Source organism: Brevibacillus sp. SKDU10 (assembly GCF_001645205.1).
Lineage (GTDB): Bacteria > Bacillota > Bacilli > Brevibacillales > Brevibacillaceae > Brevibacillus_B > Brevibacillus_B halotolerans.
The window spans coordinates 1-57,671 of record NZ_LSSO01000170.1; the positions used below are offsets into that span (position 1 = coordinate 1).

Genomic DNA, 57,671 nt, shown 5'->3' on the forward strand with positions numbered 1-57,671 from the left:
TTCCTTACAAGGAGGAGCATTTTTATGTCCCATAAAGCAAAAATATCTGGGTCAGAAAAGATTGCAGCTATTGAAAAATATCTTCGTGGGGAAGATTCGCTTAATCATTTAGCAAATCTTCTAGATGTTTCCTTTCCATCTATTAAACAATGGCTTCAAACTTATCAAACGTTAGGTCCAAACGGATTGCTCAATACATCCAAGAACTCCTCCTATTCCACAGAATTAAAGAAAACAGCTGTCGAGGATTATCTGGCTAGTGATGGTTCTCACATGGATATATGTAAAAGATATGGCATCAAATCAACCCGCCAACTGCGTAACTGGATCCTGAAGTATAATGGTCATGAGAAGCCGAAAGCTTGCGGCACAGGAGGAACACCAATCATGACAAAAGGACGAGCAACTACTTACGATGAAAGTATTGAAATCGTCAGATTCTGTATAGAACATCAACACAATTACGTTCAAACCGCACAGAAATTTCAGGTATCCTATCAGCAAGTTTATTCTTGGACAAATAAATACGTTAAATCTGGTGTAGGTGCACTTCAGGATAAACGTGGGAAGCGAAAGTCTGAAGATGATATGTCCGAAGTGGAGAAGCTGAGGGCACAAAATAAGCTGCTTCAAGCTGAGAACAGAAGAAAGCAAATGGAGATTGATTTATTAAAAAAGCTGGACGAAATCCAAAGGAGGCGATTCTAAGCCAAGTCCGATATGAACCTGTATATCTTGCAATACGTGATCTTCATGAAAGTAAATCATATCCCATAAGTCAACTCTGTGAAAACATGGGGATTCAACGTTCTTCGTATTATAAATGGCTAAACAGGAAAGAAAGTCATAGCGAGAAATTCAACAAAGAGTTGCTTCCCATGATTAAAGATGCCTATGAAGAAAGAAATGGAATCCTTGGATATCGTCAGATGACAATCAAACTAAACCGACAACACAATCTTACTGTTAACCATAAACGGATATACAGACTCATGAGTATCTTACAAATAAAATCGGTATGCCGCAGGAAGAAAAAAAGTTACATTCCGTCAACTCCTGAAATTACTGCGGAAAATATTTTGAGCAGAGATTTCGAATCCGACAGATTCGGTACAAAATGGCTCACTGACGTGACGGAAATGAAGTATGGCCTTCAAAGCAAGGCTTATTTGAGTGCAATCATGGATTTGTCAGATAAAAGTATTGTTTCTTTTGTGGTAGGGCATTCCAACAACAATGAACTTGTTTTTAGAACTTTTGATATCGCACATCAATCATATCCTAATGCTAAACCCATCTTTCATAGTGACCGAGGATTCCAATATACGAACAAAATGTTCAAAAAGAAACGGGACGACGCAGGAATGATACAAAGCATGTCGAGGGTATCTAGATGCATAGATAATGGACCGATGGAATCGTTTTGGGGAATGATAAAATCCAAGATGTATTATCTCAATAAATTTAATACATACAAAGAATTGGAAGTAGCAATTATGGAATACATAACTTACTACAATAGCCATCGATACCAGAAAAGACTAAACTGTATGACGCCTTTGGAATACAGGCACTACCTTCAAAATTCAGCAGCATAAGAAAGACACCAACCCATATGAAAATAGTTGGTGTCAGATCTTTTTGTTTTTCCATTGTCTACTTGACGGAGGGCAGTTCAAACTTTCCGTCAGAGGGCTTTCCCGTTATCTTCCATAGTTGTTTATAATAATTCAGCTCATTTTTTTCGTTTTGGGGAACAACCAATTTCTTCACTTGATTGCAATGTGGTGTTACCCCTAGTAGACGGATAATCAAAAAGTGACTTACTATATTTCAGTTCTAATTAGTGGAACTTTAATCTCTTGAACGACAGTTCCACTCCCGTTATTGTTTCGTAACTTTGAATCTGTGATGTCTTCAATTTTTAAAATGAAGTCCGTTCCATAATTAGATTTGAAAGTACCTTGGCCTTTAACGATTACATCTCTTCCACTAGGTTGAAAGTTTCTGAAATCTCCCCATCCTTTTTGTTGGCATTTGGTAAGTACAGCACCTATATTTACTCCTCCGCCATTGGGATAACCTGGTGAAACCCTCCAAGCTATACCCCCAACATTTGCGTAAAGGTTAGCTTCACCTGAAATAGATCCAGTATTTAGGTATGCTAAAACTCTATAGGTTTTACCTGCTGGTACTTTAATTTTTTGTGATGGGCTTTTATATGATACTTGTTTAGTTTTAGTATCAGTGGAAGAATTTTGAAAGTTATATTCAGTAGAAGCTTCCATGCTACCCTGAGCAATCGGGAATTTCATGGTAGCAGTGGTTTTGACTCCTAATTTTAATCCATGAGTTGTTGTATTTGAAGTGCTTTCCGTATAGGTATAGTTAAACTCGGGTGTTAACAGCTCTTGATCCATTGTTCCTTTTGAGTTATCTAATACGTTTTTTCCCGCATATAAAGGTGTCCCCGATACTTCGGTTGGACTTCCTTCTAATGTAGCCCATGCATTATTTACTTTATACTGTGAAATTCTTCTTTCGCCAATAACATTTTTAGGTGGTGTTAAGAAAACAATTCCTTCAGTTGGACTATAAGAGAATTGTTGTTCATCACTGGGTTTGAAGTTAGTATTCCATGCTTCATTAAGGGTTCCAGCTTCATCTTCTCTTGCCAAGTCCCGTAATCGTTCTTGAACATCTGTGGATGACGCATGAACAAATTGCGTACTCGAAAAAAGGAACACACTTATAAGAATTAAACTTGCAAATTTTTTCATAAAAACCCTCCCGTTATGATTTTATTATGTGAATATATTCACATAATAAAATCATATAATTAAATTCCACTAAATTCCACTATTTTTAGTATGTAATCAGATATGTTCATAAATTCTCCATTTTTATAACAATTATTTTACAATTGGATTGTTGTTTATTTCTCAATGTATACTCTCTGTGAAATTAAGCGATGCCTAGTTGTAAGTTCAAAAGGCTTTATTTGGAAATAAAAGTAAGCCTATGACCTGTTTTTACATGTATCTCGGCTGAATCCCATTATCTCTTAGCGTACAGGAAATCGGCTTCTTCTTTATAAAGTACGAAATTCGCATTTTGTTGGTGCTACCCCTAAAATATTTAACATCAGATATGACCCTTCACGACTTTTTGATGTTTTGGCAGACAGAATATGTCGAACTCAAGTTAAAGCCTAATTCACAGTACAATTATGAGTCTGCAATAAGGATTCATATTCTACCTCATTTAGGTAAATATAAATTACGTTCATTAACGCCACACGTTTTACAACAGTTCATGAATTTAAAAGTCCGCGAGGGTTTTGCTCGTCAAACCATAAATATATTAGCTGGAATATTAAATAAATCTTTAAAACAAGCTGTGTAACCATACAAATACATTAGCGAGAACCCCATGCAATATGTCGAGTTGATGATTGAAACTTCTAGAAAGCCTAGTAGGGAAGATTTAAAGATTCAAAGTAAAGAGAATCTACAAAAGTTAAGCCGTTACTTTTGTGAAGGACATCCGTTTCATGTTGCTTTCCAAATTGAGCTGTATTCAGGTGTGAGGGTAGGAGAAGTTTGTGGGCTTCAATGGGATCAAATAGATTTGGAGGAAAAAAACAATCGAGATCAATCAACAATGGCAGGTATTAAAGATCAAAAAACAGGTAAAACAAATTGGTCTCTTGGTCCACCAAAATCTAAAGCGGGTTATCGTACAATCCCAATAAGCAATGCATTAGTGGAAATTTTAAGAAAGGAGAGGTTACGTCAAAAACAAAATCGTATAAAGTATGGTGAATTTTACCTCAAATCAGACTTAGGTGATTTTGTTTGCATTAAAGAAAGTGGAGAGATAATCACTCCATCCGTCGCAAAATACCACACTAGAAAAGCTTGTGAGGCTTTGGATATCAAATTTAATTATCACTCATTAAGACATACTCATGCAACAATGCTAATAGAAAGAGGAATGCCTATTAAGACAGTCCAAAAAAGATTAGGGCATAGCCGATCAGCTATTACTGAAGACCGTTATGTTCATCTTACACAAAAAATGGCACGTGACGCTGCTGACATATTTGATTCTATTGCACACGAATTATAATTGTCGGCATTTTTTCGAAGCGGTGGCAAATGGGTGGCAACTTCCACCTAAAAGGTATCCGCGCGCCACCCTTAACACCACTCAAACCGTTGGTATAACTTACTTCTTACTTGTCATCCATACGTAAAACAGCCATAAATGCTTCTTGTGGCACTTCTACGGAACCTACCGCTTTCATGCGCTTTTTACCTTCTTTTTGCTTCTCTAATAGCTTCCGTTTACGGGAAATGTCCCCCCCGTAACATTTTGCCAATACATTTTTACGCATTGCGCTTATCGTTTCACGCGCTACGATTTTTTGACCGATAGCTGCTTGAATTGGCACCTCAAATTGCTGACGAGGAATTAATTTTCTTAGCTTCTCACAAATCACTTTACCGCGAGGATAAGCTGTATCCTTGTGTACGATAAAGGACAGGGCATCGACAATCTCGCCATTTAGGAGAATATCCATTTTCACTAGCTTAGATGGTTTATAGCCCGCCATTTCATAATCAAAGGAAGCGTATCCTTTCGTGCTTGATTTTAACATATCAAAGAAATCATATACGATCTCAGACAATGGCATATCATATTTCAATTGAACACGATTTTCACCTAGATATTGCATATCAAGGAAATCACCGCGCTTGCCTTGGCAGAGCTGCATAACATCTCCAACATAATCCTTTGGCACCATGACGGTGGAGGTTACATATGGCTCTTCAATTAGCTCGATTTTTTGTATCTCAGGCATTTTGGATGGGTTATCAATTTCAATAACCTCACCATTGGTTTGTGTAATGCGATAAATTACGCTCGGCGCTGTGGTAATCAGATCAATATTGAATTCACGCTCAATACGCTCCTGAATGATTTCCATGTGTAATAGTCCTAGGAAACCGCAACGGAACCCGAATCCAAGCGCTTGCGATGTTTCTGGTTCAAATTGCAAGGAAGCATCATTAAGCTGCAATTTATCAAGAGCATCACGCAGATCATTGTAATCGCTGGTATCAATTGGATACAGTCCACAAAATACCATGGAATTAATTTTACGATAACCAGGCAGTGCTTCCGCAGCCGGACGATTCGCATCTGTAATCGTATCACCGACTCTAGTATCCCCAACGGTCTTAATAGAAGCGGCTACGTATCCTACATCCCCAACCGTCAATTCATCCACTGGAGTCTGGCGAGGCGTAGAGGTACCTACTTCCGTAACCTCAAACGTCTTGTTGGTTGCCATCATCTTAATTTTCATACCTTTTTTCAAGGTACCATTGACGATACGCACAGAAGCAATAACACCTCGATACGCATCAAAATAAGAGTCAAAAATTAGTGCTTGCAATGGAGCCTCAGGGTCTCCTGTTGGAGCCGGTACTTTTTGTACCACAGCTTCCAGCACATCTTTAATACCAATTCCCGATTTTGCTGAAGTAAGAACAGCGTCGCTCGTATCTAGACCGATAACGTCCTCTACTTCTTGTTTAACACGATCTGGTTCCGCACTTGGCAAATCAATCTTGTTAATGATTGGAATGATTTCCAGATTGTTATCAAGCGCCAGGTACACGTTTGCTAGAGTCTGTGCTTCAATGCCTTGCGCTGCATCCACGACTAGCAGCGCTCCTTCACAAGCCGCCAAACTACGTGATACTTCATAGGTGAAGTCGACGTGTCCTGGTGTGTCGATCAAGTGAAGAATATACTCCTCGCCATCGTCTGCTTTATAGTTCAGGCGAACAGCGTTTAATTTAATCGTAATGCCACGCTCTCTTTCCAAATCCATCGTATCAAGGAACTGCGCTTCCATCTCACGAGCAGTCAAAGCTCCTGTCAGTTCAAGAATACGGTCTGCCAGGGTAGATTTCCCATGGTCAATATGGGCGATGATAGAGAAATTGCGAATTTTTTTCTGCCTTTCCAGACGATCCATTTCTTCGTTCCCTCCCACGGATAGAATGATCTGCTCATTCGCATCCGCTAAAAAATACACTAAGATTAATAATAGCAAAAAGGTAGTATTTGAGCAAGAAATGGCTATTGATAAACGCCGCCTATTTCGTTTCTCGCTCCCTCTCCTATTGAACTTGTGATACATTGAATGCAACGGCATCCCACTTTTATTACGTGCAAAGCTATTGGCCGACTGTGAATTGTTCATGAAGGAGAGATATTTTATGTTCTTGTTAGACCGATTGATTTACGCAACTAACCGGCCCGATGAAATTAACCGAATCATAACACAGGAGCGGGGCTATACTTGTATTGCTACTGGCCAATCCTTCCCTGGGATAGCCACTCGTCTTTATCCGTTAGCAGGCGGTGGTTTTCTCGAGGTTGCTTACATAGAAGATGAATCTCGTGTGCCAGAGTCAGAATCTGGTCTAGCGCTGCAAGCCTTCATCCAAAAACACCAAGAGGGTTATTATAGCTTAGTCTTAGAGACCGATGATATTAATCACGTAGAAACCATTTTACAACAAGAAGGATACCCCATTCATTTTTCTGGCACACAGCAAATTGCTCTTCCCTCAGGGGAACCGATGATGATGCGTATGCTTGGCACTCACGAACATCTGCCTTGGTTTGTTCAATACGAAAAAACCACTGTACCACGCCCCGGCTATCCCCAAGCAGCCATCCTCCGCACAGCATCATTGATAGCGGACGTTCATTTGCTGGAAAAATTGATTGGCTTTTCAGCAACCTTGGGACAATATCTGGATATGCAAACAGGTTTTCTCCCGCTAGCAAATGCATCCTTACGCTTGGAGTCAGCAGATGCTAACAGCTTTAGTTATTTTGAGCCAAAAGGACTGCTACTAGATGATACCAAATATGTGTAAGACTCTGACTCTAGTTTTAAAAAAGCTTTAGTTGGGTACACACTTCTTAGCCCTTTATGCAGATCATAACGAATTGGCTTTTTCATTTCTATTAGATACAGACTCGGTGCTAGCCGAGTTTTTTATTTACCAAAGAGATACTTCAGCACCCGCTTCTCTCCCCTGCACTCTACTACCCTATCGAACAAATTACCCATTTATTATTGTTTACAAACAAGTCCTGTATGCTTTTGAGTTTCTAATCCTGATTGGCTCACTTAATTCGAGTATGACGGAGTTTAACAGAGGTTAGGTATCCTTATTCCTGAATGAATTCATGATCAAGCACCAATTTAGTTGAGGTAGCATATGGTAAAATTGTTGCACTCGGGCAAATGTTTGTGATAAAGTTGACCTCAGGAAACTTTTTAGAATAAAGACAAAAAACTTGTAGGAGGACAACTATGCAACTATTGAAAAAACAGCGTTGGTTTTCATTCCTTAGCGCTTCCGTCTTAGCCTTATCACTTATGCTGACAGGCTGCGGACAACAAGCGACTAGCGGTGATACACAAAAACCCCAACACGAAGGAACATGGAAAATCACCACCACTACTGGTATGGTCGCAGATATTGTAGCAAAGGTCGGTGGAGATCAAGTAGAGGTTACTCAATTAATGGGTGCTGGTGTAGACCCCCATTTATACAAAGCATCTCAAGGGGATATCAAACGAATTGAGGATGCCGACATTGTCTTTTATTCCGGTCTTCATCTTGAAGGAAAAATGGTCGATATATTCGAACAAATGAGCAAAAAAAAGCCAGTTATTGCAGTGACAAAACAAATTCCGAAAGAATTATTACACGCAGATCCTGAGTCACCAGATCAGCCAGATCCACATGTTTGGTTCGACGTATCCCTGTGGATGAAAGCTGTAGAGCAGGTTCGCGACTCCTTATCTGAAATTGATACCCTACATAAAGATATGTATCACACAAATGCGGCAAACTATTTAAAACAATTGCAAGAATTGCATGATTATGCCAAAGAACAGGTTGCAACCGTTCCTAAAGAGCAACGTGTCCTAGTTACCGCTCATGATGCTTTCGCTTATTTTGGTAAGGCATATGATATTGAAGTTGTAGGCCTGCAAGGGATTAGTACAGCTTCTGAATATGGATTAAAGGACGTTCAGAACCTGGTAACTACCCTTGTTGATCGAAAAATCAAAGCTGTCTTCGTAGAATCCTCAGTTCCAAAGCGCTCGATTGAAGCCGTAGTTGAAGGGGCTTCTGCCAAAAACCACAACGTTGTCATCGGCGGTGAATTATTCTCTGATGCAATGGGCACCCCAGGCACGCCTGAGGGGAACTATATCGGTATGGTAAAGCATAATGTAGATACAATTGTCTCTGCTCTCAAATAAAAAAGGAGGGTCCTATATGAATCCCGTTACATCATACGAACCACTCTCCGTCAGCGATTTGACGGTTGCCTATCAGAAAAAACCAGTCCTTCGAAATGTCACACTTACCATTCCTGAAGGCAAATTAATCGGAATTATTGGACCCAATGGGGCAGGGAAATCAACGTTTATCAAGGCCATTCAAGGGCTCATCCCTGCTGCCTCTGGCGAAGTCCACATCTACGGAAAACCCTATCGCGAGCAACGCAAGCTAGTAGGCTATGTCCCACAGCGTGAAACCGTTGACTGGGACTTCCCCACAGATGCTCTGGATGTTGTCCTAATGGGGCGTTATGGACGTCTTGGCTGGTTCCGTAGACCTGGAAAAACCGATAAGGAATGGGCCATGGAGTGCCTGAGTAAAGTAGGTATGGCTGATTTTGCTGATCGTCAAATCAGTCAGCTTTCGGGTGGACAACAACAGCGTGTCTTCCTAGCGCGCGCTTTGGCTCAGGAGGCTCAAATCTATTTCATGGATGAACCCTTTGCCGGTGTTGATGCTGCTACGGAGAAAGCAATCATTCTCCTTTTGAACGAATTAAAGGAACAAAATAAAACGGTGTTGGTCGTTCACCACGATCTTCAAACCGTTACGGAATATTTTGATTGGGTTGTCATGATTAATAAGCGAATGATCGTAAACGGTCCAACAGAAGAAACCTTTACCACAGAGAATTTACAAAAAACCTATGGAGGCCGCTTACAAATCTTAGGTGATCGGCTGGCCCTATCCACAGACAGGTCCAAGCAGGAGGGGTCAAAATGAGTTGGTGGCAGGCTTTGCTAGATCCCAACACACAATGGGTTCTAGCTGGTTGCATTCTACTTGGAATCAGTAGCGGGGTACTCGGTTGCTTTGCCTTTCTCCGCGGTCGTTCATTGATGGGTGATGCCCTCGCTCATGCAGCATTACCTGGCGTTTGTCTAGTCTTTTTACTTACTGGCTCAAAATCAGTTGGCTTATTTTTACTTGGGGCAGGCCTATCTGGGCTGGTTGCTACTTACTTTATCAGCATGATTTCGCGTCACTCACGAATTAAAGAAGATACTGCCCTTGCGCTTATTTTATCCGTGTTCTTTGGAATCGGAATTGTCTTGCTTACTTATATCCAGCATAGCTCCAGTGGAAATCAAAGCGGTCTGGATAAATTTTTGTTTGGTCAAGCTGCTTCTTTAGTTGGTAACGACGTCAATACAATGGTTGTTGTAGGAGCTATTTTAATTTTGTTAACAAGCTTATTGTTTAAAGAATTTAAACTGCTCTCCTTTGACGCCGGATTTGGTCGCGGTTTGGGATTGCCTATGGGAATGCTAGATGGGTTATTAATGGTCATGCTACTAATGTCTGTGGTAATTGGTCTGCAAGCGGTAGGAGTTGTGCTAATGGCAGCCATGCTGATTACCCCAGCAGTTACAGCCCGTTATTGGACGAATAAACTAGGGTCAATGGTTATACTATCCGGTGTATTTGGAGCATTGAGCGGTGCATTTGGAACATTGCTTAGCACACAGGTTCAAAATTTACCGACTGGTCCCATTATTGTACTTGGTGCCACAGCTTTATTTTTGTTTTCACTCATTTTTTCACCAAGTCGTGGTGTCTTGTTTAAACTCATTCGTTTTTTACGTTTGCGAAATCAGGTTTTGCAGCAGGATGTCTTGCGCTCCCTATATGAATGTATGGAATACGAGATTAAACAACAGCGTATATCCCATAATCTGTATATACCTGTGGAGCGGCTCAGTCAAAAAAGTGGAAAAGCACATGCTGCTGTAGTCAAAGCCTTATCTAGCTTACAAAAGAAGGGCTGGGTTGCCTTTGACAAAAGCCGTCCGGAGCATTGGACATTCACGAAAACAGGTGTAGAAAAAGCACACGATCTCATTTTGAATCAACGCCTGTGGGATTTATTCCTCATGAATGAACAAAAGTATCAGGGCTATGGTGTTGATCAGAATGAAGAGCTAATCATACATCAGCTAACCAAACCACAACTGAAACAAATGTTGGTTGAGCTAGAACACTATGATATGACACCTTTCCTTCTCGGACATATGTCCCCCCCTACTTCCAGAAAAAAATCGGAACAGGGAGGCGTTCCCGTATGAACAGTTTTTGGATTATTTTAACCGGATCATTGGTAGCCGCTACATGCGGCTTCCTCGGTTGTTTTCTCATTTTAAGACGAATGGCTATGCTGGGTGATGCGATAAGTCATGCGATTCTACCTGGTATTGCCCTTGCTTTTCTCATTACGAGCAGTCGAGAAACGTTGCCTATGCTAATCGGTGCAGGAGCATTTGGTCTGCTTACTGTCTTTTTGATTCAGCTTTTTCGAAACAGCGGTGTTAAATCAGATGCGGCCATCGGGGTAACCTTTACCGCTCTATTTTCTATCGGGGTTGTGATCATCTCTTTGTTTAGCTCACAGGTAGATTTAGATTTGGATTGTGTGCTATATGGAGAAATCGCTTATGTACCGTGGGATACGCTTACTATCGGTGATCTGGATCTGGGTCCAAGAGCAGTCTGGGGAATTGGCATCGTCTTCTTGGTCAGTCTGTTGGTTATCTCGCTCTTTTATAAGCAATTTAAGCTCTGCACGTTCGATCCTGCAATGGCGGCTGCTATTGGCATTCCAGTCGCTTTGTTCCACTATCTTCTAATGGGACTTGTCTCTATGGCGACTGTCGCCTCTTTTGAAAGTGTTGGCGCTATTTTGGTTGTTGCTATGTTGGTTGTACCTGGAGCGACTGCCTACCTGCTGACAGACCGGCTACCTGTCATGCTAGGGTTAAGCATGCTGATCGGTGTCCTATGCTCTGCACTCGGTTATGCTTTGGCAACCTGGTTAGATAGCTCCATCGCTGGCGCCATGACAGTTATCGCGGGGCTGCTATTCGCTCTAGCTTTTATATTCTCACCGCGTTATGGCCTTATTTCTAAGCTACTTGCCCGTCGCAGCTTACGTGTATCTGAGCAGGAATAGTTGCGTTTGCTTGCAACTCTAACTAGCAAAGCCTCTCTCTTAGGTTAGATAAGAGAGAGGCTTTTATATTGCAAAGGATAGTCCTTCAGCTAATACCTTAAATTTAACAATACATCGCGAATAGCCTGATCTTTCATCACGGTATCTCGATATCTTTGGGTAATTTCGGTTAAGGCAACATCATGATAGAAAAACTCAGTAAAGAATTTCACTAAAGGACGTGAGCCTGTGCGAATAGCTTGCCACTTACTCTCTTCTATCCCGGCAAAAAGCAATTCCTGTTCATCAACAATAAGGATGCGGCTTCTTTCTAAGCTTGCGTGCTGTACATCAGGAATTAAGATAGACACTGTAGGAATCGCTGTTGGAAATTCACCAATCACATGAATATTAACGGTAATTCCCTCGGCGTATTTTTGCTCTAAAATGGGGAGAAAAGCAGCTAAATCATCAGCCCATCCCGAAATAAAAATCGATTGACTGGCTTGCTGTAGCAAATCCTTTAGCAAGGCTTGGATCGAATGGTTATCTCTTAAGGTCCATACCCGATCATCCTTGGGAGCTTCTTTTTTTTGCGTGCTCCTTAATTTTTGCACATTCGTTTCAAAATCAGCTTTTAGTTTTTCAATGATCGATTCAATAGGAAGAGCGGTATACAGTCGCTTTTTTTCAACGGTCGTTTCAAGAATCATCCCTTTTTCAGACAAGCGATGAAGGACTTCATATACCTTTGAACGCGGAACACCTGACCCCTTGACGATACCTGTGGCATCTAATGGCTGATCAACGGTTATCAGCGCTTGATAAACTTGACTTTCATATTGTGTGAAGCCGAATTGTTGAAGCATTGTCTTTGACCCCTTGCTTAACCATTTAGTAGGTAGTAGTACCATCATAGCATATTCTCTGGTTTATTATGTATGATGAAATTTACACTTGTTTTCTCCTCTCTAAAAAGTTACTATTGCAGTGGTAACTTTTTAGAGGAAAGGTTGTTAGGACATGAATAGAAGAGTTTATTTGCTAACCATTGTCTCTTTTGTAGTAGGGATGGTTGAATTGATTATAGGCGGGATTCTAGATTTAGTAGCCACTGATCTGGGAGTAAGTCTTGGTAAAGCAGGATTTCTGATTACGATGTTTTCCCTTGTATTTGCCATCTCAGCTCCCATCCTATTAACATTAACCGCAGGCATAGAACGAAAGCGGTTAACGATGCTTTCTTTATTAGTATTTTTGATCGGTAACGTAATAGCAGTCATCAGTCCATCCTATACGATGCTGTTACTTGCACGTATTATCTCAGCTGCAAGTGGTTCTTTACTGGTTGTTTTATGTGTTACAATCGCATCAAGCCTCGTGGCTATCCCATACCGTGCCCGAGCTATCGGAGTTGTTTTTATGGGAATCAGCGCCTCTCTTGTGCTTGGAGTACCCATTGGATTACTGATAGGTAATTCCTTTGGTTGGCGAGCTCCTTTTATACTAATCTCAATTTTGACCGTGCTTTCGATGACAGGTGTTCATTTCTTTATGGGACGAATTGAGCCGAAGCCTGCCATTCCGGTTTGGAAGCAGTTAGGTACATTGAAAAATCGTAGCGTATTATTTACTCAATTGACATCGTTTTTATTTTTAGCCGGTCATTTAACGTTATATGCTTATCTAACACCATTTTTAAAAATGAAGCTAGGTCTAGATGGAACTTGGGTAAGCATTATTTACGTTATTTTTGGTATTGCTGCCGTATTTGGCGGAGGCTTTGGAGGCTTTTTATCAGATCGCTTTGGGACAAAACGTACCATTCTATCTGTTATTTCTGTCTTTGCTTTGACAATCTTTATGATTCCCTACACTACCTTTGCTTTACCGCTATTCCTTGTAGTGATGATTATCTGGAGTATGTTAAGCTGGGCGATCACCCCTGCATTACAAAGCTATTTAATTGAGTCTGCTCCAGAATCCTCTGACATTCAACAAAGCTTAAACAATTCTGCTCTTCACTTTGGGATTGCTTTTGGCTCCTTAATTGGCGGAATCGTCATTGAGAGAGCCTCCATTGATTGGAATGCTACTGTGGGTGGGCTTATCATTTTGCTAGCTTTAGGATCTGCTGTCTTCTCGATGGCTAAGGCTAGCCGTGTCACGTTATCGTTATCTAGAAAATAAAAGAAGAGGTACAGATGATGGAAACAGAATTGCTTGCCATTTTTGACGAGTCTCACAATCATCTAGGTTCAGCTTCACGTGCAGAGGTTCATCGCAAGGGCCTTTGGCACGAGACGTTTCATTGTTGGTTTATTAGTCATGAAAATGGGACTGATTATATTCATTTTCAAATCAGAAGCGAGCAGAAAAAGGACTTTCCTTCACTGTTGGATATTACAGCCGCCGGTCATTTGCTTGCTCATGAAACGATTTATGATGGAATCAGAGAAATAGAAGAAGAATTAGGCATACGTGTTTCTTTCCATGATTTAGTATCATTAGGAGTCATCAAAAACTGCATTATACAAAAAGGATTTATTGATAAAGAATTAAGTCACGTATTTCTTTACCAAAGTAAGCATACGATAAGTGATTATACACTCCAGCCAGAAGAAGTTTCTGGTATGGTAAAAGCTGAATTTGCTGGATTTTGTGAGCTTTGGTTACATGACAAACAGGAGCTGCTTGTTGAGGGCTTCGAAAGGAATGCCAAAGGTGAAAGGATTCCGCTGCACAGGATGGTGGGCAAACACGATTTCGTTCCTCATGAGCAGGCTTATTTTGAAGGTATCATTCACTCTATGACAGAGTATCTCTCTAAAAGAAACAAGAATCCCTACTAGTAGCAGATGGAATAATCCCCCACCTATAAAAAAAGACGAGCCTCTCGCTCGTCTTTTTCTTTAGATAAAATAGGATTTTTTACACACCAATGATTTGAAGCTCTTTTGGATAGCTTGTTAAAATTTCGACTCCGGTATCTGTTACAAGTACGTCATCCTCGATACGTACGCCGCCAACCTCTGGCGAATAGATTCCCGGTTCGATAGTAAACACCATTCCGCTTACTAACTTATCCTGATTAGCCCCATGGACAGAAGGGTATTCGTGTACATCCATACCCATGCCATGACCTAAGCGATGGGTAAAATACTCCCCATATCCCTTGTTTGCAATAACCTGACGCGCTACCTGGTCTAAATCAGCCAGCACAACACCTGGTCGGGTAGCTTCAATCGCAGCTAGATTCGCCGCTAATACCGTTTCATAGACATCTTTTTGCTTGTCATTAATCTCTCCAACAGCAAATGTCCGCGTAATATCAGAGATATAGCCATCTTGTAATACACCCATGTCAAACAATAGGAACTCTCCGCTCGCAATCTTACGGCTGCCTGGCTTCCCATGCGGCAATGCTGAGTTAGGGCCACTTAACACCATTGTAGAAAACGATGGACCTTGCGAGCCTAGCTTTTTCATCAGGAATTCCAGCTCCGCTACGATCTCAGCTTCTGTTACGCCAACCTTTACTTTTGGTAGACATTGTCTAAGAACTTCCTCGATTGTCTCACATGCTCGCTTAATCCGTACCACTTCATCAGCAGACTTTATTAAACGCATTTGGCGTAACGGCTCTTCCACATCTATGTATGTAGGAACATCTAATTCTTTGACCATTGCTTCATAGATAGAAACAGTCAAATGACTCTTCTCCACAGCCAAACTCTTCATATTTTGCGGGAGGGCCTGCTTTAAAATTTGATACGGATTGTCGGTGTCTGTATGTGTCATAATATTTTGCACGCTAGAAGCCGCTTCTGCTGCATTACGGTCTAACGCAGGTACGATTAAGACCGGTTCTCCATTAGCAGGGATTACAAGCCCCATAAACCGTTCATGCGGATTTGTAAAAAAACCAGTCATATAATATACATGCATAGGAAAAGTTACAAGAATAGCATCCGCTTGCTGTTCTTCCATAAACGAACGAAGTTGAGTAAGACGTCTTTGATCCACTTTCGCCCACCATACCTTTCTTTAGCTATCTTTTCTATCTTGAGGATACCATAGGAGTCATATTGATACATCCTCCTTGTATAAAATATATCTTGTTAACGAACTAGGAAGTGAAAATAACCTAGACTGCCGCTGTTGTGTTATAAGCATTCAAATAACGAACCCGTTAGTGGAATGATTCCAGTTAGCTTAATTCAGGGTGACCGTGCGGAACCGTTATTTTCAGATAATATCTGATTATCGGAAGGTGACGAGATCGTTAGTGATGGTTGATTGAATGTATAGAGGCAAACATTTTCCAGTCCAATTCAGTCTTTGACGCAATTCTTGAAGTTTAAAAAAACAAATCAGATAACTCCTTTTTCAAAAAATAAAAACCTCACCACTTACAGATGAGGTCATGTGATAGCAAGACATGTGTATTACAAGTAAATCGGAATCAGAATCAGATACTGATCTATCCCATGAATAGATTTGGAAACTGTTGTATAATTCCGCTGGTCATAACATCAGCCATCTCCAGCGCCTGGGGCTCAATCAGATAATTTGTTGAGACGTTTTCCGCATAGTTACCCGCAACACGTGCTGCTACTTCGGCCGTTAGAAGTCTAAGATGCTGATGCATCATCTGTCTCCATTCCTCTTGGGACCAATAAGGATTAATTCTGCCCAGAAAGGCTGCAATGTCATCGGCATTTGCGTACCAACGTCGCTGTGCATCTGCGGCGGCGGAATTGCCTGTGTGCAACGATTGAACGAGTTCCGCTGCAATCGTAAGATGTTCCTTCATCAACTCGCCAAATCTTGCTGCAATTGTAGGTCCATAGAAAGGTTGAAACGCAGCCGCAAAATCGTCTGCATTCCGAAGAAGCCTATTAATCGTTGCCTCCTTATCAGGTAGGTCGCCTACGATACTATTCACCGCCAATCTTGTCCAGTAAATATGTTGCTCCCATAAAGCCCCCAACTGACGGTTCAACTCCACCATTGCAGGTGTCCAACACACAAAGGAAACTGGCCTGAACACATAATTGTTATAGATTGATGGGTAACCATACATCGGGGTTATCTCCTTTTCCCGGTTCTCCCACAATATATAGGCGATAAGACGAATGTGTGACTAACTGACTAATGGTAATGGCCGTTATCCGAAGATTATCTCAATTTAACAAGAGAGTGGTTTTTTTAATTAAATTGCCCGTTAGCGTAATGGCTGTCAGGCAGAGACAAGAAATTTTGTTATACATTTTATTTTTAACCATGATAATAAAAGGTTATTGGAATTTCGTAAGGTATTTAATAAAAAAGTAACCAGAGGAACGCTAGTTTTTCTCCGCGCCGATATTCTTATACGTAAACAAGCTCCTGCCCTAGATCATAACTGAAGTCATCAAGGAGCAGGAGCAATCTTTCGTTCTAATTCTTCATCCGCGGATCTAAGGCATCTCTAAGTCCATCACCTATCAGGTTAAATCCAAGGACGGTCAGCACAATGGACAGACCAGGAAAAATAACCGTCCAAGGTGCTTGCTGGATGTATTCACGAGAGTCAGCTAGCATTTTTCCCCATTCGGGTTGCGGTGGTTGTGCGCCAAGTCCTAGGAATCCAAGCGCAGCCGCTTCCAAAATAGCAGTTGCAATCCCTAAGGTCCCCGTCACAATAATCGGAGCTATGCTATTTGGCAATATGTGCTGTGAAATAATCCGAGCATCCTTCATTCCAATAGCCCTAGCAGCCATAATGAATTCCTCTTCTTTTAAACTAAGCACCTTCGAACGTACTAATCGCCCATAAGTAGGAACATTGATAATCGCAATAGCCATTAGTGCATTCTGTAGAGAAGGTCCTAGAATGGCAACGATCGCAATAGCTAGCAAAATGCTAGGGAAGGCTAAAATGATATCAAATGTACGAGAGATAAGCATGTCAATCCATCTTCCATAATAGCCAGCAATCAGTCCAAGCAGCGTCCCTATGATAATCGAGCCTATAACCGAAAATGTTCCTACCCATAAAGAGATTTGTGCCCCATAGACTACACGGGTATAGACGTCACGACCATTATAATCAGTTCCAAACCAATGTTTTGCAGAAGGCGGCATGTTTCTCTCTTTTAAAGCCCCCTCATCAAAAGGATGCGTAGTAATAACAGGAGCAAGAATCGCAACCAGAATAAAGAAGGTGATGATCCCAAACCCTAACAAAGCCATTTTATTCTTCCGTAACGTTCGCCAGGCATCTCGCCAAGGAGACGTTGTTTTTTCAACCTGCTCTTTAGAAGAGACAGCTTGCATCTCTGGAGTTACTTGTGCCACTGTTGAGCCCCCCTTAGCGATATTTAATACGTGGATCAACATAGGCATAGAGTAAATCCACAATTAAATTGATCAATACGAAAATAAAGGCAATGACAAGAATGCCGGATTGGATAACTGGGTAGTCACGGTTACCAATCGCTGTATAAATGTAACGCCCGATCCCCGGCCAGCCAAAAATCGTCTCCGTAAGAATAGCTCCGCCTAAAAGCATTCCTAACTGTAAGCCAATTACTGTTAAAATCGGAATCAAGGCATTTTTTAGCGCGTGCTTGTACACCACGAAAAACTGAGCTAACCCTTTGGCACGGGCAGTACGAATGTAATCAGAACGCATCACTTCCAGCATGCTGGAACGCGTAATTCGAGCAAAGATTGCCATTGGAATGGTTCCTAGTGCAATGCCAGGTAAGATAAGGTGCAAGATCACATCCTTGAATTGATCCCATCTCCCACTAATGATCGTATCGAGCATATAGAAATGGGTAATCGCTTCTACAGCATCACGCGGATTATCCCGCCCTACTGAAGGTAACCATTTTAATTCCTGTGCAAAATACCACTGCTCCATTAGCCCTAGCCAAAAAACGGGCATAGAAACACCAATTAAAGCAATGAGCATGCATACATAATCAAACCAAGAATTTTGTTTCCAAGCAGAAATGATTCCAGCATTAATCCCTACAACAAGCGCAAACAACAAGCTGACAATAGCTAATTCGGTAGTAGCAGATAAATAAGGAACGATCTCCTTGGCAATAGCTGCTTTGGTATGAAGTGATACGCCTAAATTACCTGTCATTACATCTTTGAGATAAGAAAAATATTGAATGTACCATGGCTGATTTAATCCTAATTGTTCACGGAGTTCTTCAACGGCACTCGGACTAGCCTTCTCTCCTAAAATCGTTAAGGCTGGGTCCCCGGGGATGGCGTGAATAATGGAAAACACGATAATAGACATGCCCAAAAATACAGGGATCAGCATGAGCAAGCGTCGTATAGTGTAAGCTAGCAAATATCATCTCCTCGCTTTCCTTGCTTGTGTATTCATAAACGATAGCGGATAAATGAATGGTTAAAGAAAAGGGTAAGAGGAAAGCTCAGCTCCTACCCTTTTACATATGAAAACTATTCAATATCCACCTCTTCTAAGCTTTCACTACCTTTGGGATGTGGCACATAGCCTTTAACGGTTGCTTTCGCTGCGATTGGAGGTGTCGAATGCACCAATGGAATGAGAATTGCTTGATCAAAGATGATTTGTTGAACCTCATTGTAAATTGCAGTACGTTTTGCAACGTCCACCTCAGATTGCGCCTTCACCAGCAGGTCAGTAATCTTCTCATCTTTGTAGAAGGAACGGTTACTGCCACCTATATTATTTTTATTAAAGTGGTTGTTTAGGAAGTTATCAGGGTCGCCATTATCTCCAGTCCAGCCAAGCAGATAAAGCTCCTGTTCCCCTTTTCTGGTTTTATCTAAATAAGTCGCCCAATCCATAGAAACGATCTCGGCATCAATACCGATTTTCTTAAAGTCCTGCTGTATCGCTTCAGCCATTTTTTGACCATTAATAATGTATGGACGTGGTACTGGCATTGCCCAGAATTTCACTTTGAAACCATTTGGATAACCTGCCTCTGTCAGTAACTGCTTTGCTTTTTCTAGGTTATATTCGCGATCCTTAATTTGATCATTATGACTCCAAATAGAGGGAGGCAACGGATTAGTAGCAGGCTGGGCAAAACCGCTGTAGAAGGCTTCAATCATATCTTGCTTATCTATGGCATGCCCCATTGCTTGGCGTACCTTCACATTGTCTAAAGGTTTTTTCTCAATGTTAAAGCCTAGCCAGCCAGCATTCATAGAAGGACGGATAAATGACTGTAGATCTTTATTTTCCTTCACAGGCTTCGCATCATCAGGATTTAAACCATCCATAATGTCTATCTCCCCAGATGTAAGCGCTGTTAAACGAGCGGAGTTGTCTGGAATCACCTTAAAAATAACTTTGTCTAGCTTAGGGAGACCTTTTTGCCAATAATCTGGATTTTTCGCAATCGTAATACTATCATTTCGGTTCCATTTTTCGAATTTGAATGGACCAGTTCCAACAGGCTTCTCATTAAATTCCTTTGTCCCCTTCTTGACTGCATCTGGTGAAGCGATAGCAAACGGGAACATACCTAGGTTCTGCATAAGAGGTGCTAGAGGACGATTCAATGTAAGGACGATCGTGTACTCATCCTTCACATCTACAGAAGCGATGACATGGTCCTTGTCGCCTTTATAGCCGCCAAACATGTCATTATAATATTCATAGCCTTCTTTATCGTGGTATGGATTGCGTTTATCCATCCAACGTTCAAAGTTAAATTTAACTGCCTCTGCATTAAAAGGTGTACCATCATGGAAGGTGACTCCTTTTCGCAAATAGAAGGTGTATTTCTTACCATCTGGAGTAATATCCCACTTTTCAGCAAGTCCTGGTATCACTTCTGTATTTTCTTTTTTGTATTTTACTAGTGTTTCCATAATGTTTTCTGTAACTCGCGCCGACTCTCCATCGGTAATCGTGATTGGGTCAAGACCTACAGAATCTCCACCGCGCCCCACAATAAGGGTTTTTCCATCTTTTTTGGTTTCTGCTGTCTTTGTTTCCCCTTGTTTGGCGGCTTCGTTTGTATTACCTCCACAGCCAGTCAATGCTACAGAAAAAGCCATTATTCCGCAAAGAGCCGCTGACAGCTTCCTTTTCTTCATATTTTAATCCCCCTTGTTTTCTATTTTCATGAACAGAAAGCAACATATCGCCATTGCTTCCTTGCTTCATGCATTCTTGACGTTTTCAGCCTGTAACAAATCAATGTAAAAAAGAGGTTTTGTCAAAACAGTACGTTCTTTTTATAAAAATATGCTCATTTATTTTCATAAAATTTTGAATATTAACTATATAAGTGACAGGCTACCAAATGATTTTCTCTCGATTTAAGCGTTTCAGGACGTTTTTCCCTGCATACATCCATCACATGAGGACATCGCGTATGAAATGTACAACCTGACGGTGGATTAGCTGGGCTTGGTAAATCACCCTGCAAAATAATCCTTTCCTGTTTTTTATCAGGATCCGCTACAGGTACGGCTGAAAGCAATGCTTTTGTATACGGGTGCAGAGGGTTAGTATACAGCTCATCTTTATCCGCAAGCTCTGCAATGCGGCCCAAATACATAACACCTACACGATCACTAATGTGCCGAACAACACTTAGATCATGAGCAATGAATAAATACGTCAGCTTAAATTCTTTTTGTAAATCCTGCATGAGATTAAGCACCTGTGATTGAACAGATACATCCAAGGCGGATACTGGCTCGTCAGCCACAATTAATTTGGGATTTAAAATCAGTGCACGAGCAATTCCAATTCGCTGACGTTGTCCTCCGCTAAATTGATGAGGATAGCGTCCCGCATGATAGCTAGATAGTCCAACTACCTCTAGTAATTCATGAACACGCTTACTCCGTTCTTTGGAGGAATTGATCCCATGAACAATCAGAGGTTCTTCTAAAATTTTTCCGACTGTATGGCGTGGATTTAAAGACGCAAATGGGTCCTGAAAAATAATCTGCATATCCTTACGAATCTCCCGTACTTCCTCTCTTTTCATCCGGGCCACATTTTTTCCTTCAAATAGCACTTCACCACTTGTTGGTTCTATTAATCGGAGTATAGATCTACCTGTTGTAGACTTGCCACAACCGCTTTCTCCTACCAATCCTAAGGTCTCCCCTCTCTTAACGCGAAAAGAGACATCATCAACCGCTTTTACTGCGCCGATTTCTCTGGCAAAAACTCCACCCGTGATCGGGTAGTATTTTTTCAAACGATTCACTACTAATAAATCCTCCACCAATCTGCCCCCCTTCAGATGTTATTGTTCATGTAGAAAACAACGCGCTCGATGTCCTGTGCCCACTTCCAATAGCTGCGGCATCGTTATCCGGCATTTGTCTGTCACATATTCACAACGCGGTGCAAATCGACAGCCCTCTTTGATAGTGCCTGGCAGTGGAACATTACCTGGGATGGAGTAAAGACGCTCCTTCTTTTCTTCTAAGTGTGGAATGGATTGGAGTAAGCCTTGCGTATACGGATGTTTCGGATTCTTCAGAATATTCCTGACATCTCCTTCTTCCACCACATTTCCGCTATACATCACAACCACTCTGTGGCACATTTCTGCCACTACCCCTAGATCGTGGGTGATCAACATGATTGAGGTCCCCATATCCTCATTTAGACTGCGCATCAAGTCAAGTATTTGGGCCTGAATGGTAACATCAAGAGCAGTAGTTGGCTCGTCTGCAATCAATAATTGCGGACTACAGGCCATCGCCATCGCAATCATGACACGTTGACGCATTCCACCAGATAATTGATGTGGATACTCATGAATAATTTCCTCAGCACGCGGAATCCCCACACAATGTAGCATCTCGATGGCACGCTTTGTTGCTTCTTTTTTGGAAGCTTTTTTGTGTAGAATAACAGCTTCTCTAATCTGATCACCAATTTTGTAAACGGGATTCAGTGAAGTCATTGGCTCCTGAAAAATCATTGCAATTTCGTTCCCTCGAATCTCTCGCATTCGCTTTTCGCTGGCAGTTAACAGGTTTTCCCCCTTAAACAAAATGTTACCGCCCACAATTTTTCCTGGAGGATTAGGTACTAATCGCATGACAGATAGTGACGTAACACTCTTGCCACAGCCTGACTCACCTACAATGCCTAACACTTCACCTTTGTTGATGGATAAATTAACTCGATCAACGGCCGGAACTCGTCCACGATCCGTAAAAAAATGGGTCTCTAGATTTTCAATGTGCAAAATCTTTTGCGTCAAAGGGACCGCACCTCTCTATACCATTGTTCTTATGGGTTATTTTTTGATAACTTAGATAATTATTGCATTTATTTATAAAACTAGCAACATCAAAATAATATAGTATGAACAAAAATTAATTTTGTATAATTAAACCAGTTATTTTTTTCCTCAAAAACCTGTACTCCAGCTAAAAAGGCAACTTGCGAACGCCTCAGCACAAATTGCCTTTCCCCAATCTACCTTATTTGCTCTCATCTTGTTTCATTACTCGCTTTATGGTTCAAAAAATCCAGAAATCCAATTTACTGTAGCTTCCGTCCCTTTTTTAATCCATCTTCCTACCGATTCCCCGGCTTCACTCACATAATTAACGACACGTTTTGGCTCTGTTCTTACTTGTTTCCCCATAACCGCTATCTCTACCTGATTATTATCAACCTTGGTAATAGCAAAGGTCTGGGATTGTTCGCGTAAGCTTCCGTCCACTTTATTGATACCCCGTTCAGCGGTTTGCATACCCAGTACAATGCCAATTAACAAAAGAATCACCATACCGATAAATCGTATCGTATGCGCCATCCAAGCTCTCACTCCTTACTCTTACTACTCTTTGGTGTCTGCTCTTTGTTCACTTTCTCTGCTTTTTGGTAATACTCCGCAAAAACATCTGCAAATGCTTCCGCTGTATTGTAAGATTCCTCAAGCGTGTTGTTGATTCCACCAAATTCTAGTAATAGACTGCCCGGAGAGATAGACTGGTTATACTCGGCATTTCCCTCATGAGCACCTTTGGCGATTACACCACGAGATAATCCCGGGTATTTTTTCTCTACCAAAGCGTTCAATTCTTTGGCCATCCGTTCATTTTGCATGAAATTACGATTGCGTGTTCCGATGACAAATAGGATGCGGGCATACGTTTTTCCGTTTATAGTGATTGCCGTTTTACTACGCGGCACATCCCCATCGCGATGGATATCAAAATAATACTGTAAAGCAGGATTTTTTTGAGCGGCAGCTTTCACAGCTTTATATGACTCAGCATATGCCATCGGATATGTCTTTTTCTGGTCGATCAATTGCTGAATAAAATCATTTTCACTTACAATGGTATTTACTCCTTTTTCTTGCAAAAGCTTTCCGAATCGTTTGCCAACGAGCTGAATATTTTTTGTTGGGTGATCAACTGACGTTCCTACAGTAGGTGCTACATGCGTCCATGATTCCCGATTATGTGTATTGTAAATAAAAACACGCTTCTCCCCAGCTATGATAGGAGGACTTGGCGTCTTCGTTTCATCCTTTTCGACTTGTCCCGGCTGTACGATGTCCCTTGCTTTTGTATTTTCTTCTCGATTCATATCCTGAACAACTGCATTCGGTGCGGCAGATTCCACGTACAAATCCACTAGCTCTAATCCTTGACCCGGCACAATAATGCGAGCATCATCGTAGGTAAGCAAGCCTGGTAGCTCTCTGCCTAACAGACTGCGTAAATCACCAGGATAAATACCGGTAATGAGTTGAAAGAAGAAGCTTTGCATCGTGGAGCTCTCAGGCTCTCCCTGGGCTTGAACGGTACGATGCAAGCTAGGGATTTCCATACCCATCGCATCAAGAAACGTAATACTTGATACGTTGGAAGCGGCTCGTTGAATGCTACTAGAGTAAAGAAAATCCTGATGATTGGGGCTTACAAGCAAAAGACTCACAAGCACAAATAACAGAGCTGTGCCGGCAGAGAGCGCAAAAAAATAGCGTTGTAATAGGGTGATCATTTTCATATCTCCTCCTCTGACGTTTCTTTTGCATATGCTTTATAGTTATGCATGTCATAGAGTAGATAGAACGATCACCCTAGTAAAATAACGTTTCGTTTTTTGAAGTTTTTTTATTGGTTATTTATGGCGAAGCAGTCTACTTTCCTTTAATGTGTATAGGCACTCACATTCTCCTCAGAGACCGCTCTATGCAACGCCTGGTTAAGTCCTGTAGCTACTATATTAGAAATACCCTCCATAAAATCGTCTATTTCCTTAGGTGTCACTACTAGCTCTTGCCCTAGCGGACGCAGTACCTCATGAATTAACTGTCGCTTTTCATCCCCAGATAGCTGCCCTACTAACCCCATGAAGGTTCCCCTTTTTTCCATATCAGGTAAGTCTTCCTCTGTGTAAGGTTCTTTGCGCTCCGGCATATCCGAAGCAGTAAGTCGATTAAATGCTCGATTTTGCTCCTGCATCGATTGATTAAAATGACCTAATAAATAAGTAATCGCATCATTTACAATGGTAGAAGCAAATACCACCGTTGGAACCCCTATAGAGATGACAGGAACCCCTAAAGTGGCTTGGTCAATGGATTTACGCTTATTTCCTACCCCCGAACCTGGATGGATGCCCGAATCGGCAATCTGAATCGTTGTATTGACTCGGTGTAGGGCTCGGGATGCAAGGGCATCAATCGCGATTACAAAGTCTGGCTTGCTCTTCTCTACCACACCAAACACAATTTCACTAGTCTCAATACCCGTAATCCCTAATACACCGGGAGACAGTGCGCTAACCTCACGATATCCATCTTGAACGGATTCAGGTGCTAGTTCAAATAGATGACGAGTCACCAATAAATTTTCAACAACTTGAGGGCCTAGTGCATCAGGCGTTACATTCCAATTTCCAAGACCAATGACTAACGCCTTTTTGTCCTCTGTTAATCCGAGTTCCTGCAGAAATCTAGCAAATTCTCGAGCGAATCGCTTGATTACTATACCCTCCAGCTCTGAATCGTTATCTCTGAGTTTTGGCACTTCAATTGTCACATAATTTCCTGGGAGCTTTCCGATCTGTCTACCTGCCTCCTCATTCTCAACCTGTACTCTGGTCACGGTAATACCCGGTTCAGAGTTATCTGTTGCTAGGAAAACCCCTGGTACATCGCTTTGATTCTGTTCACAAGCCACCTCATGCGCTTCTACTGCCAGATCAGTGCGGATTGTATACTTAGCTAGATCAATGTTATGTACATCCATTCTATTCGCCTCCAAGTAGAGAAAAATAAGCGTACGACAAGCTAATTTGGCTCATTCCTCTGTCCTTCCGATTTAGAACCAGATTATCATGTGTTCTGTTCTTATTTCTTACTACTAGGTTGCTTGCTTCTGTCATTTTTATTCGCAAAATCATTCCTTGCAAATGCACCAAACGCATGCTAGAATACTATTTGTTGCATTTCTTTTGCTATGGTCTTTTCTATTGTTTTAAGGAGGTGAAAGTATGCCAAACATTAAATCCGCTATCAAACGTACAAAGACGATTGAAAAACGCCGTGCTCAACGCGCTTCTCAAAAATCTGATCTTCGTACAACAATCAAGAACTTTGAAAAAGCAGTTCTTGCTTCTGACGTGGAATTAGCTAAAACAACCCTTCTTGCAGCTGTTAAGAAAATTGACAAGGCTGCTACGAAAGGTCTTATTCATAAAAACGCAGCTAATCGTCAAAAATCTCGCCTGATGAAAAAACTTAACGTTCTTACTGCTCCTGTAGCATAATTTCGTTTTGACAGGCCAAAAAACCCCGCAACCTTAGGTTTGCAGGGTTTTTTATTTTAGAGGTAAGCACGCATCCTTATGTCATTATCGTGTGATGAACGAACCACGTCCGTATCGCACACAACACAAGCTTTATTAGCTAAGGAAATTTTGTTCTGCTTGCTTTATTGACAATTTCCCATTCCCCCCTGCTTCAGTTGGCGGATTTCCATTTAATATGGATCGTCACATTAAAAAGCATACTTCCCAACTATCAAGGATTCTATTCTCCAATGCGACATATCTAACAGCACGGATTTTTTACCAATATTCCCTTTCTCATCTCCTGTAAGCTTACTACCTTGATCTTGTTGTAAGTCTAGGCATAATAAAAAAGCCCTACATCGAGTGTCCGCACCCTGTAGAGCTATCTTATTTTCTGCTAACATAAAACACTGTGCCTGTCATTACGATTTTGCTAATAGACGAGTCCCTCATGTCTGGAAAAGCTATCTAGTCTTTATCGTTGTAACTCTTGTCCTACCTTCGCAATAAATACCTCCAGAGCTAATCTCTTGTCGGTCTGTCCTGATTTCATCCGGTAATCCTCTTCTGCAAGGATTCCTAGCAGCCGGCGTAAACTAGCCTCCGAAAAATGTCTGGCTTGCTCCAGCGCCTTTTTAACCGCATAAGGATGCATTTTTAACATACCAGCTAGCTGCTGCTGCGTATAGCCTAGTGGAGCACGCGTCTTCACATGGTATATCAATCTAAATTGTCTCGCTAATAACGCCATCAACTTAATCGGCTCTTCTCCCATTTTCAAGCAATCATATAAAGTGCGAAACGCATCTGTTACTCTACCAGTAACAACGGCTTCAACAAGAAAAAAGACATCCTGCTCTAACGTTCGTGAGGCCAAAAGCTCAATTGTCTCACGAGTGATTTCTCCCGTTTGATTATCGCTTTTCTTTACATAGAGCGCCATTTTTTCGATCTCTTTGACTAATAACCGTAATTCTGAACCAACACGCTCTGCCAGCAACATAGCATTTTCTCGTTCAATCTGTGCACCAAAGCGTTGTGCAGTCCGTTCAATCCATCCATATAAATCTGTATCCTGCAATGTTTGAAATCCTAGAACAACAGCGCGTTGTTGCAGTTGCTTTGTTAATTTTTTACGTTCATCCAGTTTATCGGCCTGTACATCCAGCACGAGAGAACTGCTTGGAGTCGGGTCCTTTAAGTAATCGAGGAGGCCATCTGTGTTATGCTCGATTTTACTTGGTGGTTTTGCTCCGGTTAAAAAATAAGCATTACTGGCAATTACCAAACGATAGTCAGACAAAAATGGCAAGGTATTGGCTTCTACTAGCATGTCTTCTAAAGGTGTCTGAGCACAATCGTACATTCCTATATTTAAATCAGCGTATGTCGGGTCAATCATCTCGTTACGAAGCAAGGTCATAAATTCCTCTTTTAGATACGTCTCCGGCCCATAAAGTACATATACCGGAGCAAATCGCTTCTGTTTAATCTCCCGCATCGCCGTGCGTAACGGCATTCCGATCTCTCCTTTGTTACTCGCTATTTCCTCTATTTTTTTCTTACTTTAATTATAACACGCTTAGGCTTGCACGCAAAAAAACCACGACCTCGTCAGCCATGGTTTAACCAAGCAACATTCGCTTTTATGTAAACGCTAGAGAGAAAACCCCGGATGTTTTCTCTCTATACGGGAAGCAGGGGGTGCTTGATACTTTATCTTACGCGAAACGCGCTTTTTGGTGTCAGTCTTCTGCAAAATTTGGCGTTCGTCCTATCTGCGCATGATGAGCCAGCCTAAGATGCAGGAAGGAAGCCTATGCTATCCCCAAGCTTCGAAATACTTATAGTTCATTAATGAAAAACAGCCTATTGTCATTATAACTGAGGGTTGTTTTTTTAGCCCGTTCTCTTTCACCCAATGGCCCCTGAATGCAAGAATATACTCTGCTCTTTTTTTATAAGCATTCTTGAAACGGTGCCTCCTGATTTCCAGTAGCTGCTGGCTATTTATACCCAATCTTATTTCTGCCAATTCCAGCCATTTTGTTGATTGGTCCACTCTTCTAGGTGCTTTTCTGTGTCTTTTCGTTGCTTTTCCTGCTGCTTCTCCCATTCTTTCATCTGTTTTTCCCATTCTTTTTGTAGTTCTTTTTGCTTCTTCTCTAATTCTTTTTGCTGTTTTTCTAATTCTTTTTGCTTATCTTTAGCTTGCTGCTCCGCTCTTTGCTTTTTTTCTTCTTCTCGTTTTTTCTGTTCCTTCAGCGCCCGCTCAATGGCATTTTGAATAACCTTCTCTAAATCCTTCTGATTTTTAACATTTTGCAGATCAGGATGCTCCTGCAAAAATTCCTGCACTTCTTTTGACGCTTCCTCCCATGCTTGAACCTTGCCCTCTTGATCCAGCTTATTGTAGTTATCCACCTGATCAGGAATCAAGGAGAAAAGTGCCCCTTCTGATATCGACTGCTCATGGGCAGATGCTTGTTTATCAGAAGCCGAAGTGTGATTATCCTTTATTTTAGGAGAAATAGCAATCTCGTGCTGTGTTTGATTTTCATCCGTTTGGTTACCACCCTTCAGACGACCATCCGTCTGTCCCATTGCTACACTAGTTTCAGTATCAGACTTACTGTCGCTAGATCCGCTCTGGTGGTGATCCGGTTTGTTCTCTTTTTGCTTTTGCTCTCCTTTTAATTCAGTCGAGGTGTCATTTGGTGTAACATCTGGCACCTCTTTTGAAGCCTCTTGTATATTTTGGTCCTTCTCATTGTCAGTTGTTTTTTTATCAGTAGGTGTAGATTTAGGTTTTTCTGTTTTTGGGGTTTCCTTAACAATCAGGTCACCTGATGAATTTTTGGATACATCCTCTTGTACATGGCCAGAAGCTCCATTCGTAAGGACAATTGGCTCATTTTTGTCCTTATTGGCCATAACAAAAATTCCTAACAGCAAACAAGCTGCTGCAACACCGCTTCCTACCTTAGCCATCCACAATGGCAAACGGCGTTTTTTACCTACTGATTTGTCTTCTGTCTGTTTTAACTCTAGACGAGGTAGTTCCGTCTGTGTAACAGCCGCTGGTTCAGGGGTTTCTCGGGACTGCTCCAGTTGAGGTAAGAGCGCATCAACAATACTAAACGGTGGTGTAACTCTTGGTAGATTTGCCAATCCATCAGAAACCTTTTTTAAACGTTCGTACTGGAGCATATACTCTGGATTTTCAGCTAACTTAGCTTGTAAAATTCGTTTTTCTTCCTCAGATAAATCATCGTCCAAATCTCTTTGCATCCATTCATGGATGTCATCCTGCGTCATCCTCTTATCCCCCCCTTCTCATACTCCTGCAGCAGTGTCTGCAATTGATGTCTAGCCCTAAACAGATAAGATTTTACCGTATTGAGCGGTACGTCCAAGGTATCAGCAATTTCTTGATAGGAAAAATCCTGCAAATAGCGAAGCACAACAACTACTCGATAATGCTCCGGTAATTTGGCAATTGCTCGATGAACATCCTCTGACATGCTATGCAACAAAATTGTATCTTCAACATTTTGTTTGTCTTGTAGCGTCAGTTCATATTCATCGATGGATAATGTCTCCTTTTTTGCCCGAAAGCGATCCATGCAAATGTTGCTGACAATACGTTGAACCCATGTGGTAAATTTGGCTTTTTCCTGAAAGGTGCCAATTTTTCTAAAGACGCGTAATAAAGCTTCCTGGGCTACATCCATTGCATCGTGTTCGTTACCCGTAATATAGAAAGCGCTCCGATACACGGTGTTTTCAATGGAGCGAAGCAGTTCCACCAAAGCTTCTTGATCTCCTGCCTGCGCCTTTTTGATCAGGTCAGCTTCAATCATTAGCGCTCTCTCCTTCCTTTCAGACGTAGGCAACTTCATGAAAGTTGCAAACATAATCCATCATTGTAATTATTCTGGTTGTAATGTAGGAGTAACTTTATATCCATTTTCATTAATTGTAACAGTAATCGCTCCATGGTGATCAGTGCGATAAATCTGTGTATTCCGTTGTTTAAAACGCTCTATTACTTGCTCAGATGGATGATGGTATCGATTGTTAGTTCCTACTGAAATCAATGAGACACTAGGAGTAATAGCATGTAAAAATTCCTCACTGCTAGAAGTCTTGCTCCCGTGATGCCCTACCTTTAAAAGATCAATAGGAGGTAATGTATAGCGCCGTAACAATTCTTGTTCTCCCGATTCTTCCAAATCGCCTGTTAACAATATGTTTACACCATATGCAGACAAGAGCAGCACAACAGAAGCATTATTCTCAGAGCTCCCTTGTGTCCTTTTAGGATCAGGCGATAGCCAGGTCCACGTAACCTGCGGATTATCCTGCCAGGTATAGCCTGAATATCCAGTATGCATTTTGATTTGTTCACTATGTAAAGCTTGAAACCATTCTGCCTCAGCCTTAGGTTGTCTACCATTGGTAAGGACACGATCCACCTTCAGAGCAGGCAACAATGCTTTTACCCCTCCTACATGATCATGGTCCCCATGTGTCAGAACAAGACAGTTGATGCGTTCCACTCCTATAGAGCGCAAATAAGGCACTACAACATCCTTTCCGACTTCAAATGGATTTCTTCGTTTTTGCCAAGGCTCTCTTCCAAAGGAGATCGTTCCTCCTGCATCTATTACATATACAAAAGAATCGTCTATCTCAACTATTATAGAGTCTCCTTGCCCCACGTCAATAATGGTAATTTCTACCTCGTCCTTTTTTCCCCATGGATCGCGAGCAATCATCACCAATAAAATGAAGATAAAGGTCGCCATAACAAGATCCTTTTTACGGTGATAGCCTAAATGCCACATTGCCCAAAAACCAACGCAAAAGCCCATATATAGTACGTGCCACCACCAAATAGGATGTGACCAATGCCGCAATGGAAATTTTGTTTGGTGGAGAAATGTAAGAAAGGAATGAACAAAGGATAAAAGATAATCAGCTACAACAGAAGGTATGTAAGTTAATGCAATATGAATATGAGAAAAAAATAGCAGGATGTAGCCAAGCGGCAAAATAATATACGAATAGACAGGTACCAATAATACATTAACCAGCCATGAAATCGGTGAAAACAAATGAAAATAATGAATGAGAAAGGGAAATGAAATTAGTTGCGAAACCAGTGTGACAGCTAGAGTAGAAACCAACCATTTTGGCATAGGCCATTCCAATTGGACTAGCAACGGTACAAAAACTAATAATCCCATCGTAATAAAAAAAGATAATTGAAATCCTAGATGAAATAATTGATATGGGTCGTAGATTAACATAATAAGTCCAGTGACACCAAGTATTTCTAGGCCCTGCGCAGATTTTTCTCGAGATCGTGCTAATAACCCAAGAATCCCCATACAGCCTGATCGTACGGCTGATACCCCCATACCCACTAGCCCTACATACATCAAAATAAATAGTATTCCTATCACATAAGAAATCTTTGTGGGAACACCAATCTTTTGTACAATCCATAAAAAGCCGCTAGACACGATTGTGATATGTAATCCGGAAATGGCAAGCACATGAATAAATCCTAAATCAGCATAAACTGTTTGAAGATCAGCTTTTACCTCTGATTGCTGACCTAATAGAAGTGATTTGAAAAACCCTGTGTTTTCAGGCTCCATGCCTAGCTTTTCTAATTGTCTGGCTTCCGCTTTTTGCCATCTAGTAAAAAAAGCCCGCCAATCCCCTTCTCCCTCCTCAACCTCCATATCCGTAACATCCATATCAACTATTACTGCTACTTTTTGATACCGAAGATAGGATCTGTAATCGAACGCATGCGGATTACGAGCTGTATCTGGGAGCTTTACTGTAGCCTGTGCCTGAAAGGAATTACCCGAATGCCAGCCTTCTATAGTATTAATTTGTTCTTCATGCTGTAGCTTGAGACGAATAAGAACTCTCTCATTTAAATCTGTTGTCTGGGATGCGGTTTTCATTCTCTTTTTACTCTTCACATTGTTAATTCGTGCGTAGAACCTCACCAAATCGCCGTCTCGCTCGACGGGAGAATCAATTTTTCCCTGTAGAAAAACAAGCTCCTCTCCCTCTGCATAATGCACTAACTCAGAAACATAACGACTATCGTACCAGTTAAAATAGCATGCACCAGCAAGGAGAGAGCCCATTAAGAGCAAGCTCCATTTCCTTGCCTTGCCCTTCAACCCAATCGCGGCCAACATTAATAGAACAAATCCGATCCATAAATAAAAAGGAGGTGAATAGAGCTTGAGCCTACCCAAATTACTAAGCCCAATCCCTATAATCCAACATAGTGATGTCAGAAAAAAATGATAGGCTGCCATCCGTTCTCCACCTTTCTCTCTATTCTCAATCCATTATAGGAGCAAGAATATGGACAAAAATAATAGAGAAAGCGGAGAGGGTTATAGTATAATAGAGCAAAATTATAATACATAGTAGTAAGAACAGTGTTCGGTGTCAAAGGAGAGAAGCAACATGGCGAGAAAAAGTTGGGATGAATATTTCCTAGATATTGCCGATCAGGTATCCACCCGTTCTACATGCCCCCGCCTTCATGTGGGTAGCGTAATTGTGAAGGATAAACATATTATTGCAACAGGCTACAATGGCTCCATCCATGGTCACGATCATTGTGATGATGGCGGCTGTCTAATTAATGAAGCTGGACGTTGTGTAAGAACAGTGCATGCCGAGGTTAATAGTGTTTTACACGCAGATCGAGATAGTCTAAAGGGAGCTACGGCCTACGTTACACACGAACCTTGTGAAAATTGCGCTAAAACACTCGCTCAATCAGGGATCGCACGGATCGTGTACCGTAATGCCTATCCAAATAAATGGAATGAGCATTTCCTTAAAGGTATAGAGGTCGTTCACTTACCTTTTTCGGATGCAAGGAACAACTAACTAAAATACGATGTCCACATAGGTTCTCTTTCGCACAAGAGGACCTCTTATTTGTTTATAATAAGAGACAAAAGGCTAACCGAATCGAGCAAGAGAGCTGACTTGTAGGCGAAACGAAAAAACATTTTACATTCACAATTTACATTTTGTTATCCACTCGCCCTGCTTTAATCGAGTCAACTGTCGCATTGCGCTTGCTTGGAATCCATGTTAGATTAAGATAGTGTATTTTCAGGGGACCACCCTGTGAGAGGAAGAGTCTAAGAGAATGTGTGGAATTGTTTCGTTCTTCAATAAGCATCAAGCACCTGCACAACTAGAAACGATAAAAGCAATGACCGACGTGATTTTGCACCGCGGTCCTGACGACGATGGTTTCCATGTAGAAGATAATATTGCATTAGGCTTCCGCCGTCTTAGCATCATTGACGTTGCTGGCGGTCATCAGCCTTTGTTTAATGAAACAAAAGATATCTGGATTATCGGTAACGGGGAAGTTTATAACTACAAAGAACTACAGACATGGCTAAAGGAACAAGGTCACGTGTTCCAGACCGATTCAGATATTGAAACCATTCTTCACTTGTATGAAGAGGTTGGCTTTGATGCACCGAAAAAACTTCGCGGCATGTTTGGTTTCACTATTTATGATAGCCGTAAACGTCTACTGTTTGGAGCACGTGATCATTTTGGAATTAAACCGCTCTACTATACGGAAACGGCCGATTCAATTGCTGTAGCTAGTGAAATTAAGAGCTTGCTTGAACTGCCAGGCGTGCCTCGAGCAGTCAATCAACAAGGCTTTTATCATTATCTAACCTTTCAATATGTCCCTGACCCTGAGACAATGTATGAAGGAATATATCGCATCCCTCCAGGTCATTTCTTTGTCATTCAAGATGATAAGCTGACAATTGAACAATATTGGGATGTTCACTTTGAACCGGATGAAAGTAAGCCATTCTCATATTTTGTAGAAGGTACCCGCTCTATTTTGCTAGATTCTGTAGATAAACACAGAGTTAGCGAGGTTTCTCGCGGTGCATTTTTATCCAGCGGTGTAGACTCCAGCAGCATCGTAGGGATGTTACGTAAGTTTGAACCAGTTAAAACCTTTTCAATTGGTTCTGATATCCCGGGATACAGCGAGCTAGATTACGCGCGCCGTACAGCAGAATATCTAGGTACAGAGCATCACGAAATCACCATGAATGCAGAGCGTTATTTACAGGAATTGCCTCGTCTCATCTGGCATCAGGACGAACCAGTAGCAGATCCATCAGCTATTCTCCTATATTTCGTAGCAGAAATGGCTAGCGAGCATGTTACGGTTGTTCTATCTGGTGAAGGGGCAGATGAATTCTTTGGCGGATATAACATCTATCGTGAGCCTCACTCCCTTCGGATGTTTAAGCATATGCCAGGTTGGATGAAATCCTCCATGCGCAGTGTTGCTGAACATTTACCAGATAGCATGAAAGGGAAAAACTTCTTGATTCGCGGCTCTAAAACAGTTGAGGAGCGTTTCTTTGGAAATGCCATGATCTTCAGTGAAGAGATCAAGGAAAAAGTAGTGATGGAGAATATTAAACATGCTGGTCATTACAAATCTCCGCTAGATATCACGCAAAAAATTTATCAGCGAGTCCAAGGCTATGACGATGTAACCAAAATGCAGTATTTGGATATCCATACTTGGCTTCGCGGCAACATTTTGATGAAAGCTGACAAAATGACAATGGCAAACTCTCTGGAGTTGCGTGTACCGTTCATTGATCCAAAGGTATTTGAATTCGCAGCAACTATTCCGACCAAATACAAGATTGCAGAAGGTACAACCAAGCATGTTTTAAGGGAAGCAATGAAGGAATTTTTACCTCCTGAAATCAAGACTCGTCCTAAGCTTGGATTCCCAGTTCCAACCCGTCATTGGTTGAAGAATGAATTCTACAAATGGGCGAAAGAATTGATTTTTGAAGCGAAAGTAGATCATTTAATTAATAAAGCTTATGTGTTGTACATGCTTGATGAGCATAAGGAAGGTCACGGTGATTATAGCCGTAAGATCTGGACCATTTTAATCTTTATGCTATGGCATCAGATTTTTATCGAGCAGAAGTATTCCTTCCAGCCTTATGTAAGTCCTGCTGTTCAAATTCGCAAGCAAAACAACGCTTCAAGCATAGCAAGATAGTAATCTGAAAAACCTTTCAATCTAAATGATTGAAAGGTTTTTTTGCACTCCCCTCTATCTTTTTATACGATGTCTTTAAAGATGTAATGGAGGGATAAATAATGGTTATGGAATTGTGGGATCGTTATCGAAAATGGATTTTTGTGAGTGCTGCCCTTTTATTTATTGGACTTAGCTTCTGGATATACCCCGCCGCTGAATCCACTGCTATGTCCGGACTTACTCCCGTTGCCTTCGCGGAAAAGGAAAGCACTGCTACGCCCGAATTGCAAACAACTAAGCTTGCAGAATTAGAACAAAAAAATTCTACTGTGAACACTTATACAGGCTCAGATAAAAATGATGATTCTAAAGAAAAGCCCCTTTCTGATACTAGAGCTTCTGTATCCGTAGATTCCCCCCTTTCTAAAGATGAGCCAATAAGCAATATGAATCATTCCTCTTATATTGATGTAAAAGGAGCTGTCACACATCCGGGCTTATATTCTTTTGACTCAAATGAGCGAGTCATGCATGTGATTCAAAAAGCTGGTGGTTTCTTAGCACAGGCTGATCAGAAGCGAGTTAATCTGGCACAAAAGCTAACGGATGGAATGGTTTTATATGTTCCTGCCTTGGAAGAGTCTTCTACTTCTTTTCCTAACCAGTTTACTAATTCATCCCTTCACCCCAGCTTGCCAATTCAAAGCAGTTTGCCATCTTCTTCACCCCAAGCTTCTGCTACTAAAATCAATATTAAAACCGCTACATTGGAGCAACTTATAAAATTACCGGGAATCGGGAAAACCCGAGCAGAGGATATAATGGTCTATCGCGATAAGAAGGGTTTTACTAAATTAGAAGATTTAATGAAAATTCCAGGCATAGGCAAAAAAACCTTTGAAAAAATAAAAAAGATTGCGATCTGTGAATAAATGTACCCAAATAGTTAGATATATGTGTTAGATGGGACAAGGCTCATGAAGAAATAAGCCACTAGTGAGTATCCCCCAAAAATTTTTTTCTAAACGGGTAGATTAGAACGACAATTTCTCAGCTTCATAAGCTCATTTTCCCGGGGAATAAAAATATTTTTGTTATTTTATTAGGTAAGTTTGTTCTGGAAATAAAAACGTTACTCTCTCAAAAAAACATGAACCCCTCCTTCAGCACATAAGATGTAAAGACCTCTTTTAGAACGAAAAATGGTATGACTTGTACTGTTCTTCACAAAAAAAGTATGGAGGGATTATCATGCAACTTGGGTTTATTGGAACTGGAAGTATGGGGGGCATGCTCATACAATCTTTTATTCGATCTCAGGCTGTGTTATCCGACCAAATTAGAGCCTATAATCGAACCCCAGGAAAATTGTCACTTCTACAAGAACAATTTCCAGAATTGCAAATCGCTACGAGCAATGTTGACGTCGTTACAAATAGCGATCTGATTTTTTTATGTGTCAAGCCAAAAGAATATCGAACAGCATTAGCTGAATTCTCATCTGCTCTTTCCAGCGAACAGGTCTTGGTTACAATTACAAGTCCCATAGTAGTAGAAGAACTGGAAAAATTAGTCCCTTGTCAGGTCATACGTGCAGTTCCAAGTATCACTAATCAAGCTTTGAGTGGACTCATCTTGCTTGAATACGGTCGTTCTGCCACAGATGAGTCAAAGGAACGTTTACTCCACCTTCTATCACATATCGGTCTCCCCTTGGAAATTCAAGCTCCATTTTTGCGAATCTCGGCAGATATCGCCAGTTGTGGCCCTGCCTTTCTCAGTTATACACTGCAACAAATAATTCGGTCTGCGGAAGAAGAAACCGGTCTTCCCCACGAAACAGCCGTTCATTTGACAACCCAAATGCTAATTGGAGTAGCTGAATTATTAAAACAAGGTCATTTTACCTTACCAGAGCTACAGGCGCGTGTCTGCGTACCAGGAGGAATTACCGGAGAAGGACTGCGAATTTTACAAGGTTCCCTACCTGGGGTATTTCATCATGTATTCCGCATCACACAAAAGAAATTTGAAGAGGATCAACGAGAACTGAAGGAACAGTTGGAAAATTGGTAGTCAGTATTGGAAAGAATCATGAAAGAAAGATTTTATAGACATGGCTGTTATAACCTATTACGTTCATCCTTACACCAATAGCATGGGGCTTTATTATGTGGAAGATGATTTATTGACCTCGATTATTCATCTAAAATTCAATATGACTTATATGAACTACTTATTCCATGTACATAGGTAACATATAGGAGAATAAAAGAGTGTCGACAATTCGCAAAAGAAAAAAGCCCCCTCCTATAGCTAATTTCTAGCATCAGGAGAAGAGCCTGTCTTTTTTACATGAAACAGATGATTAACCTACTACAATATTAACCAGCTTGCCCGGGACAGCAATTACCTTACGAACGGTTTTACCGTCAATAAGTGCAATTCCTTTTTCATGAGCAAGTACATGCTTCTCTAGTTCATCTTTGCTAAGTCCGTTAGCGACTACCAGCTTGTCACGTACTTTACCATTGATTTGGATTACGATTTCTACTTCATCCAGTACCAATGCTTTAGGATCAAACGTTGGCCATTCCTGCATGTGTACGCTACTAGTCTTACCGATCAATTGTTGCCACATTTCCTCAGAGATATGTGGTGCGATTGGTGCAAGCAGAATGATAAGGGTCTCCATGGCAAAAGCAAAGGTGCCGCGGTCTGATTCTGCTGGATAGCTGTACATCTTATTAACTAGCTCCATAATCGTACTGATCGCTGTGTTAAAGGTATAACGCTCACCAATATCTTCTGTTACCTTCTTAATCGTATGATGAGTAGTACGGTACAAATCTTTGGCTGCATCATCATTCGCAGCTACTTGATAAGGAGCTTGGAATAATTCTTGATTGCTCTCTACCAAACGCCATACACGATTCAAGAAACGGAAGCTTCCTTCTACTCCAGTATCTGTCCAGTCTAGATCGCGTTCAGGTGGAGCAGCAAACAGAATAAACAAACGAACCGTATCCGCTCCATACTTCTCAATCATTTCATCTGGGCTTACCACATTGCCTTTTGATTTAGACATTTTAGCCCCGTCTTTTAATACCATTCCTTGTGTTAACAAGCTACGGAACGGTTCATCGAAGGACAGCATGCCTGCATCATGTAGCACTTTGGTAAAGAATCGGGAATATAACAAGTGCAGGATTGCGTGCTCAATACCGCCAATGTATTCATCGACTTGCATCCACTTGTCTGCGTTCTCTTTAGAGAAAGGCAGCTCCTTGTTGCTTGCATCAGTATATCGTAAATAATACCAAGAAGAATCGATGAAGGTATCCATTGTATCCGTCTCGCGTTTTGCTGCTCCACCACATGTTGGGCACGTGGTTTTCATGAATTCCTCAGAGCTTGTCAATGGATTCCGTTTTCCATCGATAACTACATCTTCTGGTAATAACACAGGCAGTTGTTCTTTTGGTACTGGTACTACGCCACAGCTATCGCAATAAATGATTGGAATTGGAGCGCCCCAATAGCGTTGTCGAGAAACCAGCCAGTCGCGAAGACGGTAAGTGGTAGACAATCCGCCTTTATCTTGCTGTTCAAGTACATCAGCAATCGTTTTAATCGCTTCACGGTTTGGCATTCCATCAAATTGAGCAGAGTTTATTAAGGTGCCGTCTTCTGTATAAGCAGCATCGATACCAATTTCCTCAGCTAGAATTTCTGGATTTTCCGGATTAATAACTACTTTAATCGCTAAATCATACTTTTTCGCGAATGCAAAATCACGTTCATCATGGGCTGGCACACCCATTACAGCACCTGTACCGTAGTCAAGCAGTACATAGTTGGCTACCCAGATCGGTACTTGCTCTCCTGTTAGAGGATTCTTCGCGTATGCTCCTGTGAACAAGCCCACTTTTTCAGCATCAGTCGCTGTACGAGTAATGTCGCTTTCTTTCTTCATTTCTTCGACAAAAGCAAGAACAGAAGCTTCTTGTTCTTTACCAGCGATCAATTTTGGTACTAATGGATGTTCCGGTGCCAATACCATATAACTTACGCCATAAAGCGTGTCAGGACGAGTTGTAAATACTTTTACCTGCTCGTCATTAAGCTCTGGAATTGTGAAAGTAACATTAGCTCCCTCGCTTTTCCCAATCCAGTTCTTTTGCATCGTACGTACTTTTTCCGGCCAACCAGACAATTTGTCTAAATCCGTCAACAGACGTTCTGCATAATCAGTAATACTAAAGAACCACTGTTCCAAATCCTTCTTAGTTACTTCTGAATCGCAGCGCCAGCATAACCCATCAATTACCTGCTCATTCGCAAGTACGGTTGAGCATTCTGGGCACCAATTTACAAAAGCACGTTTGCGATATGCAAGTCCTTGTTCTAGGAAAGTTAAAAATAGCCATTGCGTCCATTTATAATAATCTGGGGAGCAAGTCGCCACTTCACGACTCCAGTCAATACTTACACCCAGACGGTTTAATTGCATTTTCATAAAATCAATATTTTCATATGTCCATTTAGCTGGCTGTGCTCCGAATTTAACTGCAGCATTCTCAGCCGGCAAACCAAATGCATCCCAGCCCATTGGATGCAATACTTGAAAACCGCTCATACGCTTCAAACGAGCAATAACATCCCCGATTGAATATACACGCATATGACCCATGTGCAAACGCCCAGATGGATACGGAAATTGCTCAAGGCAGTAAAATTTTGGCTTAGAGGAATCCTCCACCGTTTTGTTTGTTTTTTGTTCGTTCCATTTTTTCTGCCATTTGACTTCCAGCTCTTGTGGATTATACGGCATAGACATTTGCTACATCCTCCTTCTACTCTTTCACAAATCCTTCTTCACATTGGTAACATGTTTAACAGGTTACCCGCGTCTTATGATCAGCAGACAAAAACCGTCTAGCCCCTAAGACACACAAAAAACCTCACATCTCTAACAGCCGAAAAAGCTGCTAGGGACGAGAGGTTGTTTTTCTTCTCGCGGTACCACCCTAGTTAGCAAAGCAACTGTTTAACATGATGAAACGTTACCCAGTGCCCTACTCCCTTCCTTTTCCGTAACGTGGACAGACGCTTTTGCCTACACAACGAAAGTCTTCAGCAAAAAAGCAATGAGGGGAGTTCCAAAAAGAATCGGGTTGACTCGCACCTACCGTCAACTCTCTTATGCCGGATCTAGCTTTTGTACTAGGCCTCATTTTCGCTTTGTTCATATATGAATCGATTATAGTCGTTTTTACCGGAACATGTCAATCATGAGGACGTTTGGCTGAAAAAAATAGCCGTTCGCTTTCAGCAACAGGAGGAAGATTCACAAAATCAGCAGTTAGCTTAATTTCTTCAAAGCCAGCCTCTCGCAGCCACAAAATGATCTCTGTTGGCTGATAAGCTCTTTGGTATTGTGTTTCTTCCCGTTTTTGATAGCATCCATTTTCTACCCGAATAAAGAAAGTAAGATCATGCTCTACTTCTATTCGTTCTTCATCCGTATAGCATTGCCAGATGTAGTTGATCTCTTCATCTACATGCGTAAATGTGTTATTTCCAAAAAAGGTGAGAATTTTATAAGGACTATGTACATCAAAAAGGAAAGATCCACCTGGTTTTACATGCTGGTACACACGCTGAAACGTAGCTTGCACAGCTTCCTTTTCCGTAATATAACTAAGGCAATCACAGAAGGAAATAACCGAATCAATCGGGCTGACAGAGAGCTCTGTCATATCTTGTTCAACCCAATTAATATCAACATGTGCTGTTTTCATTTTTTCATAGGCAATTGCAAGCATCTCTGGCGATAAATCAACACCGGTTACCTGATAGCCTTTTTGGGCCAGAGGAATGGCAATACTGCCTGTACCACATCCCAAGTCAAGAATTGTCTGTGGTTTGCCGTGTAGCTGCCAATAATCCTCCGCCCAAACCAGCCAGTCCTGATAAGGCGTATCCGCCATCAACGCATCGTAGACTGTAGCTAAATGCGTATATGACATAGCCTTTTCCTACACTTCTACAGTGACGCGAGGTGCATCAGACCATAGTTTTTCAAGATTATAGAAGTCGCGTTCTTCTTTATGGAAAACGTGAACAACTACATCTCCACAGTCAACTAATACCCAACGACCTTGTTCTTCCCCTTCAATACCACGAATATTATACCCATTTTTATGCACCTGATCACGAATTTCACGAACAATCGCCTGTACTTGACGCTCATTGTTACCGTGACAAATGATAAAACGGTCTGCCATAACTGAGATGGTGTGGATGTCAAGCACCACAATATTTTCTGCTTTTTTATCTTCACAAGCTTTATATGCTAGTTGAAGTAATTGATTGTCTATTTGTACCATGAAAGGCCTCCTCATTCTATTACAAGATCATTATAAGCAAGCAAAGTGAGCGGATATACCCGCTGTTTTTTTTCAAGTAAAAAACGTATTGTTCCTCCGAGCGCAAGTGCTAACGCCTGATTCAAATCTTGCTCTGCTAGGCATCTAATATCCTCTACACCAGGATAATTGCGATTGGGTTCAATGTAATCAGCCAGACAAACAACCTTCTCCAGCAAGGACATGTTCTCACGGCCTGTCGTATGATAACGAATCGCTTGCAATATCTCAGCATCCTGTATCTGTAGCTCCTGCTGCACCACAATCGCTCCTACAAAAGAATGCCATAATTCTTTATCCCCTGAAAGCAGATCCTGAGGTAAATCATAACGAAGAAGATAATCTCGTAGCCGAGAAATCTCCCAGCATTTGCAGTAATCATGCAGCAGTCCTGCTAACTCAGCTTTGATCGGATCTGCTCCGTAGCGAACGGCCAGCTTTTTGGCTGATTCTGCGACGCCTAAGGTATGCTGGTAACGCTTTTCATGCATTTGAGCTCTAACCTGCTTAAGCAAGGCTTCTCTATGTTGGATCTGCTCCATATAACCCGCTCTCCTTTATATAGCATTCCACCGCTGAAGGAACAAGATAGCGAATACTTTTTCCAATCTGGATCTGTTCGCGGACATACGTAGAAGAAAGGTCCCAAAGCGGAATCTCGATAAAATCCACATAAGTTGTCCATCTTGAAGGTTGTGGTGCGAAGTGAGGACGATGAAATCCAATAAAACGTACCAGCTTTACCAACTCTTCTATGGCATACCATTGTGGTAGCATCTCTACCATGTCCCCTCCAATAATAAATGAGAACTCGTAAGTAGGATGTAATGTAACTAATTGTTGCATCGTGTCAACAGTGTAAGAAGGACCTTCTCGATCCAACTCTACCGTCGTAATCCGAAACTGCGGATGATTACGTATTGCTAGTCGCACCATTTCTGCTCGGTGAATAGCGTTTGCTACACTTTTTTTCTCTTGTTTATGGGGCGGAATATGAGCAGGCATAAACCAAACCTCATCAAGCTTTGCCTGCTCTCTCGCCTGCTCGGCAATTAATAAATGCGCATTATGAATTGGATCAAATGTGCCACCCATTATGCCAATACGTTTCATATGCTTTCTTTAATCCTTATGGTAGCACGATCGTTTTATTTTCTTTTGACTCTTTGTACAAAACAACGGTATGACCGATTAATTGTACCATTTCCGCACCTGCTCCAGTTGCCAAATCTTCTGCCACTGCATGCTTGTCATCCATATTATTTTGCAAAATGGAGACTTTAATGAGCTCGCGTACCTCTAGAGCCTCTTGAATCTGCTTTACCATATTTTCATTTACTCCGCCCTTCCCTACTTGAAAAATAGGCGTAAGGTGGTGGGCCATAGAGCGCAAATAACGTTTTTGTTTACCAGTTAGCATTTAATTTCCTCCTTGTTGCAAATGCTGCAACACAATTTCTCTCATTTTGTCAGTAGGCGCCGCTTCACCTGTCCACAGTTCGTAAGCCAGCGCCCCTTGATTTATAAACATGCCAAGACCTGAGTGATGGGTTGCTCCGATTTCTTTGGCACACTGTAACAATTGTGTTTCTAATGGGTTATAGATTAAATCGCTTACGATTAAATCAGGCCGTAAGGAGTTTCTATCTACAGGCATTTCATGAATATGAGGGTACATTCCAATAGAAGTCGTATTGATTAAAAGAGTGCTGTCTTGAATCGCTTGGTCAGCTTGAGCAAATGAATATACACGTATAGGGATTTGAGACCCCAGAGCCATCGCCAATAATTCTGCACGCTCAAGTGAGCGATTAACAATCCGAATTTCTTTTACTCCACGTTCTACCAATGTACATGCAACTGCGCGAGCGGCACCACCAGCACCTAGTAGCGTAACAGTCTGCTCTGTTAAATCAATCCCTGTTTCTTCTAATAACGAGCGAACATACCCTGTTCCATCCGTATTATATCCAATCAGGGTGCCATCTTCATTTACAATAGTATTAACGGCTCCAATCCGTTCTGCCAAGGGATCAATTTTATCCAAATACGGAATAACGGCTACCTTGTGCGGTATGGTGACGTTAGCCCCTCGCATGCCTAAAGCACGAATAGCCTCGACCGCTTCTTTAATCTGATCATCATTAACTTCGAAAGCTGCATAAGCAAATGGCAATTGTTTTTGTTCAAAAGCCGTATTATGCATCACTGGAGATAAGGAATGTCCTACAGGACGTCCAAACAGCCCAACCATTGTCGTTTTACTATGTAACAGGAAGACCCCTCCCCCAAGTAAAGTTAGAAAAGCCCCTCCGCAAAGAAGGGGCTTGCTTGTTGTTCAAGTGATCGACACAGACTTGATTAAATTAAGCCTTTTCGTAATCCGACACTTACACCCTTTGGCACATGTACTTCTACGACCCCTTTTACTTTTCCCTGAAGCGCAATCCAGCCAAGCCCAGCAATAACAATATCAGTTGGTCCATTTGTATCAATTTTTAGCGTATAGCGGGTAAATGGCAATAACGCTTTAGCCGCTTCTCCTGAAGGCGGGGCAAGCATCTCCCCATGATGCTTCTCCAGCACTTCTTCCGCATTATCTAATTTTGTACGGTGAATGTACAGGTCATTAGCCAAGTAGCAAGCAAATGGCTGACGTTCTCCCCTTACATAGTCAACGCGAGCCAATCCACCGAAGAACAACGTCTGTTTATCGTTTAATTGGAAGACGCGCGGATTAATCCGTGATTTCGGAGTAAGTTTGCGTAAATCCTCAGGCGACACAAGATGACCAATCTGATCACGATTAATAATACCAGGTGTATCAAATATAGAACGTCCATCCTCTAGAGGAATTTCGATCTTATCTAAGGTAGTTCCTGGGAAAGGCGATGTGGTGATTTCCATGTCCGCTGCACCGTAATCGTGTAAAATCCGATTAATCAGCGTGGATTTACCAACATTAGTTACCCCTACAATATAAACATCGCGTCCTTTGCGGAATTCTCCAATCCGAGCAAGCAGCTCATCAATCCCTATTCCTTTTTGCGCACTCACGAGAACCACTTCATTCGGCTTTAAACCACGTTCTTTCGCTTCATGCTGAATCCAGTTTTTTACACGATTAAGATTAATATTGCGAGGTAATAAATCTACTTTATTTCCAACCAACAAGATTGGATTTTGTCCAACAAAGCGCGGCAATCCCCGTAGCCAGGAACCCTGGAAGTCAAATAAATCAACTACCATAACCACTAAGCATTTTGTTGAACCAATTCCATTTAAAATACGGAGAAAATCATCATCATGCATTTCTACAGGCGCTACTTCATTATAGTGTTTAATGCGAAAACAACGCTGACAAATCACTACTTCACGATTCAATGCAGAAGCTGGTGCATAGCCTGGCTTCGCTTTATTTTCTGTCTGTATTTCAACTCCACAGCCCGCACAGCTAACTGGGCCCTCGAAGTCCTGATTTACTTCTTGTTGTTGTACCACGAAATCATTCCTTTCTTGCTCATCCAGTGCAGGGCAAGTCGTTCCATTTTCCGGTTAAATCGCGTAAAAAAACCATCTGAATTTTTAACTGGAACAACCAAAATGGTATGAAACCCTAAAAGGTTGCCGCCCAGCACATCTGTAAACAATTGATCTCCAATAACTACTGTCTCCTCAATGCGAACATTCATAATTTCAATCGCACGTTTAAACGCCTGATTGGTAGGCTTTCGCGCAGCAGGAATATAGTGGCATTGTAAGGGTTCACAAAAATGTAAAACCCGTGCCTTATTATTATTGGATACAACCGTCACTTGAATTCCTGCTTCATCCAAACGCTTAAACCAATTCATTACCTCTGGAGTAGCATCAGGTGTATCCCATCCAACTAACGTGTTATCCAAATCAGTGATTACCGCTTTGATGTTACGTTTTCGGAGTTCATCTATATTAATGGAAAAGATGGATTCCACATACTCATTTGGGGTTAACTTCTGTAAAAGCAAATGCCCGTACCTCCCGTTCACCGTTCACTGGTTTTGCATGCACCACGAACGAGATATCGGGACTAACTATACCATATTTGGAAGGCTTGTTGCAAAACAAGTTCTCTTTTTCAATCAATTTGCAAACCCGCTCTGTTGGCCGCCAACAATCAAAACGATAGGAAGGCTTCGTCTCATACCCGAGCCTCCCGCAGGAGTAAGTGGTTTTATCACCCTGACCGCCTCTGTGCACGCAAAAATGCTGACATGTCTCACAGCAATGAAACCGATTCGTATCTGCCATCTCGTTCATCCCTCTGTTCTTCCAAACCAATGATATCGATTTCGGGCAACCCAAGCATATGCTTTTTCACCAAAATAAGCAGCACCTGGCAAATAAAAAAACGGGGATAACCAGCAAAAATAAGTAAGGGCAAGCAATTTTCTCACTGCATAAAATGCTCGCAGACGTTCTCCTGAGGGAAGGAGGACCTCCATTGCTTCTCCGCATGCTTTATCCTGTAAATCACAAGCAGGCGCTTCCTCGTAATGACGCCACTCTATCTGATGCTTTTTCCCGGGTAACAATAAACTAGTTAACCGTTCACGAATAAAGCAGCACATCTTGCAATGCTCATCATAATAAACGATAGTCTTACTCATGTTACATTCCTTCTTTCCAGGCGGGGAGTGAAAAAATACTAAGCTGTTCAAATCTGTCCTTCTGTTCCTCTTCCCGCAGAAAATTAGAAAAGCCGACACCAATCAATCTAACACCGCTTGAGAAATCAAATTCATCCAATAAAAATTCTAACCATTCCTCCCAGGATGTTCCTGACATTACTTTACGCTGTTTACTTTTTGTTGTGAAGTCAGTAAATCTTACTTTCAACGTGAGGGTTTGAGGATGTACCCCCTCCTGCTCCGCTTCTTCTTTTATATGAGCAAGTAATTCACGGGCAATTTCAGCGATTCGGTCACGCTCCTGCAAATCGTACACCAGGGTGGTTTCCCGGCTAATTGATTTAACAGGGCGATCCATTTCAATTTCTCGTTGATCAATACCGCGTGCACGCCCGTATAGCGCATGTCCCCACTTGCCAAATAGTTGAACCATTTCCTCTACAGACAGCTCCCACAAATCTCGAACTGTCTCAATCCCCTTTTTAGATAAAACCTCCTGCGATTTTTTACCTACACCATGTAAAACACTAATTGGTAACGGAGCCAGAACATCCAAAGCATTTTCCGCACGGATAATGACAAAAGCATCTGGTTTTTTCAAATCACTGGCGATTTTGGCTAGAGACATATTGTAGGATAAACCGATGCTACAGGTAAGGCCCGTTTCTTGTTTAATACGTCTTTTCAACTCTTTGGCAATGGGAACTGCGTTTTCGTAATGAGACACATCTAAGTAAGCTTCATCTAGTCCGATGGGCTGATACAATTGTGCATATTCGGTATAAATCCGTCTAATTTCCTCGGATTTTTCATGATAACGAGCGAAGCGACATGGGACAAAAATACCCTGTGGACATTTTTTTCGTGCAAGAGCAACTGGCATAGCAGAACGCACACCAAACGAACGGGCCTCGTAGCTGCAGGTAGCTACTACGCCCCGATTGCCGGTACCTCCTACAATGACAGGCTGATTTCGCCATTCTGGATGATCCAGTTGTTCTACGCTAGCATAAAATGCATCGATGTCCACATGAATAAATTTTTTCATAGCCGCTTCACCCAAACATATATTCTCATCCAACTCTATTGTTATTATAGAACACTGGGTGTAACGATTCAATTCACTTCGTTAAGCTATTTACATTTTGAGTAGTATCCCAGGGTTTGTTTACCCATCTACGCATGGCAAAGCACCCGCGGAACCATTCATCCATTCCTTGTGCAATCCATACCCCAAGCAAACCAAGTCCAAAATAGATACCAAGCGTATAACTAAAGACTACCGCAATCCCCCACATTGCAAAAATACCGATGATTACTGGGAATCGAACATCACCAGCGGACTTTAATGAACCCATTAAAACAATATTCATCGCTCTACCTGTTTCGGTAATGACCATAATCCACAAAACAGGAAGGGCTACAGTAATAATAGCTGGGTCAGTCGTAAACATATGCAAAATCGGCGATCCTAACAATGCGATAATCAGTGTCGTGGCAAACGAAGCACACATTGAAATTTTTAAGGTACGCATCCCTCGACGCAAGGCCTTGTCGTATTGTTTCCCACCAATATAGCGGGCCACCAGCAACTGTGTACCTTGTGCAATCGCTAATGTAAATAGATAGCAGATCATAGAAATGTTCAATACATAGACACGTGCTGCCAGCGATGCAGTTCCCATCATCGCAATAAATCCTGTAATGATTACTTGTGATAGCTGGTAGGACAAATTTTCACCAGCCGAAGGAATCCCGATCGATAAAAGTCCTTGGATGTCCTTTTTTCTTACAATAAAGATATCTTTTAATCGAATACGTAAAGCAAGCTGACGAAAAACCAAATATAACAAAGCACCCACTGCAAAGGCACGTGCGACCACCATTGCCCAAGCTACGCCAGTCACTCCCGTAATAGGCAATCCAAAAATACCTGTAATCGCGATAACATTACCACCTACACTAATCATGTCCATCAACAGGGTAACCATCAAGGAGTCTTTCGTATATCCATGACTGCGAAGTACAGCACTTAAAGCTAAGGCAATTGATTCTAGAAACAAGGATGCCCCACAAATTTGTACAAACAAAAGTCCATAGGCAAGAACATCCCCTTCAAGCTCAAAAAGACCAAGAAATTGTTTGCCAAATATTACTACAATTGCAGCAACAGCCATTCCAAACCAAAAATTTAAGCCAAAAGCAGATCGTGCTAGCTGTCTTGCTTGATCTAATTGATTAGCTCCTAGTCTTTGACCAATCAAAATAGTCGCACCAATTGACGTCACGTTAAAAATTAAAATAAAAATATTTAAGAGCTGATTTGCCACGCCTACACCTGTAGCTGCGTCATCGGAATAATGACTCAGCATCAGAGTTGCAATAATCCCCATCCCCATATGTAGCGCTAATTCAAAAAAGATCGGCCACGTAATTTGAAATAGAGTTTGACGCTGGAATTTGTTTGTTTCTGTGTTCACATTCACCCTTCTTTACTCCATTGACATCGATTCATTCTAAAAGATTTGTTCATTATAACGCGATGTTAGGTGGATGGGAATAGAGATAAGTGTGCAGACAAAAAAAATGAGCTACCCACAAGGTTAGGTAGCTCCAATTTATCTTTTTTTAGGTTTTCTCCACTACATTGTTCATTACGATCAAGGAAATCTTACATGTCTTACATGCTGCTGTGATGCTTATTTAAATGTTTTAAAACGCTCATCTAGTGGTTTGAATTCTTTTTCCTTAGGAGCCATTGTTGGTTGACCAAATGGCATTTGAGCAATTAGTTTCCAATGAGCTGGAACATTCCACTCTTTTCTCACGTCTTCATCAATTAATGGATTGTAATGTTGCAAGGTAGCTCCTAAGCCTTCCATTTCAAGAGCAGTCCAGATAACAAATTGATGCATACCAGAAGATTGTTGAGACCAAATAGGGAAGTTATCTTTATAGAGCGCAAAATCCTTTTGCAATTGCTCTACAACTTGTTGGTCTTCAAAGAAAAGCACTGTTCCGTAACCATTACGGAAAGATTTCATTTTTTCTTCAGTTGGAGCAAAGTTGTTATCCCCAACTACCTTACGCAAAGCTGCTTCTGTCAAATTCCACAATTTATCATGTTGTTCTCCTAATAGAAGCACAATGCGAGCAGTTTGGGAATTAAATGAAGATGGCGTATGCTTTAGAGCAAATTCGATGATTTCTTTGATTTTATCATCTGAGATGCTTACTTCTTTGCTGATACCATAAATAGAACGTCTTCCTTCAACTGCTGTATAGAAATCTTTTGCCATGGTAGATGCCTCCCTGTTGTTAGAAAAAATAATGCTACTCAAAACATTGCCCTATTGGCGTCAAGTTATACAGACGCAACAGTGAAACGTTTGTTTACAAATTGTGGATTTTCAAGCTCGTCTAGTACTGCAATAGCATAATCCTCCATGCTGATGGAGCTTTCACCTTTTGCATTTACCAATAAATTGTCTTCCCCTTTTTGATAACGCCCTGTGCGCTCACCTGGTTCAAACATTGCTGATGGGCTCAAGAATGTCCATTGAGGTAGATTGGATTGCTTTAGAATCTCTAGATTTTTACCTTGATTTGTCGCTGTCGCCAAATATTCTTTCGGGAATTCTGGTGTTTCAAATAGACGAACGGTTTTCGCTTCATCTACAAACAAGCTTCCCGCTCCTCCAACTACAAATAACTTTGTTTGTGGAGCATTTTTTAGCGCTTCAATCAAAACATTACCTGCTTCCACATGTAAATGTTCTTCGCCTGGTTTTGCACCAAAGGAATTAACAACAACATCAAATTTATTTAAATCCTGAGTAGTTAGGTCAAATATGTCTTTTTGTAGTACAGCTACCTTTTGATTTTGATCAAGCTTGGATGCATCGCGTACAATAGCTGTCACTTCATGACCTCTTTGCAATGCCTCTTGCATGATCAATTTTCCTGCTCTTCCTGTTGCTCCAATAATAGCGATTTTCATATTATAGGCCTCCTTATTTAGGAATCAAATATCAAACACGGTGCTCATTTGAATAAATCAGATCAGATCAAGTCATTGGACAACCGCTCTTCTTGTAACTATTTTAGTTACAACCACACCTTTTGTCAAATGTTTTTTTTAGATTGCCCAAAATTAGTCGATTTGTGCATAGAACCTAACAAACTTTTCCCTAATATTACGCTTTATACATAACAAAAAAGCGCGCAAACAAAGGAATCCCTCGTTCCTTGTTCACACGCTTTCGTTTTCCTTATGCTTCTGTTTGCTGGTTCACTAGCTGTACAAACGCCTTACAAATCCCAAGCATTTGTTCGTCATGCATCCACATACGCTCAGGATGCCATTGGACTGCAATTGTGCGACCATCTTCGCTTTCAAAGCCTTCAATGACCCCATCAGGAGCCACAGCCGTCACGCGATAACCTGTAGGCAATGTTTTAACAGCCTGATGGTGAGAGCTATTGACTAAAACTGTTTCAGATCGTAATGCCCTCTTTAAAAAGCCATCTGACACCTGAATGTAGTGAGAACCGTACTGCTTTGAACCGATTTGCTGATGTTGCAATGCGTTTGGATATGCACTCTCGATATCCTGAATCAGGCTACCTCCGACTGTTACAGCTATCATTTGTGCCCCTCTGCATATTCCAAGCATCGGCTTACGTGCACGTAATAGAGCACGAATTAGTAGAAGCTCGGCTTGATCACGTTCGTAGTCTACTTCACCAAGCCGCTGATGTGGAGCTTCTCCGTATAGATGAGGGGCAGGATCAACGCCGCCAGTCAAAAGCACAGCGTCTACAGCCTCAAGCATCTCAGCAATTGGATAGAATTCCTCGTGTATTAATGGCAAAAGAAGCGGTATTCCTCCGCTTCTGATAATGCCTTCCACGTAACAATGACTCGTGTAGAAAAAATGATCCACACGATTGTCTGAAACATACATTTTGGAACTAGCGATCCCGATAACCGGACGCAAGCCTCTCGCTCCCTTTCTACTCGCGACGGGCGTATTTATAATCGACGAAGCCCAGTGCGTCGATGACTACGCCTTTCACATCATCCTTTTGTAACCATTTATATGTGTAATAGTAGATCGGAGTGACTGGCATTTCATTCATGAGCATCGTATCAGCTTGTTTTAATAGCTCCCTACGTTTCTCCTGATTACCTTCCGCTGAGGACTTGGCTAAAAGCTCGGTATATGTTGGGTTAGACCATCCAGATTTGTTGCTGCCACCTTCTGCTTTAAATACCTCCAAAAAATTAATTGGATCATTAAAATCACCAATCCAACTAGCACGTGCAATTTGGAAGGCGCCTTCCTTCATCGCTTCACGCACTACTTTTAACTCCATGTTTTTCAGTTTCACTTCTACGTTCAAGGTTTTGCGCCATTGATCCTGTATAGCTTGCGCAAGCTTTGCATGTAACTCATCAGTATTATACAAAAGCTCGATTTCCGGTAATTTTGTCAGTTTCTCTTCTTTTAAGCCTTCTGCTAACAGTTGTTTCGCTTTTGAAATATTATTATCTGTAAAATAACCACTAGGGTTTAATGACATGGATGGAGGTAGGATACCAAGTGCCGCTGTTCCACCCGTTTGCACAATGTTATCAATCAGTGCCTGACGATTGATCGCATAGGCAAATGCTTGACGTATTTTTTTATTGTTGAATGGAGCTTTTTTGGTGTTGAATACATACCAGTACGTTCCCGCTGTAGCTTGGGTGTGCAATTTATCTTTTAATGCACCAATCGCATCAGACGGAATATCTCCCAGGGGAGAACCAGACCAATCTAGCTCATTGTTATCATACATGCTCAATTCTGTTGTAGAATCCTCAATCATGTTAAACTCCAACTTTTCCAATTTTACATTCTCTTTATCCCAATACGTAGGATTCTTTTCAAATGCAATCTTAGATTTATGCTGCCATTCTTTCATAATAAATGGACCGTTTCCAACTAGTGTGGACGCATTATTTGCCCATTTCTCATTAGCCTCTACCACCTTCTGGTTCACTGGATAGTAGGTCACGGAGGACAGTAACTCCAGGAAGAATGGAGTTGGATTTTCTAGCTTTACCTCCAGTGTCTTATCATCAAGCGCTTTTACACCTACTTGATCTAATGTTACCTCTTTGGCATTGGCCTTTTGACCATTCTTAATATAATAAAGCTGGTAGGCATACTCAGAGCCTGTTTTCGGATCTAAGACACGTTTCCAAGCATATTCAAAATCCTTAGCGGTAACCGCATCACCATTTGACCATGTAGAGTTGCGCAATTTGAATGTATAGGTTTTCAAATCGTCTGAAATCGTATAGCTCTCTGCTACTGATTCATGCAGCTTGCCATCCTCGCCCAAACGGAACAAGCCATCAAAGGCGGAGCGGGCAACAGCCATTGAAATGGCGTCCTGTGCTAAACCTGGGTCAGCAGTTGGCGGTTCAGTTTTAATATTGAGGCGTAATTTCTGTTCCTTCGTCCCAGCATTTGCTGTCTTTTCAGGTTTAGAAGTTGAATCGGAACCGTTTGTACTAACTACACCACACCCCGCTAGCACGGAAGTCAGAAGCAGGATAGTACAGAGGGAACGGATGGGAAATCGCTTCATCGGTTTACACTCCTCATTTTTCAAATAGCAAAAAATCATTTCGATCTTTCTTCACGAGGTTCACAAGGAAAAGCACTTTAACAGTAGATTAAGAAATCGAATTTTTGCATAATCATTCATACCATCAGCGGTATATTTTCTTGTCCTAATGCGCTTTTCGGCTCATGCCCTCAGTGAAAACTTTTTACTATTATAGTGGATTCGTTTATTCATGTATATACAAATGCAATCAAACGATGGTGATATTTTCATGATAAGATCACTTGGAGCACAGATGCTGGAAATGACGGAAAAGGCTGGTGGCCAATGAGGAATCTATATAGAGTATCTTTCTACGGGTGAATATTTTATGCATAAAGAAAACAATCTTTTATATCCAGCTAGTCTTGAATCAATCAAAGACCATTTTACCTAGCTTAACAACAGTTTGTTTAGCGATGTTCTTCTCTAATCCAAGATGTAAAAGAATAATCTTATTTCAACACAAAAAGACGCCCGTAACAACACGAACGTCTTTTACTACTACCGTTTTTTCTACTTATGCTCGGGGCTTGCTATGGCTCTGCTATAAGTCTTTGCACTGCCTCTAGCAATTCCTCTACGCCTGGTCTGTCAAACTGAGAGCTGCCGATATAGGCATAGCGGATAACCTGTTCCTTGTCCAATAAATACGCACTCGGAACAGCAATCCGAAAAGAATCCCATTTGATTGGAGTAAACACCTCATACGCTTTTATTACTTCACGAGTTGAATCTGAGAGCAAGGGAAATGGCATATTGGTGCTATCGGCATACTGCATGAGATTTTGTAATTTTTGACCCGCAATAATAACAATAGGTACACCTAGCTTGTCAAAACGACTACAGGCAGTCTGTAAGGCTTCCAACTGTTTACGACAATTTGGACACCAGGTTCCCCGAATAAATAAGAGAAGCAAAGGCTTATTCGCATATTGATCTAGCCTGATCGTTCCATTGGTGGATTCCAGTTCAAAATCAGGAGCTTTATGCCCGATTGCTAAACCTTTTTTCCCCATATGATCTCCCCCCTCTACTCTCTTGAGCGGTTCGTCATTTGTTGCCACACTGTCCCGCTTGCTTCTTCTCCACCCTCGATTCGCTCAATAGCTAATTTAATTTGCAAACTAATTTCAAACTCCCTATCCTCTTCAGCTTGGTGTAGAGCTGGCAAGGCTGATTCATCGCCTACTTCAAATAGAAAACGAGCAGCGCGCCAACGAACCAATTTATTGGAATCACGCAAAGCTTCGATCATAGCTGGGATCGCTTTAGGATTTCCTAAGTCAGATAAGGTGTCACCTGCTGTTCTTCTAACGGAAGGCGAAGCATCCCGTAAGGCTAGATACAACAAAGGAAGTACTTCTTCTGTCCCAATCATCCCCAAATAAACAACAGCCAAGCGACGTATAGACGCTTTCTCATCCTCCAATGCTTTTTTCATCAGAGGGAGGTCTTCTTCCGTTGGCTCCATTCGCTCTAATACAGCATAGCGTTTACGCCAATCAGGATCGGTAAACATTTCTATCGTCACCTTTTGCGGTGGTTGTGGTTTTGGCAGCTCCTGTTGTCCCCCTTGAGCTAATGCTACTTGCAGTAACGTTTGTAAACGCGCCTCGTCATAAGCAGCATCTAATTCCTGAGCTACTTCCTCACCGACTTCCTTTGCATTTCCATATCGTGCGCCCTGCTCAACCCACTGACGCTCTATAATTAAGTTCGGGGAACTAACTCCAGCCTGCATGGCCATTCTTGCAAACCGTTCTGGAAGTCCCGTACGGGTTTCTTCTCCATTTGCAATAACCTTTACCTGCATAGGAATATCTCTAAACATTTGTACATATACTTGTAATTCGCCAAAGGCAGGTTCTTCTTCCTGATTATGAGCCCAATCATTGCTGCTCATTTCTTCAGCACCCAATATCTCTTTGGCTTCTGCTAGTATTGGCTGCCAAGCTGCATTTGACAATCGTTCCAATGCAATAAAGTCTACAACCTGAAAAACCCCTTTCACTCCTTCAATACCTAACAGCTTTTGTATATACTGCGGGGCCTGTCCTTTTGTTTTTTGGGTAAAATTATGTTGAACACCATTCGGAAGCTGTTCATCTAACGTCAGCTTCATGGTATTAGGGCTTGGTGTTGGTTCAATGGAGCGTATTTTCATTAGCTCAACTCCCCTTTTTCATTATAAGTGATTGTCTCAAGTAAGCGATATCTCCAGCGTTACGCATGCTTTTCGCTAGTATAGCATAGGATAATCCAGCCAATAAAACTTCACTGACAGTTTGGAGCATCTCCGTTTCTTTTGATTGTTCATTTATGTAAGACAAAAATGGGTCACTTTCTCACCCATTTTTACTGTTGTTATTCTCCCTATTGAACTAGCAATTCGTATGTTACCTCTGTCACATATGGTTCTGGCGTATCAGGGAGCTTCATTTTACCACGTATCTGTAATTGATGAACTCCAATGCTTAATGGTTTTAGCATGAGCCAAAAACCATCGGTAGCTGCATTCGCCTTTTTACATGTACCAACAGGAACCTCTATGTCAAGAAGATTATCATAAGGTAGCTGAATGGGGAAAATTGGAGAAGAAACACGATACACTTCCGTTTTAATTGGATATCCATCCAAAATGACGTTTGCTTCTACAATATGGTCTGCTAGATATTTTGCACCACCGGATAAATCTAGGGGCATTCCTGCTATTTTCGGTAAAAGAATGTCATTACTGACTGCACTGCATACGGGGAAAAAGATCGGCTTTGTATGTGGAATCGTACATGTACGAACCGCCGGGCGTCCACTGTAACTTCCAGCCAAAAACCAAACGGGTCTTTCGTGTTGTTTCATTTGATACACTTCTGAGTAGTCGCCAGTTAGGTCCAATAATGGATGAATAGCCTTTGGAATGGAAAAAGCCCATTGCCACCATTCTATCGCCCAATCACTATAACTTTTATAAGACGGCTGCGAAGTCGGAGGAAAGACCCGCGGGTCAACAATAAGTTCGTGACTCATTGATTTCACCTCCTACCTTATCTTATTTCAATGCACATGAAGCGAAACGGCAGATGGTGAGGTTCGATTATCTTTTTTGCCTTTTTTTAAAAAACAGGGCGTAAATGGTATCTTTTTTCTTTTTTTGGAATAGAATAGTTCGTGCTGTTTTTAGTATCATACTAGCTATCTCCCTTTTACCATTCATAATATTTTTTCTAAATGTTCAAAAATAATTAACAATTACCTCCTATCTTTTTCCTTATTTTGGATCATAATAGGAAGTAGAAAACCTCTTGTATTACCAAACTTTTTGAAACTTATTTGTTTCTGCATCGTATAAACAAGTAAGAATATAAATAGGAGTTGAAAGAGTGATGAGGACGTACACATTTTTGTTCGAAACAAAAACGAACAGATGGGAAGAACGTGTAGAAGCGAACAGCATGTTGGACGCCGCTCGCAAAGCAAAGGTATTGGCTATTGAGAAATCAAAAGCCCTAGCGACCAAAATTATGTTCTCCTTTTACCACGTTCGAGCAGTATAAGAAGCTAACTTCTTTGCAATAGATATGGCAGGTGATCCACAACATGTTGTCAACAGCATATGTCCAATGAAACGCTCCCTTTTATTTAACAAGGGAGCGTTTTGTTATATACAGAGCTGGTATTATCCTCAACTCTTCTATTTCGCCTTCAGATGATAGCAGATCCAAGCATACGCTACATTCGTGAGCCGTGTCAGGAAACATATACTAAGGTAAAGAGTACTGATCAAAACATTCGTTATATCTTTCTTGCCTGTATGCTCATCATGCTATGTAGATGGGAGAGTAATTGTTCTAGGAGGCATTTCTGGTATCGTAAGCAGCTTTTTACCCTCCTTTCTTCAAATCTAAGCGCTCTAGTAATTCTAGTAGGAACGGTCGTCATCACCTATTTGTTATCTTATCTTCCTATCGATTAGATCAAGCTTTAGATGCCTCCCACTAACATGACAGACGCTTATCTTGTAAAACCACAAAAAAAACCGATGAATTTTCTTCATCGGCTTTTCTATAAAGTATGGCGGAGGGAGAGGGATTCGAACCCCCGTGACGTTGCCGCCTAACGGTTTTCAAGACCGCCCCGTTATGACCACTTCGGTATCCCTCCGTGTAGTAAATGTTGGTAACAACCTCTCAACAAAATCTATTATAACTGATGTAAATTTATTTAGCAAGAGTGAAATAAAATTTTTTTATATTTTTTTGAAGCACAATGTAAAAACCTTTCTCTTTGAGCTAATATCCATTATATGGTACCATCTACATTATATTATCATCCCTTGTCTGGCTGTATGCTTTTTACAGGGAATTGTACAAAAGAAGACATATGCGTTAACTTATACTCTAACTTCCATCATGAACCAAACAACACTCTCTAGCTCACCAGTGACTCATATTGTTTTAACTGAAGCAATGAAACAGCCAGATGCAGACACCATGGAGGCAATCGCCTGCTCATTTATAACTAGACCACAGCAGATCCTATAGGCTTGGGAAGGAGACAGGATTAAATGAATACGCAGCCATATAAGTCGAATCGTATCCATGAACATAAGT

The 57,671-nt window shown here is 41.4% G+C and carries 55 protein-coding genes, 1 tRNA gene and 1 other annotated feature (1 of these 57 running past the window's edge); of the genes, 18 read left to right on the forward strand and 38 right to left on the reverse strand.

Translation table 11 applies throughout. From position 1 onward, the window contains the following. The first annotated feature begins 24 nt into the window (after positions 1 to 24). Positions 25 to 708 carry a helix-turn-helix domain-containing protein gene (locus AYJ08_RS14700; protein ID WP_064018361.1) on the forward strand — a complete coding sequence of 228 codons (684 nt, stop codon included), beginning with the start codon at positions 25 to 27 and terminating at the stop codon, positions 706 to 708. Positions 709 to 740: 32 nt separating this feature from the next. Next, complete coding sequence (locus AYJ08_RS14705; protein WP_255365467.1) at positions 741 to 1,598, forward strand: IS3 family transposase; 858 nt, start codon at positions 741 to 743, stop codon at positions 1,596 to 1,598. 228 nt (positions 1,599 to 1,826) lie between these two features. Here AYJ08_RS14705 and AYJ08_RS14710 read toward each other — a convergent pair whose 3' ends face one another. Beyond that, a complete protein-coding gene (locus AYJ08_RS14710; RefSeq protein WP_064018362.1) occupies positions 1,827 to 2,780 on the reverse strand; it encodes an ETX/MTX2 family pore-forming toxin in 954 nt (317 codons plus the stop codon). Positions 2,781 to 3,150: 370 nt separating this feature from the next. On the opposite strand from AYJ08_RS14710, the gene AYJ08_RS24960 reads away from it, so the two are divergent. Further along, the gene (locus AYJ08_RS24960; protein ID WP_369799689.1) at positions 3,151 to 3,405 is read left to right on the forward strand and encodes an N-terminal phage integrase SAM-like domain-containing protein; all 255 of its coding nucleotides are present in this window, start codon (positions 3,151 to 3,153) and stop codon (positions 3,403 to 3,405) included. Positions 3,406 to 3,432: 27 nt separating this feature from the next. Continuing rightward, a complete protein-coding gene (locus AYJ08_RS14715; protein WP_082890973.1) occupies positions 3,433 to 4,131 on the forward strand; it encodes a tyrosine-type recombinase/integrase in 699 nt (232 codons plus the stop codon). A gap of 106 nt (positions 4,132 to 4,237) precedes the next feature. On the opposite strand, the gene lepA is transcribed toward AYJ08_RS14715, so the two are convergent. Then, a complete protein-coding gene (gene lepA, locus AYJ08_RS14720; protein ID WP_031414066.1) occupies positions 4,238 to 6,052 on the reverse strand; it encodes a translation elongation factor 4 in 1,815 nt (604 codons plus the stop codon). A 244-nt stretch (positions 6,053 to 6,296) separates the two neighbouring features. Here lepA and AYJ08_RS14725 point away from each other — a divergent pair, with 244 nt between their 5' ends. The 5 genes from AYJ08_RS14725 (at position 6,297) to AYJ08_RS14745 (ending at position 11,400) form a co-directional block, all read left to right on the forward strand. Next, positions 6,297 to 6,965, forward strand: a complete 669-nt coding sequence (locus AYJ08_RS14725; RefSeq protein ID WP_064018363.1) for a VOC family protein — start codon at positions 6,297 to 6,299, stop codon at positions 6,963 to 6,965. Between the two features lie 443 nt (positions 6,966 to 7,408). Continuing rightward, the gene (locus AYJ08_RS14730; protein ID WP_064018364.1) at positions 7,409 to 8,371 is read left to right on the forward strand and encodes a metal ABC transporter solute-binding protein, Zn/Mn family; all 963 of its coding nucleotides are present in this window, start codon (positions 7,409 to 7,411) and stop codon (positions 8,369 to 8,371) included. A gap of 16 nt (positions 8,372 to 8,387) precedes the next feature. Next, positions 8,388 to 9,176 carry a metal ABC transporter ATP-binding protein gene (locus tag AYJ08_RS14735; RefSeq protein ID WP_031414063.1) on the forward strand — a complete coding sequence of 263 codons (789 nt, stop codon included), beginning with the start codon at positions 8,388 to 8,390 and terminating at the stop codon, positions 9,174 to 9,176. Continuing rightward, positions 9,173 to 10,519 carry a metal ABC transporter permease gene (locus AYJ08_RS14740; protein WP_064018365.1) on the forward strand — a complete coding sequence of 449 codons (1,347 nt, stop codon included), beginning with the start codon at positions 9,173 to 9,175 and terminating at the stop codon, positions 10,517 to 10,519. The genes AYJ08_RS14735 and AYJ08_RS14740 overlap by 4 nt, the downstream gene beginning before the upstream one ends. Then, a complete protein-coding gene (locus tag AYJ08_RS14745; RefSeq protein ID WP_031414061.1) occupies positions 10,516 to 11,400 on the forward strand; it encodes a metal ABC transporter permease in 885 nt (294 codons plus the stop codon). Before AYJ08_RS14740 ends, AYJ08_RS14745 begins: the two co-directional genes overlap by 4 nt. 89 nt (positions 11,401 to 11,489) lie before the next feature. On the opposite strand, the gene AYJ08_RS14750 is transcribed toward AYJ08_RS14745, so the two are convergent. Continuing rightward, entirely contained in the window at positions 11,490 to 12,248 is a 759-nt protein-coding gene (locus AYJ08_RS14750; protein ID WP_064018366.1) for a TrmB family transcriptional regulator, read from the reverse strand. A gap of 154 nt (positions 12,249 to 12,402) precedes the next feature. On the opposite strand from AYJ08_RS14750, the gene AYJ08_RS14755 reads away from it, so the two are divergent. Further along, complete coding sequence (locus AYJ08_RS14755) at positions 12,403 to 13,569, forward strand: MFS transporter (protein WP_064018367.1); 1,167 nt, start codon at positions 12,403 to 12,405, stop codon at positions 13,567 to 13,569. A gap of 14 nt (positions 13,570 to 13,583) precedes the next feature. Further along, positions 13,584 to 14,231 (forward strand): NUDIX hydrolase, encoded by a 648-nt coding sequence (locus tag AYJ08_RS14760; protein ID WP_082890974.1) that lies wholly within the window; start codon positions 13,584 to 13,586, stop codon positions 14,229 to 14,231. 79 nt (positions 14,232 to 14,310) lie between these two features. On the opposite strand, the gene AYJ08_RS14765 is transcribed toward AYJ08_RS14760, so the two are convergent. The 10 genes from AYJ08_RS14765 to gpr all read right to left on the reverse strand — a co-directional run bounded on the left by AYJ08_RS14765 (position 14,311) and on the right by gpr (position 25,641). Beyond that, complete coding sequence (locus AYJ08_RS14765) at positions 14,311 to 15,405, reverse strand: M24 family metallopeptidase (RefSeq protein WP_082890975.1); 1,095 nt, start codon at positions 15,403 to 15,405, stop codon at positions 14,311 to 14,313. A 457-nt stretch (positions 15,406 to 15,862) separates the two neighbouring features. Continuing rightward, positions 15,863 to 16,465, reverse strand: coding sequence for an acetylglutamate kinase (locus AYJ08_RS14770; RefSeq protein ID WP_082890976.1), 603 nt, complete (start codon positions 16,463 to 16,465; stop codon positions 15,863 to 15,865). A 356-nt stretch (positions 16,466 to 16,821) separates the two neighbouring features. After that, positions 16,822 to 17,700 (reverse strand): ABC transporter permease, encoded by an 879-nt coding sequence (locus AYJ08_RS14775; RefSeq protein ID WP_157452875.1) that lies wholly within the window; start codon positions 17,698 to 17,700, stop codon positions 16,822 to 16,824. 34 nt (positions 17,701 to 17,734) lie between these two features. Then, positions 17,735 to 18,739, reverse strand: coding sequence for an ABC transporter permease (locus tag AYJ08_RS14780; RefSeq protein ID WP_064018369.1), 1,005 nt, complete (start codon positions 18,737 to 18,739; stop codon positions 17,735 to 17,737). Between the two features lie 113 nt (positions 18,740 to 18,852). Continuing rightward, the gene (locus AYJ08_RS14785) at positions 18,853 to 20,487 is read right to left on the reverse strand and encodes an ABC transporter substrate-binding protein (RefSeq protein WP_064018370.1); all 1,635 of its coding nucleotides are present in this window, start codon (positions 20,485 to 20,487) and stop codon (positions 18,853 to 18,855) included. Between the two features lie 182 nt (positions 20,488 to 20,669). Then, positions 20,670 to 21,638 carry an ABC transporter ATP-binding protein gene (locus tag AYJ08_RS14790; protein WP_064018371.1) on the reverse strand — a complete coding sequence of 323 codons (969 nt, stop codon included), beginning with the start codon at positions 21,636 to 21,638 and terminating at the stop codon, positions 20,670 to 20,672. A gap of 18 nt (positions 21,639 to 21,656) precedes the next feature. Beyond that, positions 21,657 to 22,628 carry an ABC transporter ATP-binding protein gene (locus tag AYJ08_RS14795; RefSeq protein ID WP_064018372.1) on the reverse strand — a complete coding sequence of 324 codons (972 nt, stop codon included), beginning with the start codon at positions 22,626 to 22,628 and terminating at the stop codon, positions 21,657 to 21,659. A gap of 255 nt (positions 22,629 to 22,883) precedes the next feature. Continuing rightward, positions 22,884 to 23,189 (reverse strand): DUF3679 domain-containing protein, encoded by a 306-nt coding sequence (locus AYJ08_RS14800; protein WP_064018373.1) that lies wholly within the window; start codon positions 23,187 to 23,189, stop codon positions 22,884 to 22,886. Between the two features lie 8 nt (positions 23,190 to 23,197). Then, on the reverse strand, positions 23,198 to 24,388 hold the full coding sequence (spoIIP, locus tag AYJ08_RS14805; protein WP_064018374.1) for a stage II sporulation protein P: 1,191 nt from the start codon (positions 24,386 to 24,388) through the stop codon (positions 23,198 to 23,200). A gap of 149 nt (positions 24,389 to 24,537) precedes the next feature. Next, a complete protein-coding gene (gene gpr / locus AYJ08_RS14810; RefSeq protein ID WP_064018375.1) occupies positions 24,538 to 25,641 on the reverse strand; it encodes a GPR endopeptidase in 1,104 nt (367 codons plus the stop codon). Positions 25,642 to 25,885: 244 nt separating this feature from the next. Here gpr and rpsT point away from each other — a divergent pair, with 244 nt between their 5' ends. Beyond that, a complete protein-coding gene (gene rpsT / locus AYJ08_RS14815) occupies positions 25,886 to 26,161 on the forward strand; it encodes a 30S ribosomal protein S20 (protein WP_003338252.1) in 276 nt (91 codons plus the stop codon). Between the two features lie 499 nt (positions 26,162 to 26,660). Here rpsT and holA read toward each other — a convergent pair whose 3' ends face one another. From holA to AYJ08_RS14845, 4 genes are all read right to left on the reverse strand, one after another. Next, positions 26,661 to 27,704 (reverse strand): DNA polymerase III subunit delta, encoded by a 1,044-nt coding sequence (holA, locus tag AYJ08_RS14825; protein ID WP_064018377.1) that lies wholly within the window; start codon positions 27,702 to 27,704, stop codon positions 26,661 to 26,663. 503 nt (positions 27,705 to 28,207) lie between these two features. Then, positions 28,208 to 29,503, reverse strand: coding sequence for an MICOS complex subunit MIC60 (locus AYJ08_RS14835; RefSeq protein WP_064018379.1), 1,296 nt, complete (start codon positions 29,501 to 29,503; stop codon positions 28,208 to 28,210). Next, positions 29,500 to 30,048: an RNA polymerase sigma factor gene (locus AYJ08_RS14840; protein WP_003338255.1), complete on the reverse strand. Its 549-nt coding sequence runs from the start codon at positions 30,046 to 30,048 to the stop codon at positions 29,500 to 29,502. The genes AYJ08_RS14835 and AYJ08_RS14840 overlap by 4 nt, the downstream gene beginning before the upstream one ends. 69 nt (positions 30,049 to 30,117) lie before the next feature. Beyond that, positions 30,118 to 32,538: a DNA internalization-related competence protein ComEC/Rec2 gene (locus AYJ08_RS14845; protein WP_064018380.1), complete on the reverse strand. Its 2,421-nt coding sequence runs from the start codon at positions 32,536 to 32,538 to the stop codon at positions 30,118 to 30,120. Positions 32,539 to 32,692: 154 nt separating this feature from the next. Between AYJ08_RS14845 and AYJ08_RS14850 the strand changes: the two genes are divergently transcribed. The 4 genes from AYJ08_RS14850 to comER all read left to right on the forward strand — a co-directional run bounded on the left by AYJ08_RS14850 (position 32,693) and on the right by comER (position 37,376). Next, complete coding sequence (locus AYJ08_RS14850) at positions 32,693 to 33,124, forward strand: deoxycytidylate deaminase (RefSeq protein ID WP_031414045.1); 432 nt, start codon at positions 32,693 to 32,695, stop codon at positions 33,122 to 33,124. A gap of 268 nt (positions 33,125 to 33,392) precedes the next feature. Continuing rightward, positions 33,393 to 35,318 (forward strand): asparagine synthase (glutamine-hydrolyzing), encoded by a 1,926-nt coding sequence (gene asnB / locus AYJ08_RS14855; protein WP_064018381.1) that lies wholly within the window; start codon positions 33,393 to 33,395, stop codon positions 35,316 to 35,318. Between the two features lie 101 nt (positions 35,319 to 35,419). After that, the gene (locus AYJ08_RS14860; protein ID WP_064018382.1) at positions 35,420 to 36,232 is read left to right on the forward strand and encodes a ComEA family DNA-binding protein; all 813 of its coding nucleotides are present in this window, start codon (positions 35,420 to 35,422) and stop codon (positions 36,230 to 36,232) included. A gap of 319 nt (positions 36,233 to 36,551) precedes the next feature. Next, positions 36,552 to 37,376: a late competence protein ComER gene (gene comER / locus AYJ08_RS14865; protein WP_064018383.1), complete on the forward strand. Its 825-nt coding sequence runs from the start codon at positions 36,552 to 36,554 to the stop codon at positions 37,374 to 37,376. 292 nt (positions 37,377 to 37,668) lie between these two features. Here comER and leuS read toward each other — a convergent pair whose 3' ends face one another. The 20 genes from leuS to AYJ08_RS14965 all read right to left on the reverse strand — a co-directional run bounded on the left by leuS (position 37,669) and on the right by AYJ08_RS14965 (position 56,088). Next, positions 37,669 to 40,134: a leucine--tRNA ligase gene (leuS, locus tag AYJ08_RS14870; RefSeq protein ID WP_197490699.1), complete on the reverse strand. Its 2,466-nt coding sequence runs from the start codon at positions 40,132 to 40,134 to the stop codon at positions 37,669 to 37,671. Positions 40,135 to 40,290: 156 nt separating this feature from the next. After that, positions 40,291 to 40,549, reverse strand: a binding site (T-box leader). 39 nt (positions 40,550 to 40,588) lie between these two features. Then, positions 40,589 to 41,332: a class I SAM-dependent DNA methyltransferase gene (locus tag AYJ08_RS14875; RefSeq protein ID WP_064018385.1), complete on the reverse strand. Its 744-nt coding sequence runs from the start codon at positions 41,330 to 41,332 to the stop codon at positions 40,589 to 40,591. Positions 41,333 to 41,341: 9 nt separating this feature from the next. After that, the gene (gene rsfS / locus AYJ08_RS14880; RefSeq protein ID WP_031414039.1) at positions 41,342 to 41,692 is read right to left on the reverse strand and encodes a ribosome silencing factor; all 351 of its coding nucleotides are present in this window, start codon (positions 41,690 to 41,692) and stop codon (positions 41,342 to 41,344) included. Between the two features lie 11 nt (positions 41,693 to 41,703). Beyond that, positions 41,704 to 42,273: a bis(5'-nucleosyl)-tetraphosphatase (symmetrical) YqeK gene (gene yqeK, locus AYJ08_RS14885; protein WP_064018386.1), complete on the reverse strand. Its 570-nt coding sequence runs from the start codon at positions 42,271 to 42,273 to the stop codon at positions 41,704 to 41,706. Beyond that, entirely contained in the window at positions 42,254 to 42,844 is a 591-nt protein-coding gene (locus tag AYJ08_RS14890; protein WP_064018387.1) for a nicotinate-nucleotide adenylyltransferase, read from the reverse strand. Before AYJ08_RS14890 ends, yqeK begins: the two co-directional genes overlap by 20 nt. 16 nt (positions 42,845 to 42,860) lie before the next feature. Then, a complete protein-coding gene (gene yhbY, locus AYJ08_RS14895; protein ID WP_003338267.1) occupies positions 42,861 to 43,151 on the reverse strand; it encodes a ribosome assembly RNA-binding protein YhbY in 291 nt (96 codons plus the stop codon). Next, positions 43,152 to 44,006, reverse strand: coding sequence for a shikimate dehydrogenase (locus tag AYJ08_RS14900; protein WP_082890978.1), 855 nt, complete (start codon positions 44,004 to 44,006; stop codon positions 43,152 to 43,154). It lies immediately after the preceding gene. Positions 44,007 to 44,092: 86 nt separating this feature from the next. Next, a complete protein-coding gene (gene yqeH / locus AYJ08_RS14905; protein WP_064018389.1) occupies positions 44,093 to 45,232 on the reverse strand; it encodes a ribosome biogenesis GTPase YqeH in 1,140 nt (379 codons plus the stop codon). Further along, complete coding sequence (locus AYJ08_RS14910; protein ID WP_003338270.1) at positions 45,211 to 45,738, reverse strand: YqeG family HAD IIIA-type phosphatase; 528 nt, start codon at positions 45,736 to 45,738, stop codon at positions 45,211 to 45,213. Before AYJ08_RS14910 ends, yqeH begins: the two co-directional genes overlap by 22 nt. Beyond that, positions 45,710 to 46,030 carry a hypothetical protein gene (locus AYJ08_RS24965; RefSeq protein WP_369799688.1) on the reverse strand — a complete coding sequence of 107 codons (321 nt, stop codon included), beginning with the start codon at positions 46,028 to 46,030 and terminating at the stop codon, positions 45,710 to 45,712. Before AYJ08_RS24965 ends, AYJ08_RS14910 begins: the two co-directional genes overlap by 29 nt. Then, entirely contained in the window at positions 46,027 to 46,380 is a 354-nt protein-coding gene (locus AYJ08_RS14920) for a thiol-disulfide oxidoreductase DCC family protein (protein ID WP_064018390.1), read from the reverse strand. Before AYJ08_RS14920 ends, AYJ08_RS24965 begins: the two co-directional genes overlap by 4 nt. A gap of 1 nt (position 46,381) precedes the next feature. After that, on the reverse strand, positions 46,382 to 47,449 hold the full coding sequence (gene dinB, locus AYJ08_RS14925; RefSeq protein WP_031414032.1) for a DNA polymerase IV: 1,068 nt from the start codon (positions 47,447 to 47,449) through the stop codon (positions 46,382 to 46,384). Positions 47,450 to 47,522: 73 nt separating this feature from the next. Beyond that, on the reverse strand, positions 47,523 to 48,881 hold the full coding sequence (locus AYJ08_RS14930; protein WP_064018408.1) for an MATE family efflux transporter: 1,359 nt from the start codon (positions 48,879 to 48,881) through the stop codon (positions 47,523 to 47,525). Positions 48,882 to 49,100: 219 nt separating this feature from the next. After that, positions 49,101 to 49,700, reverse strand: coding sequence for a nitroreductase family protein (locus AYJ08_RS14935; protein ID WP_064018391.1), 600 nt, complete (start codon positions 49,698 to 49,700; stop codon positions 49,101 to 49,103). A 65-nt stretch (positions 49,701 to 49,765) separates the two neighbouring features. After that, positions 49,766 to 50,401: an NAD(P)-dependent oxidoreductase gene (locus tag AYJ08_RS14940; RefSeq protein WP_064018392.1), complete on the reverse strand. Its 636-nt coding sequence runs from the start codon at positions 50,399 to 50,401 to the stop codon at positions 49,766 to 49,768. Between the two features lie 271 nt (positions 50,402 to 50,672). Then, positions 50,673 to 51,401 (reverse strand): gamma-glutamyl-gamma-aminobutyrate hydrolase family protein, encoded by a 729-nt coding sequence (locus tag AYJ08_RS14945; RefSeq protein ID WP_064018393.1) that lies wholly within the window; start codon positions 51,399 to 51,401, stop codon positions 50,673 to 50,675. A gap of 16 nt (positions 51,402 to 51,417) precedes the next feature. Then, positions 51,418 to 53,043 carry a peptide ABC transporter substrate-binding protein gene (locus tag AYJ08_RS14950; protein WP_064018394.1) on the reverse strand — a complete coding sequence of 542 codons (1,626 nt, stop codon included), beginning with the start codon at positions 53,041 to 53,043 and terminating at the stop codon, positions 51,418 to 51,420. Positions 53,044 to 53,597: 554 nt separating this feature from the next. Further along, on the reverse strand, positions 53,598 to 54,080 hold the full coding sequence (locus AYJ08_RS14955; RefSeq protein ID WP_064018395.1) for a peroxiredoxin family protein: 483 nt from the start codon (positions 54,078 to 54,080) through the stop codon (positions 53,598 to 53,600). Between the two features lie 14 nt (positions 54,081 to 54,094). After that, complete coding sequence (locus AYJ08_RS14960; RefSeq protein ID WP_064018396.1) at positions 54,095 to 55,228, reverse strand: conserved virulence factor C family protein; 1,134 nt, start codon at positions 55,226 to 55,228, stop codon at positions 54,095 to 54,097. Between the two features lie 209 nt (positions 55,229 to 55,437). Further along, on the reverse strand, positions 55,438 to 56,088 hold the full coding sequence (locus AYJ08_RS14965; RefSeq protein ID WP_064018397.1) for a hypothetical protein: 651 nt from the start codon (positions 56,086 to 56,088) through the stop codon (positions 55,438 to 55,440). A 356-nt stretch (positions 56,089 to 56,444) separates the two neighbouring features. On the opposite strand from AYJ08_RS14965, the gene AYJ08_RS24025 reads away from it, so the two are divergent. Then, the gene (locus AYJ08_RS24025; protein ID WP_003343153.1) at positions 56,445 to 56,615 is read left to right on the forward strand and encodes a hypothetical protein; all 171 of its coding nucleotides are present in this window, start codon (positions 56,445 to 56,447) and stop codon (positions 56,613 to 56,615) included. 518 nt (positions 56,616 to 57,133) lie between these two features. Here AYJ08_RS24025 and AYJ08_RS14970 read toward each other — a convergent pair. Beyond that, positions 57,134 to 57,222: transfer RNA gene (locus AYJ08_RS14970), tRNA-Ser, on the reverse strand. Between the two features lie 403 nt (positions 57,223 to 57,625). On the opposite strand from AYJ08_RS14970, the gene AYJ08_RS14975 reads away from it, so the two are divergent. Beyond that, positions 57,626 to 57,671, forward strand: partial view of a CynX/NimT family MFS transporter gene (locus AYJ08_RS14975; RefSeq protein WP_064018398.1) — the 5' end (the start) only. 1,202 nt of this gene lie beyond the right edge of the window; the window shows 46 of its 1,248 coding nt (coding positions 1-46); it begins with the start codon at positions 57,626 to 57,628; its stop codon lies off the right edge, out of view.

What these genes read in the sequence shown, in the direction of transcription:
- AYJ08_RS14700 (WP_064018361.1), top strand. Translation starts at nt 25, where the DNA reads ATGTCCCATAAAGCAAAAATATCTGGGTCAGAAAAGATTGCAGCTATT.
- AYJ08_RS14710 (WP_064018362.1), bottom strand. Translation starts at nt 2,780, where the DNA reads ATGAAAAAATTTGCAAGTTTAATTCTTATAAGTGTGTTCCTTTTTTCG.
- AYJ08_RS24960 (WP_369799689.1), top strand. Translation starts at nt 3,151, where the DNA reads ATGACCCTTCACGACTTTTTGATGTTTTGGCAGACAGAATATGTCGAA.
- AYJ08_RS14715 (WP_082890973.1), top strand. Translation starts at nt 3,433, where the DNA reads ATGCAATATGTCGAGTTGATGATTGAAACTTCTAGAAAGCCTAGTAGG.
- lepA (WP_031414066.1), bottom strand. Translation starts at nt 6,052, where the DNA reads ATGGATCGTCTGGAAAGGCAGAAAAAAATTCGCAATTTCTCTATCATC.
- AYJ08_RS14725 (WP_064018363.1), top strand. Translation starts at nt 6,297, where the DNA reads ATGTTCTTGTTAGACCGATTGATTTACGCAACTAACCGGCCCGATGAA.
- AYJ08_RS14730 (WP_064018364.1), top strand. Translation starts at nt 7,409, where the DNA reads ATGCAACTATTGAAAAAACAGCGTTGGTTTTCATTCCTTAGCGCTTCC.
- AYJ08_RS14735 (WP_031414063.1), top strand. Translation starts at nt 8,388, where the DNA reads ATGAATCCCGTTACATCATACGAACCACTCTCCGTCAGCGATTTGACG.
- AYJ08_RS14740 (WP_064018365.1), top strand. Translation starts at nt 9,173, where the DNA reads ATGAGTTGGTGGCAGGCTTTGCTAGATCCCAACACACAATGGGTTCTA.
- AYJ08_RS14745 (WP_031414061.1), top strand. Translation starts at nt 10,516, where the DNA reads ATGAACAGTTTTTGGATTATTTTAACCGGATCATTGGTAGCCGCTACA.
- AYJ08_RS14750 (WP_064018366.1), bottom strand. Translation starts at nt 12,248, where the DNA reads ATGCTTCAACAATTCGGCTTCACACAATATGAAAGTCAAGTTTATCAA.
- AYJ08_RS14755 (WP_064018367.1), top strand. Translation starts at nt 12,403, where the DNA reads ATGAATAGAAGAGTTTATTTGCTAACCATTGTCTCTTTTGTAGTAGGG.
- AYJ08_RS14760 (WP_082890974.1), top strand. Translation starts at nt 13,584, where the DNA reads ATGATGGAAACAGAATTGCTTGCCATTTTTGACGAGTCTCACAATCAT.
- AYJ08_RS14770 (WP_082890976.1), bottom strand. Translation starts at nt 16,465, where the DNA reads ATGTATGGTTACCCATCAATCTATAACAATTATGTGTTCAGGCCAGTT.
- AYJ08_RS14775 (WP_157452875.1), bottom strand. Translation starts at nt 17,700, where the DNA reads ATGCAAGCTGTCTCTTCTAAAGAGCAGGTTGAAAAAACAACGTCTCCT.
- AYJ08_RS14785 (WP_064018370.1), bottom strand. Translation starts at nt 20,487, where the DNA reads ATGAAGAAAAGGAAGCTGTCAGCGGCTCTTTGCGGAATAATGGCTTTT.
- AYJ08_RS14800 (WP_064018373.1), bottom strand. Translation starts at nt 23,189, where the DNA reads ATGGCGCATACGATACGATTTATCGGTATGGTGATTCTTTTGTTAATT.
- spoIIP (WP_064018374.1), bottom strand. Translation starts at nt 24,388, where the DNA reads ATGATCACCCTATTACAACGCTATTTTTTTGCGCTCTCTGCCGGCACA.
- gpr (WP_064018375.1), bottom strand. Translation starts at nt 25,641, where the DNA reads ATGGATGTACATAACATTGATCTAGCTAAGTATACAATCCGCACTGAT.
- rpsT (WP_003338252.1), top strand. Translation starts at nt 25,886, where the DNA reads ATGCCAAACATTAAATCCGCTATCAAACGTACAAAGACGATTGAAAAA.
- holA (WP_064018377.1), bottom strand. Translation starts at nt 27,704, where the DNA reads ATGCCGTTACGCACGGCGATGCGGGAGATTAAACAGAAGCGATTTGCT.
- AYJ08_RS14835 (WP_064018379.1), bottom strand. Translation starts at nt 29,503, where the DNA reads ATGACGCAGGATGACATCCATGAATGGATGCAAAGAGATTTGGACGAT.
- AYJ08_RS14840 (WP_003338255.1), bottom strand. Translation starts at nt 30,048, where the DNA reads ATGATTGAAGCTGACCTGATCAAAAAGGCGCAGGCAGGAGATCAAGAA.
- AYJ08_RS14845 (WP_064018380.1), bottom strand. Translation starts at nt 32,538, where the DNA reads ATGGCAGCCTATCATTTTTTTCTGACATCACTATGTTGGATTATAGGG.
- AYJ08_RS14850 (WP_031414045.1), top strand. Translation starts at nt 32,693, where the DNA reads ATGGCGAGAAAAAGTTGGGATGAATATTTCCTAGATATTGCCGATCAG.
- asnB (WP_064018381.1), top strand. Translation starts at nt 33,393, where the DNA reads ATGTGTGGAATTGTTTCGTTCTTCAATAAGCATCAAGCACCTGCACAA.
- AYJ08_RS14860 (WP_064018382.1), top strand. Translation starts at nt 35,420, where the DNA reads ATGGTTATGGAATTGTGGGATCGTTATCGAAAATGGATTTTTGTGAGT.
- comER (WP_064018383.1), top strand. Translation starts at nt 36,552, where the DNA reads ATGCAACTTGGGTTTATTGGAACTGGAAGTATGGGGGGCATGCTCATA.
- leuS (WP_197490699.1), bottom strand. Translation starts at nt 40,134, where the DNA reads ATGCCGTATAATCCACAAGAGCTGGAAGTCAAATGGCAGAAAAAATGG.
- AYJ08_RS14875 (WP_064018385.1), bottom strand. Translation starts at nt 41,332, where the DNA reads ATGTCATATACGCATTTAGCTACAGTCTACGATGCGTTGATGGCGGAT.
- rsfS (WP_031414039.1), bottom strand. Translation starts at nt 41,692, where the DNA reads ATGGTACAAATAGACAATCAATTACTTCAACTAGCATATAAAGCTTGT.
- yqeK (WP_064018386.1), bottom strand. Translation starts at nt 42,273, where the DNA reads ATGGAGCAGATCCAACATAGAGAAGCCTTGCTTAAGCAGGTTAGAGCT.
- AYJ08_RS14890 (WP_064018387.1), bottom strand. Translation starts at nt 42,844, where the DNA reads ATGAAACGTATTGGCATAATGGGTGGCACATTTGATCCAATTCATAAT.
- yhbY (WP_003338267.1), bottom strand. Translation starts at nt 43,151, where the DNA reads ATGCTAACTGGTAAACAAAAACGTTATTTGCGCTCTATGGCCCACCAC.
- AYJ08_RS24965 (WP_369799688.1), bottom strand. Translation starts at nt 46,030, where the DNA reads ATGAACGAGATGGCAGATACGAATCGGTTTCATTGCTGTGAGACATGT.
- AYJ08_RS14920 (WP_064018390.1), bottom strand. Translation starts at nt 46,380, where the DNA reads ATGAGTAAGACTATCGTTTATTATGATGAGCATTGCAAGATGTGCTGC.
- dinB (WP_031414032.1), bottom strand. Translation starts at nt 47,449, where the DNA reads ATGAAAAAATTTATTCATGTGGACATCGATGCATTTTATGCTAGCGTA.
- AYJ08_RS14935 (WP_064018391.1), bottom strand. Translation starts at nt 49,700, where the DNA reads ATGGCAAAAGATTTCTATACAGCAGTTGAAGGAAGACGTTCTATTTAT.
- AYJ08_RS14940 (WP_064018392.1), bottom strand. Translation starts at nt 50,401, where the DNA reads ATGAAAATCGCTATTATTGGAGCAACAGGAAGAGCAGGAAAATTGATC.
- AYJ08_RS14950 (WP_064018394.1), bottom strand. Translation starts at nt 53,043, where the DNA reads ATGAAGCGATTTCCCATCCGTTCCCTCTGTACTATCCTGCTTCTGACT.
- AYJ08_RS14955 (WP_064018395.1), bottom strand. Translation starts at nt 54,080, where the DNA reads ATGGGGAAAAAAGGTTTAGCAATCGGGCATAAAGCTCCTGATTTTGAA.
- AYJ08_RS14960 (WP_064018396.1), bottom strand. Translation starts at nt 55,228, where the DNA reads ATGAAAATACGCTCCATTGAACCAACACCAAGCCCTAATACCATGAAG.
- AYJ08_RS14965 (WP_064018397.1), bottom strand. Translation starts at nt 56,088, where the DNA reads ATGAGTCACGAACTTATTGTTGACCCGCGGGTCTTTCCTCCGACTTCG.
- AYJ08_RS24025 (WP_003343153.1), top strand. Translation starts at nt 56,445, where the DNA reads ATGAGGACGTACACATTTTTGTTCGAAACAAAAACGAACAGATGGGAA.